Below are 57,671 nucleotides of genomic sequence, written 5' to 3'. Positions count from 1 at the left end.
GCCGAGCCCGGCGGGCCGTCCGTGACCTGGGGTCTCGCCGACTTCATCGCGGCCGAGGAGATGCACCGCCACCGCGGCTTCTGGTGGGCGCCGGACGGGGAGTCGCTGCTGGCCGCGCGGGTGGACGAGACGCCCGTGCAGCGCTGGTGGATCGCCGACCCCGCCAACCCGGGCCGGCAGCCGGCCGAGGTGGCCTACCCGGCGGCGGGCACCCCGAACGCCGAGGTCACGCTGGCCCTGCTGGGTCTGGACGGCAGCCGCACGGACGTCCGGTGGGACCGCGAGCGCTACCCCTACCTCGCGCAGGCGCACTGGTCGGCGGGCGGTCCGCCGCTGCTGCTGGTGCAGTCGCGCGACCAGCGGCGGCAGGCGTATCTGTCCGTGGACACCGGGACCGGTGCCACGAGCGTGCTCCATGAAGAGGACGACGCAAAGTGGCTTGAATTGTTCCCCGGCGTTCCCGCCTGGACGCCGGACGGGCGTCTGGTGCGCATCGCCGACGAGGACGGCGCCCGGGTCCTGGTGGTGGGCGACCGGAAGCTGACCGACGGCCGCCTGCACGTGCGCGCCGTGCTCGACGTGGGCGACGCCGACGTGCTGGTCTCCGCCTCCGCCGGGCCGGACGCGACCGCTCCGGAAACCGGGGAGGCGCACGTCTACCGGGTCGGCGAGCAGGGCGCCGAGCGCGTCTCGCAGGAGCGCGGCTGGCACTCGGCCGTGCGCTCGGGGGCGGTCTCGGTCCTGGTGTCGGCGGTACCGGAGCGCGCCGGGGCCGCCGCCCGGGTCCTGCGCGACGGCGCGGAGGCGGCGGTCGTGACGTCGTACGCGGAAGCGCCGGTGCTCACCTCGCGCGCACGGCTCACCGAGGCGGGCGCGCGCCGGATCCCGTGCGCCGTCGTCCTGCCGACGGGCTACCAGGAAGGCGACGGCCCGCTTCCGGTGCTCATGGACCCCTACGGCGGACCGCACGGCCCGCGCGTGGTGGCCGGGCACAACGCCCACCTGACCTCGCAGTGGTTCGCCGACCAGGGCTTCGCCGTGGTCGTCGCCGACGGCCGCGGCACCCCGCACCGCTCCCCCGCCTGGGAGAAGGCGATCCACCACGACTTCGCGGGCGCCACCCTGGACGACCAGGTCGAGGCCCTCCAGGCGCTGGCCGGGGAGTTCCCGCTGGATCTGGGCCGCGTCGGCATCCGCGGCTGGTCCTACGGCGGCTACCTCGCGGCGCTGGCCGTGCTGCGCCGCCCGGACGTCTTCCACGCGGGCGTGGCGGGCGCCCCGGTGACCGACTGGCGGCTGTACGACACGCACTACACCGAGCGCTACCTCGGCCACCCCGAGGAGCACCCGAAGGTGTACGACCGCAACTCGCTGGTCACCGAGGAGGGGCTGGCGGAGACGGCCGGCGAGGTCCGCCCGCTGATGATCGTCCACGGCCTGGCCGACGACAACGTGGTCGCGGCGCACACCCTGCGGCTGTCGTCAGCGCTCCTCGCGGCGGGCCGGCCGCACGAGGTGCTGCCGCTGTCGGGCGTGACGCACATGACCCCGCAGGAGCAGGTCGCGGAGAACCTCCTGCTGCTCCAGGTCGACTTCCTGAAGCGGTCCCTCGGGATGAAGTGACGCTCCATAGCTGAACCCCGCGCGCGGCGTGCTCGACTCCCTGTCAAGCACGCCGCGTCGTCGATCCGCTCATCCTTCGTTCAAAGAAGTGCGCTCCCCCGCGCGCTGTTGCGCAGCCCTCTTGACCGGACCGCGGCTCCGTTGTCAGAGTCCGCTCAACCCTCCGCGCGGGAACGGCATCCGCGAGGGATCGACACGACGACAGTGCGGGGGATCGAAGCGATGACGAGTCCTTCCCCGGCCCCGGTGGCACCAGCGGGGCCGGCCGGCAGATCACCCGGACAGCTGATGTGGCGGCGCTTCAAACGCGACCGTCCGGGTGTCGTATCGGCTTACGTGGTGACGTTCTTCTTCCTCGTCGCCCTGGCGGCGCCGCTCATCTCGAAGGTCTACGGAAAGAACCCGACGCAGACGTACGGGCTGGACGAGCCGGGCCTGCTCAACGAGTACGGCTATCCGGTCAAGCCCAACGGGGGGATCTCCGGGAGCTTCTGGTTCGGTCTCGAACCCACCCTCGGCCGGGACGTCCTGACACAGCTCGTCTACGGAATCCGTACCTCGCTGCTCATCGCCGCGGCGGCAACCGTCCTGTGTGTTCTGACGGGTGTGCTCATCGGGGTGACGGCCGGCTATCTCGGTGGCCGGACCGATTATCTGCTCGGACGCTTCATCGATCTGCTGCTGGCCTTCCCGAGCCAGCTGTCGTTCATCGCCTTCACTCCGGTCGTCTACTCCCTCTTCGTGAGCCCGGAGAAGGAGACGCCCACCTATCTGCGGGTCGTGACGCTCATTCTGGTGCTGTGGGTGCTGGGCTGGATGGGGCTGGCGCGGCTGCTGCGCGGGCAGGTGCTGAGCCTGCGGGAGCGGGAGTTCGTCGAGGCGGCGAAGGTCACGGGCGCCTCGCCCTGGCGGATCATCAGCAAGGAGCTGCTGCCGAACCTCTGGACGCCGATTCTGGTGCAGTCCACGCTGATGCTCCCGAGCTTCGTGACGATCGAGGCCGGGCTGTCCTTCATCGGCGTCGGCATCGTGGAGCCGACGCCCGACTGGGGCCGGATGTTCGCCAACGGCGCCCACTACTACGAGAGCGACATCACCTACATCTTCTTCCCCGGCCTCGCCATGATCGTTTTCGTGGTCGCCTTCAACCTGCTCGGGGACTCGGTCCGGGACGCCTTCGACCCGCGGACCGGACGCTGAGGACGTGCACGCAAGAACCGGCTAGCGACGGACAGGCAGGTGCATCGATCATGAAGCCCACGGCGCGATCCCCCAGAAGCACACGGTCCCGCAGGAGCAGACTCCGGCTCGCCTCCTCCACCACCGCCGCCCTCGCGGCCGGCGCCCTGGTCCTCTCCGCGTGCAGCAGCGGAGGCGGCGGGGGCGGAGGCGGGGACAAGAGCGAGGGCCCCGGCTCGGACAAGAACACCTCCGCCAACTACTCGATCGGCACCAAGGACGACTCGGCCGGGCCCGCCCCCGAAGTGCCGGGCGCGAAGAAGGGCGGCACGGTCGGCGTCCTCCAGCGCGACGCCTTCCTGCACCTGGACCCCGGGCAGATCTACTACAGCGACATGCTCGCCGACCAGATGCTCTACAACCGCACGCTCACCTCGTACAAGGTGGACGACAAGGGCCGCGTCAAGGTCGTCGGCGACCTCGCGACCGACGCGGGCACCGCCTCCGACGGCGGGAAGACCTGGAAGTTCACCCTCAAGGACGGGCTGAAGTTCGAGGACGGCTCGCCGATCACGGCCAAGGACGTGCGCTGGGGCGTCGAGCGGCTCTACGCGTCCTTCGAGACCGACGGCCCGCTGTACGTCCCCCAGTGGCTCTCCGGCGACGGCGCCGACTTCCGCAAGGCGCTGCCCGACGGCCCGTACAAGGGCGCCCACCTGTCGGCGTCCGTGCTCGACACCCCGGACGACAAGACGATCGTCTTCCACTTCCGTCAGCCGCACGCCGACACGCCGTTCGCGACCGCCATGCCCAACATCGGCCCCGTCAAGGCCGAGAAGGACACCCAGCGCAAGTACGACAACGCCCCCGTCTCCTCCGGCCCGTACAAGGTCGGCGACTACAAGGTCGGAAAATCCCTCACTCTCGTCCGCAACGAGAACTGGGACGCCAAGACCGACCCGATCCGGCACCAGTACGCCGACCGGTTCGAGATCAGCTTCGGCCACCAGTACGCGGACTCCACCCGGCGCTTCCTCGCCGACCAGGGCGCCGACAAGAACACCCTGTCGTTCACCAACGCCGTCGCCCCGGAGATGACCGAGAAGGTCCTCGGCCAGGCCGACACCAAGGCGCGCCGCTTCGTGGAGATCCAGCCGTACGTGGACTACATCAGCTTCAACATGGACCGGCTCAAGGACGTCAACGTCCGCAAGGCCCTCGCGTACGCGATGCCCAACGGGCAGATCCTCCAGCAGATGGGCGGCGCCACCGCCGGGGTGCTCGCCACCAACTACCTCTCCCCCGCCATGGACGGCTACAAGCCGACCGACCCGTTCGGGAAGAAGGCCAAGCCGGCCGGCGACCCCGACAAGGCCCGCGAGCTGCTCAAGCAGGCCGGCAAGGAGGGCCAGGAGATCGTCTACGCGTACCCCAACACCGACCTCCAGCAGAAGGTCTCCGTGGTCGTCACCCAGGCCCTGGAGCGGGCCGGCTTCAAGGTGCAGAAGAAGGAAATCGACGCCAACACCTGGCGGACCGCGATCGCCGAGGTCAAGAACAAATTCGACATCTACCGCACCTCGTGGGGCGCGGACTGGCCCGTCTCCTCGACCGTCGTGCCCCCGCTGTTCGACGGCCGGCAGATCGCCGACGGCGCCCAGAACTACGGCCACCTCAACAACCCCGCCGTCAACGCCGCGATCGACCGCATCAGCGCCGTCCCGGACGTGAAGAAGGCCGCCCCCGAGTGGCAGCAGCTCGCCGACAAGATCTTCACCGAGGACGTGCCGGGCGTGCCGACCTTCTACAACACCCAGTTCTCCCTGTGGGGCTCGAACCTGGGCGGCATCCGCTACCAGCCGGTCTACGGGACGGTCGACCCGACCGGCGTCTACGTGAAGTAGCCGGCCGTGCTGCGCTTCCTCGCCCGCCGCACGCTCGGCGCCCTCGTCATCATCGTGCTCATCAGCGCGATCACCTTCGCCCTCTTCTTCGCGCTGCCCTCGCAGCCGGCCCTGATGTCCTGCGGCAAGAACTGCACCCCGGACGCCCTCGCCCTGATCAACAAGAACCTGGGCCTGGACCAGCCGGTCCCCGTGCAGTACTGGCACTACATGGCGGGCATCTTCACCGGCCGCGACTTCACCGTCGGCCACTGCCCGGCGCCCTGCTTCGGCTACTCGTTCTCCAACCAGCAGCCGGTCTGGGGCACGATCGTGGACCGCTTCCCCACCACCTTGTCCATCACGGTCGGCGGCGCCGTCGTCTTCCTCGTCGTCGGCGTGGGCATCGGCATGATCGCCGCGGCCTTCCGGGGGACCTGGATCGACAAGTTCTTCAGCTCCCTGTCGCTCGTCGGCAACTCCCTCCAGATCTACTTCGTCGGCGTCATCGCCCTCGCCGTGCTCGTCAGCGGGCTGCACTGGATGGACAACCCGGCCTACTACCCGATCACCGAGAACCCCGTGAAGTGGTTCACCGGGATGCTCATCCCCTGGCTGGTGCTGTCCATCATCTTCATCGCCAACTACAGCCGGATGACGCGCTCCCAGATGATCGAACAGCTCGGCGAGGACCACGTGCGCACCGCCCGTGCCAAGGGGCTCGGGCGGCGCACGGTCTTCTTCCGCTACGCGTGGCGGGGCGCGCTCGCGCCCATCGTCACCATCTTCGGCATCGACCTCGGGTCGCTGTTCGGCGGGGCGATCATCACCGAGTTCACCTTCAGCCTGCACGGGCTGGGGCGGCTCGCGGTGTCCTCCGTGAGCGAGACCGACCTGCCCACGCTGATGGCCGTGATGCTCGTCGGCTGCACGGCGATCGTCGTCGCCAACATCGTGGTGGACGCCGCGTACGCCGTCATCGACCCGCGCGTGCGGCTCGCCTAGGGGGACTCGTGTGAACGCATTTCTCTCCGTACGGGACCTGAGCGTCCGCTTCTCCACCGAGGACGGCACCGTACGGGCCGTCGACGGCCTGTCGTTCACCCTGGAGCGCGGCCGCACGCTCGGCATCGTCGGCGAGTCCGGCTCCGGGAAGTCCGTCACCAACCTCGCCGTGCTCGGGCTGCACGACCCGCGCACCACCGAGATCCGCGGCGAGATCCTGCTGGACGGGCAGGAGATGACCGGCGCGCCCGAGTCCGTCCTGGAGAAGCTGCGCGGGAACAAGGCGGCGATGATCTTCCAGGACTCGCTCACCGCCCTCTCCCCGTACTACACGGTCGGCCGGCAGATCGCCGAGCCGTACCGCAAGCACACCGGCGCGTCCCGGCGGGAGGCGCGGCTGCGGGCCGTCGAGATGCTGCGGCGGGTCGGCATCCCGCAGCCGGAGCTGCGCGTGGACGACTACCCGCACCAGTTCTCCGGCGGGATGCGGCAGCGGGCGATGATCGCGATGGCGCTGGTCTGCGACCCCGAGCTCCTCATCGCCGACGAGCCGACCACCGCGCTCGACGTCACTGTCCAGGCGCAGATCCTCGACCTGCTGGGGGAGCTCCAGCAGGAAACGGGCGCGGCGATCATCCTCATCACGCACGATCTCGGCGTCGTTGCCGGCACGGTCGACGACCTGCTCGTGATGTACGCGGGCAGGGCCGTCGAGCAGGGGCCCGTACGGGAGGTGCTGCGGGCGCCCCGGCACCCCTACACGTGGGGGCTGCTGGGCTCCATGCCGCGGCTGGCCGCCTCCGTCGACGAGCCGCTCACGCCCATCCCGGGCACCCCGCCGAGCCTGCTCGCCCCGCCGCCGGGCTGCCCGTTCCACCCACGGTGCGGGTACGTCTCCGAGGTCGGAGGGGACCGGTGCCGCACGGAACGGCCCGGCCTGCCGCCCGGGCGGGGGGCCGCGTGCCACCTCTCCGAGGAGCGGCAGCGCAGCGTGTTCGCAGAGCAGATCCGGCCCCGGCTCGGCTGAGGAGAGACGCCATGGACGACACGAGCCCCCGGGGCGGCGAGCCGCTGCTCGTCGCGGAGAAGCTCACCAAGCACTTCCCCGTACGGGGCGGCTTTCCCATCAAACGGACCGTCGGCGCCGTACAGGCCGTCGACGGCATCGACCTGACCGTACGGGCCGGGGAGAGCTTCGGCCTCGTCGGCGAGTCCGGCTGCGGCAAGTCCACGACGGGGCGGCTGCTCACCCGGCTCCTGGAGCCGTCCGCCGGGCGGATCCTCTACCGCGGAGAGGACATCACGCGCGCGAGCCGCAAGGAGCTCGCGCCCGTCCGCTCCGAAATCCAGATGATCTTCCAGGACCCGTACGCGTCACTGAACCCCCGGCACACGGTCGGAAAGATCATCTCCGGGCCGATGGAGATCCACGGCGTCACCCCGCCGGGCGGGCGCGAGGGGCGCGTGCGCGAGCTCCTGGAGACCGTGGGCCTGAACCCCGAGCACTACAACCGCTTCCCGCACGAGTTCTCCGGCGGGCAGCGGCAGCGGATCGGGGTCGCGCGGGCCCTCGCCCTCGAACCGAAGGTCGTCGTCGCCGACGAGCCGGTGTCCGCGCTGGACGTCTCCATCCAGGCCCAGGTCGTCAACCTGCTGCAACGGCTGCAACGGGAGCTGGGAATCGCCTTCCTGTTCATCGCCCACGACCTGGCGGTCGTGCGGCACGTCTCGCACCGGGTCGCGGTCATGTACCTCGGCAGGATCGTGGAGGTCGGCACGCGGGACGACATCTACGGGCGGCCGCGGCATCCGTACACGCACGCGCTGCTGTCGGCAGTACCGGTGCTCGGGGACTGGGCGTCCCCTCGCGAAAGGATCCGGCTCACCGGCGACGTCCCCTCCCCGATCGCGCCGCCGTCGGGCTGCCGCTTCCGCACACGCTGCTGGAAGGCGCGGGACCGCTGCGCCGCGGAGGCCCCACCACTGGTACGGGCCCCCGACTCGGCCGAGGGCCACCTATCGGCCTGCCACTTCCCGGAGCCCCCGACGACGGCGGCGGCCCCTGCGGCCCGGTAGCCCCGGGCGACGCCGGACCGGCCCCAGGCCGCACGGCACCGCCGGACAGCCCGGCGGGGGCTGAGCGCCGCTGCGGCGGAGGGTTGTCGCAGGGCGACGGGGCGGGGAGAGCGCCCGGACTCCCCTTTGCCGCAGGCAAATCAACCCCGCCGCAACGGCGATCAACCACAACGGCGAACCCCGGCGCTACCGGACCGACCCCAGGCCGCACGGCACCGCCGAACAGCCCGGCAGGGGCTGAGCGCCGCCGCGGCGGAGGGGTGTCGCGGCGCGACGGGCGGGCGCCGGCGCCCGGACTCCCCCTTGCCGCGGGCAAAAATCCCGCCGCGGCGAAGGGGCGTCGTGGGCGCCCCGGGTCACTCGGTGGGCGGGACGTCCGGCGTGGCCGGACGTTCCTCCGCGTAGTGGCACGCCGACGCGTGGGCCTCCGGGCCGCCGCCCTCCAGGAACCAGTCGGGGATCTCCAGGGGCGGCACGACCCGCGCGCACTTCTCCCGCGCCTTCCAGCAGCGTGTGCGGAACCGGCACCCGGACGGCGGGTGCGCCGGCGAGGGCACGTCGCCCGTCAGGATGATCCGGTCGCGACCGGCCCGCGCCCGCGGGTCCGGGACCGGCACGGCCGAGAGCAGGGCCTGCGTGTACGGATGCGTGGCGTGCTCGTAGATCTGCGCGTCCGTGCCCGCTTCGGCGAACCGCCCGAGGTACATGACCGCGACCCGGTCCGAGATGTGCCGGACGACCGACAGGTCGTGGGCGATGAAGACGTACGCGAGGTCGAACTCGTCCTGGAGCCGCTCCAGCAGGTTGACGACCTGGGCCTGGACGGAGACGTCCAGCGCGGACACCGGCTCGTCGGCGACGATGATCTCCGGCCGGAGGGCGAGCCCCCGGGCGATGCCGATCCGCTGCCGCTGCCCGCCGGAGAACTGGTGCGGGTAGCGGTTGATGTGCTCGGGGCTGAGGCCGACGACGTCGAGGAGTTCGCGGACCTTGGCGCGCCGGTCGCCCTTGGGCGCGACCTCGGGGTGGATGTCGTACGGCTCGCCGATGATGTCGCCGACGGTCATCCGCGGGTTGAGCGAGGTGTAGGGGTCCTGGAAGACCATCTGGATGTTGCGCCGGACGGCTTTGAGCGCGCGCCCGGACAGGCGCGTGACGTCCTCGCCCTTGTACAGGATCCGCCCGGACGTCGGCCGTTCCAGGTTGACCAGCAGCTTCGCGACGGTCGACTTGCCGCACCCCGACTCCCCCACGATGCCGAGCGTCTCCCCGCGCCGCAGGTCGAAGGAGACGCCGTCGACGGCGTGCACGGCCCCGACCTGCTTCTTGAAGAGGATTCCCCGGGTGAGCGGGTAGTGCTTGACCAGGTCCCGCACCTCCAGAATGGCCTCGCCGTTACCCGGCATCGTCGAGGGTCTCCTTCCAGAAGTGGCAGGCGCTGGCCCGGCCGGGCGCGACGTCGAAGAGCGGCGGCCGGTCGGTGCGGCAGATGGCCTGGGCGCGGGGGCAGCGCGGGTTGAAGGGGCAGCCGGCGGGGATGTCGGTGAGGCTGGGCGGCAGCCCCTTGATGGCGTGGAGCTCCTTGCCCTTGTGGTCGAGGCGCGGGATGGAGCCGAGCAGGCCGGCGGTGTACGGGTGGGCGGGCGCGGCGTAGAGCGCGTGGACGGGCGCGGTCTCCACGATCCGCCCGGCGTACATGACGGCGATCCGGTCGGCGACGTCCGCGACGACGCCCAGGTCGTGGGTGATGAGGATCAGGCCCATGCGGTATTCGCGCTGGAGCTCGGCGAGGAGGTCCATGACCTGGGCCTGGACGGTGACGTCGAGCGCGGTGGTGGGCTCGTCGGCGATGACGAGGTCCGGTTCGAGCGCCAGCGCCATGGCGATCATGATGCGCTGGCGCATGCCGCCGGAGAACTGGTGCGGGTAGTCGCCGGCGCGTTCCTTCGCGGCAGGGATGCGGACGCGCTCCATCATCTGGACGGCCTTGGCCCGGGAGTCCTTGCGGGTCATGCCGTCGTGGACGGAGTACATCTCGGCGAGCTGGGCGCCCACGCTCATCACGGGGTTGAGGGCGGACAGCGCGTCCTGGAAGATCATGGAGAGTTTGGCGCCGCGGAGCCGGCGGCGCCGCTCGCCGCCCATGGTGAGCAGGTCCTCGCCGCGGAAGAGCACTTCGCCGCCGGTGACGTGGCCGGGCGGGGAGTCGAGGATGCCCATGACGGCCTGGGCGGTGACGGACTTGCCCGAGCCGGACTCGCCGAGCACGGCGAGCGTCTCCCCGGCGCGGACGCCGTAGCTGACGCCGTTGACGGCCTTGGCGACGCCGTCGCGGGTGCGGAACTCCACGTGCAGGTCGCGCACGTCCAGCAGGGGTACGTCCGGCAGGGTCACGGCGGCGGCCGCCGCCTCCTGTGCCTCGTGCATCCGCCCGCTCCTCAGCGCAGTTTGGGGTCGAGGGCGTCGCGGACCGCGTCGCCGAGCATGATGAACGCCAGCACCGTGATGCTCAGGGCGCCCGCGGGCCACAGCAGCATGTGGGGGGCGTTGCGGATCTGGGTGGAGGCGTTGGAGATGTCGATGCCCCAGGACACGGTGGGCGGTTTGAGGCCGACGCCCAGGAAGGACAGCGTGGCCTCCAGGGCGATGTACGTGCCGAGGGCGATGGTCGCGACGACGATGACGGGGGCGACGGCGTTGGGCGCGATGTGCCGCAGCAGCAGCCGGGTGTTGCCCGCGCCGAGGGCCCGCGCGGCCTGCACGTAGTCGTGCTGGCGGGCGGTGACGACGGAGCCGCGGGCGATGCGGGAGATCTGCGGCCAGCCGAGCAGCACGATGAAGCCGACGACGGGCCACAGGGAGCCGCCGGTGACGACGGAGAGGAAGACGAGGCCGCCCAGGATGATGGGGATGCCGAAGAAGACGTCGGCGATCCGGGAGAGCAGGGCGTCCCACCAGCCGCCGAAGAAGCCGGCCAGCCCGCCGAGCACGCTGCCGAGGAGGGCGGCGCCGGCGGTGGCGCAGATGCCGACGGTGATGGAGGCGCGGGCCCCGTGGACGGTGCGGGTGTAGACGTCGCAGCCCTGTGTGTCGTAGCCGAAGGGGTGGCCCGGCCGGGAGCCCTCCTGGGCCTTGGCGAGGTCGCAGGTCAGGGGGTTCCCGCCGGCGATGAGGCCGGGCCACAGGGCGATCAGCACCAGGAAGACGATGATCAGCGCGGAGATCACGAAGACGGGGTTGCGGCGCAGGTCGTGCCAGGCGTCGGACCACAGGCTGCGGGCCTTGCCGCTCGCGGTGCCGCCGGGGACGGGGCCGCCTTCGAGGGTCTCCGCGTCGCTGGTGGCCAGCGAGGAGGCGCCGCCGCCGGCGGGGGTGACGGCCGCGTCGGGGTCGCCGCCGGCGGGCGTGACGCGGCCGTCGGCGTCGGAAGGATCGGGCTCAGGCATAGCGGATCCTCGGGTCGAGCACGGCGTAGAGGAGGTCGACGAGCAGGTTCGCGAGCAGGAAGACGATGACGAGGATGGTCACGAAGCCGACGACGGTGGGCGAGTTCTGCCGCAGGATGCCCTGGTAGAGCTGGAAGCCGACGCCGTGGATGTTGAAGATCCGCTCGGTGACGATGGCGCCGCCCATGAGCGCGCCGATGTCGGTGCCGATGAAGGTGACGACGGGGATGAGGGAGTTGCGCAGCAGGTGCCGGGTGACGACGCGGCGGCGCGGCAATCCCTTGGCGACGGCCGTGCGGACGTAGTCGGCGCGGGAGTTCTCGGCGATGGAGGTGCGCGAGAGGCGGGTGACGTACGCGAGCGAGGTCAGCGCGAGGACGATGCCGGGCAGCATCAGCTCGTCGAAGGGGGCCTCGGGGGACACGGACGGGGAGACGATCCCCCACTTCACGCCGAAGAGGTATTGCAGGACGTAGCCGCTGACGAAGGTCGGGACGGAGACGACGATCAGGGTCAGCAGGAGCACGGTGGTGTCGGCGGAGCGGCCGCGGCGCAGCCCGCTGAGGACGCCGAGGGTGATGCCGAAGACGATCTCGAAGAGGATCGCGACGAGGGTGAGGCGCAGGGTGACGGGAAAGGCGTCGGCCATCAGCTCGGTGACCGGCTGGCCGTTGAAGGCGGTGCCGAAGTTGCCCGAGAGGATCTGCCCCATGTAGTGCCCGTACTGCTTCCACAGGGGCTCGTCGAGGTAGAGCTCCTGGCGGATGCGGGCGGCGGTGGCGGGGTCGGGCGCCTTGTCGCCGAAGAGGGCGGCCACGGGGTCGCCCAGGGCGTAGACCATGAAGAAGATCAGGAACGTGCTGCCGATGAACACCGGGACCATCTGGAGCAGGCGCCGGATCACGTACCGTCCCATGGACGCGTCAGCCGACCTTGATCTGCTCGTAGACGGGCACGCTGAAGGGGTTGAGCGTGACGTCGGAGACCCGTTCGGAGTAGCCGGCGCTGCCGTTCTGGTACCAGAGCGGGATGGCGGGCATCTCCCGGGCGAGGATCCGCTCCGCGTCGTGGAACTTGGCGTTGGCGGCGCTCTGGGAGCCGTCGGCGTTGGCCTCGTCGACCAGCTTGTCGAACTGCGGGTCGCTGAACTTGCCGTAGTTGGACGAGGCGTTCGTGTAGTAGAGCGGCTGGAGGAAGTTCTGGATCAGCGGGTAGTCCATCTGCCAGCCGGAGCGGAAGGGGTTGCTCAGGCGCTGCTCGGTGATCTGGTTGCGGAAGTCCGCGAAGGTGCCGACGGGGTTGACGATGCAGGCCTTGTCGTTGCCGAGGGCGGTGTTGATGCTGTTGCAGACGGCGTCCATCCACACCCGGTGGGAGCCGGTGTCGACGTTCGAGGTGAGGGTGATCCGGCCGCCGGGCAGGCCGCCGCCGTCCTGGATGAGCTTCTTGGCGGCGGCGGAGTCGAACGTGCAGGCGTCGCCGCACAGGCCGGCCTTGTAGCCGCCCTGGTCGCCGAGGGCCGGTGAGGTCCAGTCCGTGGCCGGGGTGCGGGTCTTCTGGTAGATCTGGTCGGTGATCTGCTCGCGGTTGATGGCCATGGACAGGCCCCGGCGGACCTTCTCCATGCCGTTCTTGGACCAGTTCGGGTCGTACATGGGGAAGACGAGGGTCTGGATGATGCCGGCCGGCTGGTTGATGTAGCGGTCGCCGAGGTCGGCCTTGACGTTCTTGAGCTGGGCGCTCGGGATGTCGTCGACGAGGTCGAGGTTGCCGGCCTGGAGGTCGGTGTACGCGGTGTTGTTGTCGGTGTAGACCCGCAGCTCGACGCCGGTGTTGCGGGCCTTGTCGTCGCCGGGGTAGCCGTCCCAGCGGGTGAGCTTCATCGCCGAGCCCTTGGCGTACGAGTCGATGGTGTACGGGCCGTTGCCCACCGGTTTCTTCAGCCAGTTCACGTGGTCGTCGAAGAAGGCGCGGGGCAGCGGGGCGTAGGCGGCGTAGCCGAGGGTGTCGGGCCAGGTGGAGAACTTGGTGCGCAGCCTGACCGTGAAGGTCTTGTCGTCCTTGACGGCGAGCCCGGAGAGGGTCTTGGCGGTGGCGCGCCCGCCGGACGGGTGGACCTTGTCGTAGCCGTCGACGTATTCGAAGAAGGAGGCGTTCTTCTGCTTGTTGTCGACGAGGGCCGCGTAGTTCCAGGCGTCCACGAAGGACTTGGAGGTGACCTTCTCGCCGTTGGAGAAGGTCCAGCCGTCCTTGAGGGTGACGGTGAAGTTCTGCTGGTCGGAGGTCTCGATCTTGTCGGCCAGCATGTTCTCGGCGGCGCCGCTGCGGGGGTCGTAGCGCTTGAGCCCGCGGAAGATCATCGCGAGCACCTTGCCGCCCTGGACCTCGTTGGTGTTGGCGGGCTCCAGCTGGTTCTGCGGGTCGCCCCAGGAGGCGCGGACGACACCGGAGCCGCCGCTGCCGCCCCCGCCGCACCCGGCCGTGGCCGCGGCGAGCACCGCGGACAGGGCGCAGACGGCCCACCTGGCGCGCGTGGCTCCACGCATCGAGTGCCTCCTCCGGGTCCCAAGTGTCGCTTAGGCCCAGATAACACCCGATATGGTGGCGCGCGGCGCCTCCGCGGCCCCTTCCCCGCCCGAACCACACGAAAGGGCTCCCCCGGCCTGACCGGGGGAGCCCATCCGTCCGAGCGCGGAGCACCGGCTCCGGCGGTGCCGCCTACGCGGCGCCGACCACCTGCTTCACCTCGGCGAAGTGGCACGCCGACTCGTGCGCCGCCGGGGTGTCCTTGCCCTCGAAGACCTTGGGCACGGCCAGCAGCGGCACCTCCTCGGCGCACTTGTCCTCCGCCTTCCAGCAGCGGGTGCGGAAGCGGCAGCCGGACGGCGGGTTGGCCGGGGAGGGCACGTCACCGGTGAGGATGATGCGCTCGCGGCCCTCGCGGGCCTCCGGGTCCGGCACCGGGACGGCCGACAGCAGCGCCTGGGTGTAGGGGTGCGTCGGGTGCTCGTAGATCTGGGCGTCCGTGCCGATCTCCGCCATCTTGCCCAGGTACATCACGCCGACGCGGTCGGAGATGTGCCGGACGATGGACAGGTCGTGCGCGATGAAGACGTAGGAGAGGTTGAACTCGTCCTGGAGCCGCTCCATCAGGTTGATGACCTGCGCCTGCACCGAGACGTCCAGCGCCGAGACCGGCTCGTCGCAGATGATGATCTCGGGGTTGAGCGCCAGGCCGCGGGCGATGCCGATGCGCTGGCGCTGACCGCCGGAGAACTGGTGCGGGTAGCGGTTGACGTACTCCGGGTTGAGGCCGACGACGTCCAGCAGCTCCTGGACGCGCTTGCGCCGGTCGCCCTTGGGCGCCACCTCGGGGTGGATCTCGAAGGGCTCGCCGATGATGTCGCCGACCGTCATCCGCGGGTTCAGCGAGGTGTACGGGTCCTGGAACACCATCTGGATGTTGCGGCGGACCGCCTTCAGCGCGCGCCCGGACAGCTTGGTGATGTCCTGGCCCTTGTAGAAGACCTCGCCGGAGGTGGCCGTCTCCAGGGTCATCAGCAGCTTGGCGACCGTGGACTTGCCGCAGCCGGACTCGCCGACGATGCCCAGCGTCTCGCCCTGGTAGAGGTCGAAGGAGATCCCGTCCACGGCCTTGACGGCGCCGACCTGCTTCTTCAGGATCAGGCCCTGCGTCAGCGGGAAGTGCTTGACGAGGTTGCGCACCTGGAGGATCGGCTCCCGCTGACCGGCCGCCCCGGCCTTGCCGGCCTGCTTGGTCATGTCAGCCATGGATCGTTTCCTTCCAGAAGTGGCACGCGCTGCCGCGGCCGTCGAGCTCGGTGCCGTCCTGCTCCGTCACCTGGTGCAAGGCCGGGATGTCCGCCCGGCAGACGTCCTGCGCCTTGGGGCAGCGCGGGTTGAAGGCACAGCCGGTGGGGATCCGCAGGAGGTTGGGCGGCAGGCCCTTGATCGCGTACAGCTCCTGGCCCTTGTGGTCCAGGCGCGGGATCGAGTCCAGCAGGCCGCGGGTGTACGGGTGGGCGGGGCGCTTGTAGAGCTCGTGCACGGGCGCGGTCTCCACGATCCGGCCCGCGTACATCACGGCGATCTTGTCGGCGACGTCCGCGACGACGCCCAGGTCGTGCGTGATGAGGATCAGGCCCATGTTGTACTCGCGCTGGAGCTCCGCGAGCAGGTCCATGACCTGGGCCTGGACGGTCACGTCGAGGGCCGTGGTCGGCTCGTCGGCGATGATCAGGTCCGGCTCCAGGGCCATCGCCATGGCGATCATGATGCGCTGGCGCATGCCGCCGGAGAACTGGTGCGGGTAGTCGCCCACGCGCTGCTTGGCGGCCGGGATGCGCACCCGGTCCATCAGCTCGATCGCCTTGGCCTTGGCGTCCTTCTTCGACAGGCCCTGGTGCACCCGGAACATCTCGCCGAGCTGGTTGCCGACGGAGAAGACGGGGTTGAGGGCGGAGAGCGCGTCCTGGAAGATCATCGCCATCTTCGGGCCGCGCAGCTTGCGCCGCTCGCTCTCCGGCAGCTTCAGGATGTCCTGGCCGTGGAAGAGGATCTCACCGCCGGCCACCCGGCCGGGGGGCGAGTCCAGGATGCCCATGATGGCCTGGGCGGTGACGGACTTGCCGGAGCCCGACTCGCCGAGCACGGCGAGGGTCTCGCCGGCGTCGACGCTGTAGCTCACACCGTTGACGGCCTTGGCGACGCCGTCGCGGGTCTTGAACTCGACGTGCAGGTCGCGCACTTCGAGCAGGGGTCCGGACTTCTTCGCGTCCTGCGGCGCGGAGCCGGCCGCCCCTTCGGTCTTTTCGGTCGTGGTCATCGGGACGTTCTCCTCAACGCAGCTTCGGGTCGAGGGCATCGCGCAGCCCGTCACCGACAAAGACAAATCCGAGCACCGTCAGCACGATCGCGGAGCTGGGGTACACCCACAGGAAGTCACTGACGCCGAGGGAGTCCTTACCGGCGGAGATCATGTTGCCCCACTCCGGCACCTCGGGGCTCACGCCGATGCCGAGGAAGGACAGCGAGGCCTCGGCCACGACGGCGGTGCCGACGCTGAAGGACACGTACGACATCACGGCCGCGATGGAGTTGGGCATGATGTGCCGCGTGATGATGCGGGTGGTGCTCGCGCCCAGCGCCTTCGCCGCGGTGACGTAGTCCATCTCGCGGACGGACAGGATGCTGGAGCGCAGCAGGCGGGCGACCGTGGCCCAGCTGAAGACGGCCAGCGAGACGATGACGGGCAGCACGCCGCGGCCCATCACCAGGATGATCACGATCGCGCCGATGAGCAGCGGGAAGGCGAAGAAGATGTCGGCGATGCGCATGATGACGCTGTCGACGGCCTTGCCGAAGTAGCCGGACAGGGCGCCGAGGATGCAGCCGATCACACAGGCCAGGAAGATCGAGGCCAGACCGACGATCACGGCGATGCGGCTGCCGTAGATGATGCGGGAGAACTGGTCGCGGCCCAGGGCGTCGGTGCCGAACCAGTGGTCGCCGCTGGGCTCCTGGAGCGTGTTGGCCAGGTTCTGCGCGTACGGGTCGTGGGTCGCGATCAGGGGTGCCGCGGCGGCGACGATGAAGAGCAGGGTGACCAGCACGAGGCCGACCACGGCGAGCTTGTTGGCCATGAAGCGGTGGCGGATCTCGCCCCACTGGGTGATGCGGGCCGGTGCGGGCTCGGCGGTGTTGTTCGCGGCGGCGGCGGTCGTTGCGGTCGCGGCGTCCGGCCCCTTGGCGCTCTTGGCGAGCTCAGTCATGGGTGACTCCTAGAACGGGTGTGACCTGGCGGTCAGCTGAGGCGGATCCGCGGGTCGAGCACCGCGTAGAGCAGATCGACCAGCAGGTTGAGCACGACGAAGACGGCGACGCCGTAGGTGACCACGCCGACGATGATCGGGTTGTTCCCCTGCTGGATCGAGGTGACCAGCGCGTAGCCCATGCCGTCCCAGTTGAAGATCGCCTCGGTGATGAGGGCGCCGCCGAGCAGGCCGCCGAAGGAGATGCCGATGTAGGTGACCACGGGGATGATCGAGTTGCGCATGACGTGCTTGAGGAGCACCGTGCGGCGCGGCAGGCCCTTGGCGATGGCCGTCTTGACGTAGTCCGCGCGCAGCACCTCCAGCATGGTGCCGCGCATCAGCCGCGCGACGAGGGCCGCGTCGATGATGGCCAGCGTGAACGCCGGCATGATCATCGAGTTGAACGAGCCGTCCGAAATCAGCGGGAACCAGCCGAGGTTCACGGAGAAGGTGCTCTGGAGCACCATGCCGATGACGAAGCTGGGAAAGCCGATGGCGAAGGTCGTGAGCAAGGTGACCAAGACGTCCCAGAAGGAGTATCTGAACAGGGCCGCCACCAGGCCCGCGAGGACGCCGATCACCACGTCGATGATGATCGCCGCAACGGCCAGCCGGGCGGTGTTGCCCAGCTTGGGGCCGAGCACCTCCGTCACCTGGCGCCGCTGGGTGTAGTCCTCGCCGAGGTCGCCCTTGACCAGGTTGGTCACATAGTTGCCGTACTGCACGGCAAGGGGCTTGTCCAGGCCGTAGCGCTCGCGCAGCTGCTCGACGACGGCGGGGTCACGCGCCTTGTCACCGCCGAGCGAGCCGACCGGGTCTCCCGGGAGGACGAACAGACAGGCGAAGAGGATGAGCGTCGCGCCGAAGAGGACGACCACCATCTGCCCGATCCGCCGGATCACATATTTGCCCACGATGTCTCCTTGACTTACTGCCGCCGTGGGGCGTTCGCCGTCGCCTCCCGGCACGGGGGGAAGGTGGGGAGGCGGCCGCGCACGGCCCGGCCGCGCGGGCCGGGACGTGCCGCAGGCGAAGGCCGCGGAGCCTCAAGCTCTCGCTCGGGGCTCCACGGTCTTCACGGGACTGGCTGGAGGGTGATGGTTACTTGACGCCGATCTCAGCGAGGTTCGGGTCCTCGTAGAAGTCGATCTTCACGTTGGTGAACTTCTTGGTGTTCACCAGGCGGTACTGAGTGCGCTTCCAGGTCGGGATGACGGCCTGGTCCTCGTCGATCGCGAGCTTCTCGGCCTCGTTGTAGATCTTGGCGCGCTCGGTGGCGTCCTTGGTCTGACGGGCCTTCACCAGCAGCTCGTCGAACTTCGGGTTGCTGTAACGGCCGCGGTTGTCGCCCAGCGCCTTGCCGTTGGCGTCCGGGTTGATGCCGTTGGTGGAGAGCAGGGGGGCGAAGAAGTTGTCGGCGGTCGGGTAGTCCGCGGACCACGCCTGACGCCAGATGCCCTTGGCGCCCTTCTCCTGCTGCTTCTCCAGGGCCTCCTTGAACGGCAGGCCGTTGAGCTTGACCTTCAGGCCCAGCACGTCCTCGACCTGCTTGGCGACGGCCTGCACCCACTCCTCGTGCCCGGCACCCGTGTTGTAGCCGAAGTCGAGGGTGTCGCCCGGCTTGAGGCCGGCCTTCTCCGCGTACTCCTTGGCCTTGGCCTTGTCCTGCTTGGCGCAGGAGGAGCACACGTCGGCCTTGTAGACCTCCTTGAAGTTCGGCGGGAGCAGGGCCGTGGCGGGCTCCTGGAGTCCCTGGAAGACACCCTTGGCGATCTCCGCGCGGTCGATCGCGTAGGAGATGGCCTTACGGGCGTCGGCCGAGTTCATCGGGCTGGTCTCGTTGAACGGGGAGATGTAGTTGATGCCGGCGACGTCGGCCTTGACCCACTCGCCCTGGGGCTCGTACTTCTTCTTGGCGCCCGGCATCTGCGGGACGGGCATGCGGGCCCAGTCGAACTGGCCGGACTCGAAGCCCTTGTACTCCAGGGTCACGCCGTTGGCCGGGTTGAGGATCGCCAGCTCGACCTTGTCCAGCTTGGCCTTGGTCAGGCCGTAGTCGTCGTTGCGGACGAGGGTGATCTTCTTGTTGTGCTCCCACGAACCGGACATCTTGAAGGGGCCGTTGCCGATGGGGGCGTCGTTGAACGACTTGTTGTCGCCGGCGCCGGCGACCTTCGGCATCGGGCTGAAGGCCGGGTGAGCAGTCTTCTTGTCGAACTCGAAGTCCGGAGCGGACAGCTTGACCTTGAGGGTGTAGTCACCCTCGGCGGACAGGCCGGAGAACTTGTCGCTCGAACCGCCGTTGAGCTCCTTGTAGCCGGCGATGCCGTTCATGTGGTACGCCACGTCGGAGGCGGACGCCTTGGTGGCGACGCGGGTCCAGCCGCGGATGAACGCCTCGGCGTTCACCGGCTCGCCGTTGCTGAACTTGGTGTCCTTCTTGATCTGGAAGGTCCACTCGTCACCGGCGTCGTTCGGCTTGGCGGACTCCGCCAGCTTCGGCGCGAGGGTGCCGTCGTCCTTCACGTCGTAGAGGCCCACGAACAGCTGACGCGCCACCAGCGTGCCCTCAGACTCCTGGGCGTTGATGGGGTCGATCGACTTCGGCTCGGTGATGCCGAGCCGGAAGGTCGCGCCGCCTCCCTTACCGCTGTCGTTGCTGCCGCCGCCACAGGCGGTCGCGGCCATCGCCACGACTATCGCGCCCACGACCCACTTGGCGCTCTTGGCACCGCGCATGGGTATGCCTCCTCAAGAGTCCACTTTTCACTACGAGAGAGGCGCCGGCCCCACGCTGACACCCCTGACAGCGGAGACGGAACCGGCACCTCGAGTGTGCTCGTGAGTCGGCGCTCCCCACAGCGCGTGACCCATTGACCCGAGCTCAATGAACCCAACTATTAAGTACGTCCGCCTTGTAAACCACACTTAAAGGGTCTCGCTTTGGTCACATCGAGCGCCTTCAGGAGTTCGAAAACCGGACAAAGCCAGCACAGACAGACACCCGCGAAACGGACTGTTAACACAACTTCCGGCGTTGACCGGCCGGTATTCGGACAACTTCGGCAGGCGTGCATGAATTCGGACTGACTAATTCCGGTCGTCGGGGCGGGCCCGGATACGCCGGAGGCCCGGTTGCCCCGCAGAAAAACTGCGGGGCAACCGGGCCTCTTGAGACCTTCGGAGCGCTGGGCGCTCGGCGCTAGTTAATGCTTAGCGCTTGGCGCGGGAGGCGGTGCGGCCGCGCTCCTTCTGGTCCAGGACGACCTTGCGGATGCGCACGGCCTCCGGGGTGACCTCGACGCACTCGTCGTCGCGGCAGAACTCCAGGGACTGCTCCAGCGACAGCTTGCGCGGCGGGACGATCGCCTCGAAGGAGTCGGCGGAGGAGGAGCGCATGTTGGTGAGCTTCTTCTCCTTGGTGATGTTGACGTCCATGTCGTCGGCGCGGGAGTTCTCGCCGACGATCATGCCCTCGTACACCTCGGTGCCCGGGTCGGTGAAGAGCACGCCGCGCTCCTGGAGGTTCGTCATCGCGAAGGCGGTGACGGCACCGGCGCGGTCGGCGACCAGGGAGCCGTTGTTACGGGTCTTCAGCTCGCCGAACCACGGCTCGTGGCCCTCGTGGATGGAGTGGGCGATGCCGGTGCCGCGGGTGTTCGTCAGGAACTCCGTGCGGAAGCCGATCAGACCGCGGGACGGGACGACGAACTCCATGCGGACCCAGCCGGAGCCGTGGTTGGACATGTTGTCCATGCGGCCCTTGCGGGTGCCCATGAGCTGCGTGACCGCGCCCATGTGCTCCTCGGGCACGTCGACCGTGAGGCGCTCGACGGGCTCGTGGGTCTTGCCGTCGACCTCCTTGGTGACGACCTGGGGCTTGCCGATGGTCATCTCGAAGCCCTCGCGGCGCATCTGCTCGACCAGGATGGCCAGCGCCAGCTCACCGCGGCCCTGCACCTCCCAGGCGTCGGGGCGCTCGGTGTCCAGGACGCGCAGCGAGACGTTACCGACCAGCTCGCGGTCCAGGCGGTCCTTGACCTGGCGGGCGGTGACCTTGCGGTCCTTGACCGCGGACTTGGCGTCCGCGCCCTTGCCCGTGCCGCCGCGGCCGACCAGCGGCGAGGTGTTGGTGCCGATGGTCATGGAGATCGCGGGCTCGTCGACCGTGATCAGGGGCAGCGCGACCGGGTTCTCCGGGTCGGCCAGGGTCTCGCCGATCATGATGTCGGGGATACCGGCGACCGCGCAGATGTCACCGGGGCCGGCGACCTCGGCGGGCTTGCGGGTGAGGGCCTCGGTCATCATCAGCTCGGTGATGCGGACGCTGGAGATCGAGCCGTCACGCTTGATCCACGCGACGGTCTGGCCCTTGCGCAGCTCGCCCTGCTCGACGCGGAGCAGCGCGATGCGGCCGAGGAAGTTGTCGGCGTCGAGGTTGGTGACGTGGGCCTGGAGCGGCGCGTCCTCCTCGTACGCCGGGGCCGGGACGTGCTCCAGGATCGTGGAGAAGAACGGCTCCAGGTTGGTGCTGTCCGCGGGGACGGTGCCGTCCTCCGGCTTGGTCAGCGACGCGATGCCGTCACGGCCGCAGGCGTAGACGATCGGGAACTCGATCTGGTCCTCGTCCGCGTCCAGGTCCAGGAAGAGGTCGTACGTCTCGTTGACGACCTCGTCGATGCGGGAGTCCGGGCGGTCCGTCTTGTTGATACAGAGGATGACCGGCTTCCGCTGCTGGAGCGCCTTGCGGAGCACGAAGCGGGTCTGCGGCAGCGGGCCCTCGGAGGCGTCCACCAGCAGCACGACCGCGTCCACCATCGACAGGCCGCGCTCGACCTCGCCACCGAAGTCGGCGTGGCCGGGGGTGTCGATGATGTTGATGGTGATCGGCTCGCCGCCGTCCTTGGGGTGGTACTTCACCGCCGTGTTCTTGGCGAGGATCGTGATGCCCTTCTCACGCTCCAGGTCGTTCGAGTCCATGACGCGGTCGTCGACGGACTCGAGCTGGTGCGCGGCGAAGGCGCCGGCCTGCTTGAGCATGGCGTCGACGATGGTCGTCTTGCCGTGGTCGACGTGGGCGACGATGGCGACGTTACGAATGTCGTGGCGGGTGGGCATACTTGCGGCGCTTCTCCCGGAATCGTGGATGGCGGCGCGTACGGTCCGGCACGCGCGCCCGCCGGGCAGAATCACGCCGCGGCCACTTCCATGGTACGGGCCCGAGCCGACTTCGGCTCCCGCAGGCCCGGGGCGGGGCCTCTGACCTGGGATTTCCTTGGTCCGGGAGGATGCCGGAACGACCTCCTCCGGCCCCGCGGGGACCCTCCGGGAGCCGGGCACCGCCGGGCACCGGCCACCGAGCCCCCTCCGCTCGGCGCAGCCGAAACACCCCCGCCGCAACGGCGAGGAACCCCCACCGGGGAATCCGGCGGTGCCGGACGGCCGTCCGTGGCATCCGCAGCGTCCGGCACAGCCGGAATGATCCCGCCGCCATGGCGCGCACCCCCCGCGGCGAGGGTCCGGCGGAATGCCCCGGAACGGGAACCCGTACGTGCTCAGCCGGCAGCCAGGCGGCCGCGGGTCGCGCCGCCGCCGAACGTCGCCGGCAGGAGCCCGGCCAGGATGATGCCGCCGAGGAGCGCGCCGCCCAGGGCGCGGGTGGGGGGCGGGGTGCCCGGTTCGTAGCGGGTGCCGTACGAGCCGACGTCGTGCTCGGCGAGGGCGCGGGCCTGCCGGGCCAGGGAGTCCGCGTGGCCCGTCTCGGAGCGCACGGTGCGCAGGTCACGAGCGGTGCGGGCGAGACTCAGGTGCCGCTCGGCCTCGGCGAGCCGGGTGCGGGCCCGGCACCCGACGGCGCCCCGGTGGGTCGTGACGAAGTCCCGCGCCGCGGCCACCTCCCCCCGCACCCGCCGCAGCGCCCGCTCCGTCCGCGCCCGGGCCCGGTCCTCGTGGCCGGCGCCCGGGCCGGCGTCCAGCGCGGCGGCCGTCTCCTCCACGTGCCGCAGGACGGCCCGCGGGTCGTACCGCCCGCTCTCGACCTCCCGGCGGGCGCAGGCGAGGGCCCGCGCCTGGGGGCTGCCGCGCGGGGCCCGCGCCTCCGCGTCCGCGAGGGCGACGGGCAGCCGCGCGGTGGCGCCGGTGAGCTCGTGGGCGCGGCGCAGGGCGGCGAGGGTCAGGACCCGGGCCTGGGACAGGGCGGCCTCGCCCGCGCGCAGCGAGATCGCGGCGCCGTCGCCGTCCCCGGCCGCGAGCGCCCGGCGGGCCTCGGCGAGGGCGGCCGTCGCGAAGGACAGCCGGTCGCGGGCCTCGGCGGGGTGGCGGGCCACGGCGGCGAGGGCGGTCGCGGTGCAGTGCCCCGCGAGAACACCCAGCGCGCCCTCCGCGGTGCCGACGCGCGGGGCGAGGTCCTCGGCCGCGGCCTCGGCCCGGGCGAGGAGCCCCGCCGCGTTGGCCCGCAGGCCGCGCAGCACGTCGAAGGACTCGGACTCGGCGTCGAGGCGCCGGTTGGCGCTGGTGCAGTGGGAGCAGATCTCGTCCAGCGTGCGGCGGCGGATCTCCTCGTCCTCGTAGGGCGCGTCGTCGAGGGCCTGGCGCAGCCGGAACGCGTCGGCGAGCTCCCCTTGGGCGTACGCGACGGCCTCGGCGAACGGCCGGGCCGCCTCGTCGCCCAACTGGGCTGCGGCGAAGTGGAGTTCTTCGGCACTGGTGCGGACGGCGTCGTCCGTCTCGACGAGGGCCCGGCAGGCCTCCGCTTCGAGCTCGGGCAGCGGCGTCAGCGGCCGGGCCATGCGGGCGAGCCCGGGCGGGCCGGCCGTGGCGGGCCCGCACTCCGGCGCCTGCGCGGCGCGCCGCCGGCGGGAGGCGCGCCGGGCGCACAGGTAGAGCCCGAGGAGGCAGAGCCCGCCGCCCATGGCGACGGGCGCCCACACCCGGCGGTGCCCGGGGACGAGCCCCTCGCCGCCGGGGTCGGGGCTGCCCGGGGTGATCGCGGGCGGCCGCACGGGCTGCCCCTGGAGCACGGCGCTGTAGCCGTCGGCGGCGCCGATGGCCGCCCCGGCCCAGTCGTGCTGGGCGACGGCGGGCGCGATCGCGGTGGCGGCGACGGCCTTGAGCTGGTCGGCGCGGAAGCCGGAGCGCTTGTCGGCGGAGACGGCGTACTGCCGGCCGTGGGTGGCGATGGCGAGCAGGACGTCGTGCTCGCCGAGGCCGTTGCGGTCGGCGGTGGCGTCGGCCCAGCCGCGCCCGGAGCGGCCGGAGAAGTCCCGTACGTAGGTGACGTACAGCTGCACCCGGTGGGTGGTGCGCAGGCGCTCGATCGCGGTGGTCACCTGCCCGCGCCGCTGGCCGAGCGCGCCGACGGTGTCGGTGATGCGGCCGCCCGCGTCCAGGTCGAGGGGGGTGTCCGCGCGCGAGGAGGGCGCGGGGAAGAGCGTGAGCAGCGGCAGCAGCAGGGCGCACAGCGCGAAGGGGGCGCCGGCGATGGCCCAGCCCGGCACCCCCGTCCCGTACCGCCTCGAAAGCCGCGTCACACTTGTGAGCGTATGGCGGCAATGCCCGTTCCGCTACTGGGAGCAAAGGACTCGACACGGAGCGTGTCCATGCCCCGTGGTGCGCCGTCTCGCGCCTCGCGCCCCGCTCACGCCCGGCGGCGGATCCTGCTCCCGAGCCAGACCAGCGGATCGTATTTCCGGTCCACGGCCCGCTCCTTCAGCGGGATCAGCGCATTGTCGGTGATCTTGATGTGCTCCGGGCAGACCTCCGTGCAGCACTTGGTGATGTTGCAGTAGCCGAGCCCGTGCTCCTCCTGCGCGGCCCGCTTGCGGTCGATGCCCGCCTCGGCGGCCCCGTCCAGCGGGTGCATGTCCAGCTCGGCCACGCGCATCAGGAAGCGGGGCCCGGCGAAGACCGGCTTGTTCTCCTCGTGGTCCCGCACCACGTGGCACGTGTCCTGGCACAGGAAGCACTCGATGCACTTGCGGAACTCCTGGGAGCGCCCCACGTCCTCCTGCTGCATCCGGTACTCCCCGGGCCCGACCCCGGCCGGCGGGACGAAGGAGGGGACCTCGCGCGCCTTGGCGTAGTTGAAGGACACGTCCGTCACCAGGTCCCGCACCACCGGGAACGCCCGCATCGGGGTGACCACGACCGGCTCGGCCGGGTCGAGCAGCGACATCCGCGTCATGCACATCAGGCGTGGCCGGCCGTTGATCTCCGCGCTGCACGAGCCGCACTTGCCCGCCTTGCAGTTCCAGCGCACGGCGAGATCGGCGGCCTCGGTGGCCTGGAGCCGGTGGATGATGTCGAGGACGACCTCGCCCTCGTTGACGGTCACGGTGTAGTCGACGAGGGAACCGCCGTCCGCGTCGCCCCGCCACACCTTGAAGTGGGCCTCGTAGCTCAAGAGGTCAGCTCCTCGTCCGTCAGGTACTTCACCAGCTCCTCCTTGTCGAAGAGCGCGAGCAGGTCGTCACGGATCGGCGGCATCTCGCGCCGCTCCAGGCGCACCCGGCCCAGCAGCGGGTCCGCGCCCGGCTCCGTGCTGTCCCCGTTCAGCCGGCACACGAGGTTCAGCCGGCGCCAGCGCCGGTCCATCGCCGGGTGGTCGTCGCGGGTGTGGCCGCCGCGGCTCTCGGTGCGCTCCAGCGCCGCCCGGGCCACGCACTCGCTGACCAGCAGCATGTTCCGCAGGTCGAGCGCCAGGTGCCAGCCGGGGTTGAACTGCCGGTGGCCCTCCACCCCGGCCCGCCGGGAGCGGGCCCGCAGCTCGGTCAGCCGGCGCAGCGCCTCCTCCATCTCCGGGCCCTTGCGGATGATGCCGACCAGGTCGTTCATGGCCTGCTGGAGCTCCTGGTGCAGGGCGTACGGATTCTCGGCCGGGGTGCCGGCCGCGTCGCCGGCCGGGGTCTCGCCCGGCTCCCCGGCGCGGCGCTCCCCCGCCGCCGCGGCGGCTTCGTCCTCCACCCCGAACGGCCGCAGCGCCTCCGCCTCCGCCGCCTCCAGGTCCGCCTCCGAGACGACGGGCCGGCCCGCGCCGGGGAAGGAGGAGGCGTGCTCGGCCGCGTACAGCCCGGCCCGTCGGCCGAAGACGAGCAGGTCGGAGAGGGAGTTGCCGCCCAGCCGGTTCGAGCCGTGCATGCCACCCGCGACCTCGCCCGCGGCGAACAGCCCGGGCACGCCCACCGCCGCGGCCGTGTCCGGGTCGACGTCGACGCCGCCCATCACGTAGTGGCAGGTGGGGCCGACCTCCATCGGCTCGGCCGTGATGTCGACGTCCGCCAGCTCCTTGAACTGGTGGTGCATCGACGGCAGTTTGCGCTTGATGTCCTCGGCGGGCAGGCGGGTGGAGACGTCGAGGAAGACGCCCCCGTGCGGGGAGCCGCGGCCCGCCTTGACCTCGGAGTTGATGGCGCGCGCCACCTCGTCGCGCGGGAGCAGCTCGGGCGGGCGGCGGTTGTTGTCCGGGTCCTGGTACCAGCGGTCGCCCTCGGCCTCGGACTCGGCGTACTTCTCCTTGAAGACGTCCGGGACGTAGTCGAACATGAACCGCTTGCCGTCGCTGTTGCGCAGCACGCCGCCGTCGCCGCGGACGGACTCGGTGACGAGGATGCCCTTGACGGACGGCGGCCAGACCATGCCCGTCGGGTGGAACTGCACGAACTCCATGTTGATCAGCGACGCCCCGGCGAGCAGCGCGAGGGCGTGCCCGTCGCCGGTGTACTCCCAGGAGTTCGACGTCACCTTGAAGGACTTGCCGATCCCGCCGGTGGCCAGGACCACCGAGGGCGCCTCGATGGCGAAGAAGCGGCCGGACTCGCGCGCGTAGCCGAAGACGCCCGCGACGCGGTCACCGTCCTTGAGGAGGCGGGTGACCGTGCACTCCTGGAAGACCTTGAGCCGGGACTCGTAGTCGCCGGTCTCGCGGTGGTCCTCCTGCTGGAGCGAGACGATCTTCTGCTGGAGCGTGCGGATCAGCTCCAGGCCCGTACGGTCGCCGACGTGCGCCAGCCGCGGGTACTCGTGGCCGCCGAAGTTGCGCTGCGAGATCCTGCCGTCCCGGGTGCGGTCGAAGACGGCGCCCCAGGTCTCCAGCTCCCAGACGCGGTCGGGGGCCTCGCGGGCGTGCAGCTCGGCCATCCGCCACTGGTTGAGGAACTTGCCGCCGCGCATGGTGTCGCGGAAGTGGACCTGCCAGTTGTCGCCCTCGTTGACGTTGCCCATGCTCGCGGCGATGCCGCCCTCCGCCATCACGGTGTGGGCCTTGCCGAAGAGCGACTTGCAGATCACCGCACAGCGCATGCCCCGCTCGCGGGCCTCGATGGCGGCACGCAGCCCGGCGCCGCCGGCACCGACCACGACCACGTCCCAGGCTTCTCGGGCCGTACGCGACATCAGAAAGCACCTCTCCTTTTGAGCGTGAAGGCGTGGGGTGGAACGGGCCGGCTAGAAGAACCGCGGGTCGTCGAACACGCCGCTCGCCACCAGATAGACGTAGAAGTCGGCGACCGCCACGCTGATCAGCGAGGCCCAGGCGAGCTGCATGTGGCGGGCGTTGAGCGCACTGACCCAGCCCCACATGCGGTAGCGCACGGGGTGCTTGGAGAAGGTGCGGATCCGGCCGCCGACGATGTGCCGGCACGAGTGGCAGGAGAGGGTGTACGCCCAGATCAGGGCGATGTTCGCGAGGAACACGAGGGTGCCGAGGCCCATGTGGCCCCACTCGCCGCGGGCGTTGCGGAAGCCGAGCGCCGTGTCGTACGTGAGGATGCCGGCGACGATCACCGCGAAGTAGAAGAAGTAGCGGTGGACGTTCTGGAGGATCAGCGGGAAGCGCGTCTCACCGGTGTACTTCGCGTGCGGCTCGGCGACGGCGCAGGCCGGGGGCGAGGCCCAGAAGCCGCGGTAGTACGCCTTGCGGTAGTAGTAGCAGGTCAGCCGGAAGCCCAGCGGGAAGATCAGGATCAGCAGGGCGGGCGAGAGGCCCCACCAGGCGCCGAAGACGTGCCAGTCGGCGCCGCCCTTCATCGGGACGCAGTTCTGCGCGATGCAGGGCGAGTAGAACGGGGAGACGTAGGGCGCCGCGTAGTAGTCGTCGTTGGCGAAGGCCCGCCAGGTGGAGTAGACGATGAAGGCGAACAGCCCGGCGGCGGTGACCGCGGGGGCGAGCCACCAGCGGTCGGCGCGCAGGTGGCGGGCGGGGATCGTGGCCCGGGAGGGGTGGTGGACCCCGCCCTGGGCGGGGACCCCGGCGGCGGTCGCGGATCGGGGGTCGGTACCAGTGGCCAAGAGGGACTCCGGGGAGGAGCGGAAGGGGCGGGTCGGACTGCTGCTGCGCTGCGCTGCCCGGCTCCGTCAGGGCGCGTGCCGGTCCCGCGCGCCGAGGCCCTCGTCGTCCACGTCCTTCCACAGGGACGCGTCGTAGGGGGTGTCGGGGACCGGCACGGTCTCGGGGCGGGGCTGCCCCGCGGGGTGGACCTCGCGCAGGAGGGTGACGCTCTCGCGCAGGTGGGCGGCGTCCGTCCGCACCCGGCGCAGCTCGAGGTCCTGGCTGCCCAGGTGCTTCTCCAGCCGTGCGAGCGCCCGGCCGAGATCGTCCAGGCAGCGCTGGACCGCGGTCACTTCGTCTTGCAGGGACATGTCTGGCTGACCCTCACTTCCGCAGTCGGCAGTTGCGGGTGGCGACGGTGATGCGACTGAGAGTGTCGCGCGTCACACCCCTCCGGGGGAAGATAGCGATCGCGCCTTCGCCGGAACGGGTGCGGCGCGCGCCGGGAGTCCGCAGAAACGTTCGTTCATGAGCGGCACGGCGATCGCCCCGCCCGCCGGAGGGCCGCAGAATCGTTCGTCCACGCGGGTGGCGTACACCCGGGCGGCGCGTGTCGACGGGCAGCCGGACCGACTGTCGCATTCAGTGGTGAGCAGTAGATGCGATCAGCGGCGCATTACGCCGTACGAGTCCGGTGAGTCCGTCGGAGGTAGCACCATGGCCCCTCTCACTCCCCCGCGGCCCACGCGGTCCCGTACGCGCCGCCGCGCCGCCCTGCTGGCCGCCGGGCTCCTGCTCCCGCTGCCTCTCCTCGGCGGCTGCGGCGACCAGCGCGACGGCACCGGCACCGTCACCCCGCAGGACATCGGCGCCGCCCCGCGCGCCGGGATCCGCGACGGCGGCACCCTCACCTGGGCCGTCGACGCCCTGCCCAGCACCCTCAACACCTTCCAGACGGACGCCGACCCCACCACGCAGCGGGTCGCCGGGGCCGTCCTGCCCGCCCTGTTCACCACCGACGGGCGCGGCCGCCCGCAGCGCAACCCCGACTACCTGCGCTCCGCCGAGGTCGTCCAGCGCGAGCCCCACCAGGTCGTCGTCTACAAGCTCAACCCCAAGGCCGTCTGGAGCGACGGCAAGGCCCTGACCGCCGCCGACTTCGAGGCCCAGTGGAAGGCCCTGCGCGGCAAGGACAGCGGCTACTGGGCCGCCCACAACACCGGCTACGACCGGATCGACCGCGTCGAGCGCGGCGCCGACGAACACGAGGTCAAGGTCACCTTCGCGCGCAGCTGCGCCGACTGGCCCGCCCTCTTCACCCCCCTCTACCCCCAGGCCGTCACCGGCAGCGCGGACGACTTCAACGACAGCGCCCGCAAGGACCTCAAGCTCTCCGCGGGCCCCTTCCGCGTCGCCGCCCGCGACGACGACGAGGGCACGCTCACGCTCGCCCGCGCCCCCAAGTGGTGGGGCGAGCCCGCCAAGCTCGACCGGCTCGTGCTCCGGGCCCTGCCCCGCACCGAGCGGGCCGCGGCCCTGGCGGCCGGCAAACTCGACCTCGCCGACGTGGGCGCCGCCGACGCCGGCCGCATCGCCGCCGCGGGCAAGCCCGCGAAGCAGGACAAGGGCGACAAGCCGCCGGCCTCCGCGCCCGTCCGCCCGGCCGCGCTGCGGGGCATCGTCGTCCGCAAGTCCCTGGAACCCGCGTACACCCAGCTCGCCCTCAACGGCGCGAGCGGCCCCCTCGCCGACGAACGCGTCCGCCGGGCCATCGCACGGGCCATCGACCGCCGCGCCATCGCCAAGTCCGTCCTCGGCCCGCTGGGCCTGCCCGTGGACCCGCTCGGCAGCCACCTCTTCCTTTCCGGCCAGGACGGCTACGAGGACAACAGCGACGCCCTCGGCGGCCCCGACCCCAAGGCCGCGCAGGCCCTCCTCGCCGAGGCGGGCTGGAAGCGCGCGGAGGGCGACGGGCGGAAGACGGCGGCGGGGGCGGGGGCCGGGGCGGCGGATGGCCGAGCGGGTACGGGGCGGGTGCGGGGGCTGCGGCCCGGGCCGGAGGCGGGGCCGGGGCCGGTGCCGTCGGGGGGGTCGGCGGAGGCGGATGAATCGGGAGCCGCCAGTGTCGCTGGCGTCACGGGCGTCTCCGGTATCTCCGACGATGATGAAACGGAGTACGCCGCGGACGACAGCCTCGACGACGGCACGGGTCCCGACGGCAAGCCGGCCGCCGACGGAGGCCGCGCGGCGGCCGCCCCGGTCCGCATGAAGAACGGCAAGAAGCTCACCCTCCGCTTCGTGGTGCCGGTGAGCGCGGGCGCGGACTCCCTGCGGTCCGTGGCCGACCGCATCGCCCGCCGCCTGGACGCGGTCGGCATCGGCACCGAAGTGACCAAGGTCGGCGACGCCGGCTTCTTCAAGGACCACGTCGCCGCCGGCAGCTACGACCTGGCCCTCTACTCCTGGCCCGCCACCCCGTACCCCTCCACCGACGCCCGCCCCGTCTACGCCAAGCCCCAGCCGGCGGCGGACGGCTCCCTGGTGGTGGAGCAGAACTACACGCGCGTCGGCACGGACCGCATCGACCAGCTCTTCGACCAGGCGTCCACGGAACTCGACACGGAAGCCTCCCGCGACCTGGCGGGCCGCGCGGACGCCCGCATCTGGTCCCTGGCCGGCTCGATCCCCCTGTACCAGCGCCCGCAGCTGGTGGCGGCGAGGAAGACGGTGGTCAACGCGGGAGCGTTCGGGTTGGGGTCGCCTCGGTATCAGGACATCGGGTTCCGGAAGTAGGGGGGTGGGGGGTGGGGCCCCGGGGGGCTGGGGCGGGGGCGGGGGGCGGGGCTCCGGGGGGACTGTCACCGATCAGTCATGGACATGTCTTGAAATGACGTCAGGACCCTTTTCAAGATCATTCCGCTGATAGGTTCCCGTCTCGCCGAGTCCAAGATCATCGGGACTCGGCGAGACCATCGTTTGAGGAGCAACAAGTGAATTCTGTAATTCGGGGGAAGAGCGCGGGCAAGCGTGCCGGTGCGGTGGCGGGCCTGCTGGTCGCCGCCACGCTCGGCGGCGCGGCTCTGGCGGCGCCGGCATACGCCGACGACGTCTACGGCCACTGCACGGGCGAGGGCGTGCGCATCCGCGCCGCCGCGAGCACGTCCAGCTCGGTCGTCGGGCTCTGCTACAGCAACCACCGCCTGGCACACCGTGACGTCTCGGGCGACGGCCAGTGGGACAAGGTCTACGACGTGAACACCGGCGCGTCCGGCTGGATCTCGCACGGCTACTGGAGCTGGTAAACCGCAGCCGGGGGCGCGGGGGGTCCCTACCCCGCGTCCCCTAGCCCTAGCAGGTGGTCGGCCTTGCCGGCCTTGATGTCACGGATCAGCGCGCGCAGGGCATCGCGGGTGTCGGTGACGTAGTGGTCCTCGGAGCCGGTGACGGCGATGTAGGCGTTGCCGTCGGGGTCGGTGCCTATTCGGAAGCAGTTGTTTCCTGCGCCGCAGAACGGCTCTTCCCAGCTGATGTGAGACACAGCTGCCCTCCTCTAAAGCTCGGATGCGATTCCGCGGAGGTACATACCCTGTCCGTGCGGGTACCACTGCGCTTTCAAGAGCCGCGCCGTCTGGACGCGGGTCAAGACAGGCTGGCAGCAGGGGGAGGGGTGGGGGGTGCGGGCACGTCGGGTGTCCGTCGCTCGGTGGGCAGTTGGCCGCCGTACTCCTGCCGTCGCGGATGCACGAGCGTGAGGAGACCTTGCGCATGCGGTTGGGCTGAGGGGGAGCGGGCTGCTGCCGCGATGTGGCTTGGCCCGTCGTGGGCGCATTCGCTCAGCTCGTCACCGTCGTGGCTGAGCGGCCGAGTGCGGATGGTGGGGGCTGGTGCCCTCTCGGCGCGGAAATCCACCAGCGGGGCCGAGCTGCGCGGCGTAGAAGCGCGCGGGCAGTGCAGTGGGTGCGCCTCACCAGCCCCAGCGGGCAGCCCGTGCCTCCGCCGCCCCACTACCGGCTGCGGGTGGTGGTGGGTGGCCGTTGCGGGCCGAAAGCCACCCGCTCCGCGGCCGTACGCGGCGGAGAAGTGCGCGGGGAATGCAGTCGGTGCGCCTCACAGACCCCACCGGGCAGTCCGCGCCTCACGAGCCTCGCTGGCCTTCCCGGGCAGGAAGTCACCCGGCCCGGCGGCCGTACGCGGCATACAAGTGACCCGAGAGCGTCAGCCGCCCACCTCGCCCCCCCCCCGACCGTCCGCGTCTCACCAGCCACACTCCACCTTCCACCCGGCCGCTCAGCCACGACGGTGGCGCGCCTAGTGGAACGCCCACGACGGGAGAAACCACATCGCGGCAGCAGCCCGCTCCCCATCAGCCCAGGCTGATGGGGAGGTCTCCTTACGCGCCCGCATCTGTGACGGCAGGAGTACGGCGCCCAGCAACCCACCGGGCGTCGGACACCCGAGAACCGCAAGCCCCCCACCCTCCCCCCGCTGCCAGCCTGTCTTGACCCCAGCCACCCCGTCAGAGCAAGTGGTCCGCCTTGCCCGCCTTGATGTCACGGATCAACGCGCCGAGTGCCGCGCGGGTGTCGGTGACGTACTGGTCCTCGGCGCCGCTGACAGCGATGTAGGCGTTGCCCGCGGCGTCGGTGCCTATTCGGAAGCAGTTGCTGCTGTCACCGCAGAACGGGTCTTCCCAGCGGATGTACGACATGGTCGCCTTCCTTCAGAGGTCGGATGCGATTCCGTGGATGAAGTCACGTGATTGCTCTACGCCGAGGGCTGCCTGCTCCATCCAGTCCAGGTGGGCCCTGTACCGGGCGATCTGTGATTCCACAGACAGAAAGATCGGTCCGCCGACCGCGTCAAGCAGAATGGTGTCGAGCTGCGTCACCGGTCCTTCGGCATACGTCATCGCGTTCCCTGCACCGGGAAACACCCCGGTCTCCACAGGTACTACCCGCAGCACGATGTTCTCGCGCTCGGACATGAGCAGAAGATGTTCGAGCTCCTCCCGCATCACCACACTGCCGCCGAACTGCATACGCAGGGCAGCCTCATGGATGAATCCTGTGTATTGCAGAGGCGCGGCCCCGTCGAGGACTTGCTGACGCTGCATCCGGTGCGCAACCCGGAGCTCAACTTCCAGTCGAGGTAGGGCCGGAAGCACACCACCGAAGATCGCTCGGGCATACTCCTCCGTCTGGAGAAGCCCGGGAAGGTGCATCACCTGAGTGGTGTGCAGCCGGACCGCATTCCACTCCAACTCCGCGATGTCCAACAGCCCTACGGGCAGCGTCCCCCGGAACTGTTCCCACCAGCCGCGCTCGCGCTTCTGGGCCATCGCGGCCAGAGCCTCGATGTAATCCCCGTCGGCACACGCGTAGTGGCAAGCCAAGGTCCGGAGTCGGTCGGGCGTGATGATGCGTACGCCGGACTCGATGTTGGAGATCTTCGTGCGGTCGATGCCGAGCAGCCCGGCGGCGTGGTCTGTCGTAACCCCTGCGGCTAAGCGCATCTTGCGCAGCTCGGCGCCGAGCCGTTTCTGGCGTTCCGTGGGTGTTGTCCTGGGTGGCATGCGCCCTTCCTACCGCCTCTGGATGGCCCGTTCATAAAGCGCTGGCCACACTTCACTCGATCGAGGCAATAGCCACACAAGACGTGGCACACGTGTCAGTACGTGGCTAGCTTCGGTGTCACACCGGACAGCACGGCGCAGCCGGAAGCGCATCGTACGGGCGGCTCTGACCCCTGCCCTGAGACAGGCCACCGGCTGGGCGCCGTACCGCGGAACTCACCACCCACCACCCGGAGCCGCCGCATGCCCTCCACCGACACCGACACCCTCTGCCCCCTCATCACCCCACTCCCCGTCAACCCCTCCACCCTCGCCACCACCCAGCGCCCCGCCTACAAGCCCCGCTCCTCCGACCCCTCCGCGCTCTCCTACAGCTTCACCGTCCCCGGCGACCCCCTCTCCGCCACCGTCGTACGGACCACCACCCGCAGCGTCCTGCGCGCCCACGGACTCACCGCGATCGAAGAAACCGCCCTCTCCGCAGCCGGAGAACTCGTCGCCTGCGCGACGCAGTTCGCACCCGGACAGGATCTCTACCACTCGATCCGCTGGTGCGACGGCGCGGTCCGGATCGTCAACTGGGACGCCCACCACGCACACTCCGACCCCCGCGACGCCGCCCGCTGCACCACCTACCGCAAGCGCGCGCTGCTACTCCTCGCCGCCGTCATCCACGAATGCGGCGGCGACTGGGGCATCAGCAAGAGCGGCCCCACCACCGAAGGGACCCTGGTCTGGGCCCGGCTGCCGTTGGGCTGAGCCGCGTGCGACGCTCGTAGGGTGACCCCGTACGGACCCGTCAGCGTCCAGCGGCTGGACGGACCCGCCGCCGCGGAAGCGGCGGAGGCGTTCCGGCTGGTCTACGCGGAGGTGTTCGCCGGGCCGCCGTACTTCGAGACCGAGGACGGCGTCGCGGCCATGTTCCGGCGGTTTCCCGTCCGGACCCGCGAGCCGGGGTTCCGCGGTGCCCTCGCCCGTACAGGTGAGGGCGAGCCGGTCGGCATCGCGTACGGCTACCCGCTCCGTACGGATCCCGGGGTCTTCAAGCTGATGGAACTCGCCGTACGCGCCCCGTGGCGCCGGCGCGGCGTCGGACGTGCACTGCACGACACCGTCGTCGGCGGCCATGCGGCCGGCCGCATGGCCCTCGTCACCCTCGACGTCCACCGGGACAACACCGCCGCGCAGGCCGCCTACCGCTCGTGGGGCTACGAGAAGACCGGCGAGACTCGGCCGTGGCCGGGCGCCGACCCGCACGACGTACTGCTCCTGGCGCTGCCCCGCGCGTAACGGCATCAGTACAGGCTCAGCAGGGCCTCCACCGCGTCCGGTGCCGGGAACTCCCCGTCCGGCAGGGCCAGCTCGAACCAGACGGTCTTGCCGTGGGGGGTCCGGCGGCTGCCCCACGCCGCGCTGAGCATGCCGACGAGTTGCAGGCCGCGCCCGCCCTCGTCGGTGTCGCGGGCGCGCCGCCGCCGGGGCTGGACGAGGCCGCCGTCCCAGACCTCGCAGACCAGGGTGCGGTCCAGCAGCAGCCGCAGGCGGATCTCGCCCTCGCCGTAGCGGAGGGCGTTGGTGACGAGCTCGCTCACGAGGAGTTCGGTCGTGTCGACGAGGTTGTCCAGACCCCACTGCGGGAGCTGCTCGCGGGCCAGCTCGCGGGCGCGGGCGACGGAGCGGGGTTCGGCGGGGAGCGTCCAGTCGCCCACGTGGTCGTCGGGCAGGCCGCGCAGCCGGGCCATGAGGAGGGCGATGTCGTCCTCGCCGTGGTGGGTGTCGAGCGCGCCGAGGACGTGCTCGCAGACCTCCTCCAGGGGGCGGGAGGGGCCCGTGAGGGCCTCGCGGAAGGCCTCCAGGCCCTCGTCCAGGGCGTGGTCGCGGGATTCGACGAGGCCGTCCGTGTAGAGCGCCAGGAGGGCGCCGTCCGGCAGCTCGACGACGGTCTCCTCGAAGAGCTCCCCGCCGACGCCGAGCGGCATGCCGGGCTGGACGTCGAGCAGTTCGGCGGGGCGGCCGGCCTCGACGAGGACGGGCGGCAGGTGGCCGGCGTTGGCGATGGTGCAGCGCCGGGTGACGGGGTCGTAGACGGCGTAGACGCAGGTGGCCAGGTAGACCTCGGAGAGGTCGGCGGCCCGCACCCCGCCCCGTACGCCGCGCGTGGAGGACTGGCCGCCGCCGGGGCGGCCGAGGCCGTGGGCGATCTCGTCAAGGGCGGAGAGGACCTCCGCCGGCTCCAGGTCGAGCATGGCCAGGGTGCGGACGGCGGTGCGCAGCTCGCCCATGGCGACGGCCGCGCGCAGGCCGCGGCCCATGACGTCGCCGACGACCAGGGCCGTGCGGTGCCCGGGCAGCTCGATGACGTCGAACCAATCGCCGCCGACCTCGGTGGCGGCGTTGGCGGGCAGATAGCGGCAGGCGATCTCCAGGCCGGCGGCCTCGGGGTCGCCGGGGGGCAGCAGGCTGCGCTGGAGGATGACGGCGCGTTCGTGCTCGCGCCGGTAGAGGCGGGCGTTGTCGATGCAGACGGCGGCGCGGGCGGCCAGCTCGACGGCGAGCGCCGTGTCCCGTTCGCCGAACGGCTCGCTGCCCTTCGTACGGGAGAACTGTGCGAGGCCGACCACCGTGTCGCGGGCGACCATCGGCACGGCGAGGGTGGACTGCACGACGGCGCCGAGCTCCGGCCCGTCCTCACCGTCCCGCCGCGGAATGACCTGCACCTGCGCGGTGCGCAGCGCGGCGGCGCACGGCGAGTGGAAGGCGTAGCGGTGCACCTCGCCGACCTGGACGGGCTTCTCGCCGCCGGCCACGGGCGCGCCGGAGACCGCGCTGGCGTACGCGACGCGGCGCAGCTCGGCGCTGCCGTCGGCGAGGCCGGGCGGGGCTTCGTCGCCGGCGAGGAGGCCCTGGTAGAGGTCGACGGAGGCGAGGTCGCAGAACTGGGGGACGGCGACGTCCAGCAGCTCGCGGGCGGTGGTCTCCAGGTCCAGGGAGTTGCCGATGCGTGCGCCGGCCTCGTTGAGCAGGGCGAGGTTGCGGCGGACGCCGGCGGCCTCGCGCTCGGCGCGGCGGCGGCCGGTGACGTCGGTGGCGAGGGCGGCGACGCCGATGGGGCGCCCGCTGCCGCTGTGCAGCCGGTAGAGCGAGACCGACCAGCGGCGGCGCTCGCTGTGCCCGGGCACGGGGCCGACCAGCTGAATGTCCGACACAGGCTTGCCGGAGTCGAGGACTTGGCGCAGGGCGGCGGTGAGCCGCTCGGCCTCGCCGCGGGGCAGGAAGTCGTGCGGGGTTCGGCCGCGGTGCCAGTCGGCGGGGCGGCCGAAGGCCTGGGCGAAGCTCTCGTTGACGCGCAGCAGCGTGAGGTCGGTGCCGAAGAAGAAGAATCCCAGCGGAGATTGGCCGAAAACGGCTTCGGAGGCCGCGATGTCGGTCTCTATTCCGCGCAGCGCCCGGACGTCGACGGCGACGCAGAGCGCGGCGCGCTCCCCGCGCTCGTTCTGCGTCGGCATCACGTAGATCTCGGCGAGGCCGGACTGCCCGTCAGGCAGCTCGCCCGGAGCCTGCCCGCCGTCGTAGGGGCGGCCGTCGCCGCTGCGCTGATACGGGATCAGGCCCGTCCACTCGCGGCCGTCGAGGCCGCCTTCGCCGAGGAAGGGCGCGGCGGGCTGCGGGCGGCCGGGCGCTCCGGCCGGGGCCAGCACCTCCAGCGGGTCCTTGCCGACGGCGTGCCGGGCCGTTATCCCGAAGAGCTCGGCCGCGCGCTCGCTCCACTGCTCGATCCGCCCGTCGGGCCCGAGGGAGAAGGAGGCGACGCGGATGTAGTCGTAGAGGGATCCGGGCGGGTTGTTCTGCCACATCTCGGCGGCGCGCGATCCCTGCGCCGAACCGCCCGCCGCACCCGCTGCCTTTTCGCTCACGTGCCCGTCCCCTCCGGCTCTTGTGCTCGCACCGGCATCAGAAGGCCGAGTATCCAGCACAGGGGCCCTTCGGAACACGGACTTCACGATCACAGCACGGTCTCAACCCGTTATGGGTCATCCCCGGGCCGGCGGCCCGGCAAGCCCAGTTCGAACCACACGGTCTTCCCGGTGTTGCCCCGTCGCGTTCCCCAGCGGCGGGAGGCGCATGCGACGAGCTGGAGACCGCGTCCGCCCTCGTCGTCGGGGTCGGCCGCGCGCTCGCGGGGCGGGTCGGGGAGCGGGTCGGAGACCTCCACCAGAAGGGTGGGTCCCGCGTGGGAGTACATCCTTACCCCGATCGGTCCGCTCGCGTACCGCAGGGAGTTGGTGACGAGCTCGCTGACCAGCAGCACCGTCACGTCCGTGACGCCGTCCATGCCCCAGTCGTGCAGGGTGTCGCGGACGAGGGTGCGGGCGGTGCGGACGGCCCCGGGCTCGGCAGGGAAGCTCCACTCGGCGAAGCCGGGCGTCGACGCCAAGGTCCCCGCGCTGTCGTTCACGCCGACCACTTCCCAGACCGCTGCGGACCCGCCGGGTTTACCCGGTTCAGGGTGAATAATCAGCACATACCCGGTATGCGGTGCCGCCTATCTTCTCCGGCGGTCCGAGCTGGTCACCAGTGCGGCAGATGGCGTAGCGGAGTGCGCCCGGTCACGCCTCCGCGCGCCGGAGCAGGTCCGCCGCGAGCGCCACGGCGGGGCGGTCCTGATCGAGCCAGTCCACGTCGCCGACCTCGTCGGGGGCGAGCCAGCGCAGCTCGTCGTGGTCCTGGAGCGGGCGCGCCTCGCCGGCCCGGAGCCGGGCCGTCCACACGTGCAGCACGTACGGGGGGCGCAGGGGCCACTCGCCCGCGACGCGCTCCAGCGGCTCGGCCTCCACGCCGAGCTCCTCGCGCAGCTCGCGCACGAGCGCCTGCTCGGCGCTCTCGCCGGGCTCCAGCTTGCCGCCGGGCAGCTCCCAGCGGCCGGCGAGCTCCGGCGGGGCGGTGCGCCGTGCGGCGAGCAGCCTGCCCTCGTGGAGCAGGGCGGCTCCTACGACCACGCGTACGTTCGTCATACCCAGCAGCGTAGGGCCCGTGCGGGCGGCGCTTGACGGGGGCTGCCGGCACGGCGACGGCGGTGTGCAGCGGTGTGGCGCCGGGCCGGCGCGCGTACGACACGGCCGACCTCACGCGGCACGGCACCGCCGGTCCGCGGCGTCGTGGCGCCTCGCCGTTGCGGCGAAAGAGCATCACCTGCCGCGACGCCAGAAGGGCCCGACGGCGGACTTCCCGCGTACCGGGGCCGTCACGGGCGCCCCGGCCGGCCGCAGGTCACGACGCCGCGCGGCCGCCCATGCGCTCGACTATGTAGAGGCGGCGGCGGTCGCCGGCGGCGTCGAGGCGGCCGACGACCTTTTCCGCCTCGGTCCTGGTCGCGTAGCGCCCCACGCGGTAGCGGTTGCCGTTCTCGTCCTGGCGGATCACCAGCCACGGCAGAACCGGTCCGCTGTCTGTCATCGCCCCTGCCTTTCCGCCGCCACGAGCGCCGGCGCACACCCCTTGGCTTTTCCCGGAGAAACCGCAGTACGCATATGCCCGAGCGTACGCCCGACCTTTACGCAGCGGATACGGTTTTTTACGAAGAGGCACGCATTCGGCCACCGGGCCCCGGGGGCACGGATGCGAGAAGGGGCGGCCGGGGACCCTTGCGGGCCCTCGGCCGCCCCTGCGCGGCACGGGAGGTCGTACCGGCTACGACTTCGACAGGGAGGGCTCGGAGGAGGCCTCCGGGTCCGCGGAGCCGGCTGCGGCCTCGGCGGCCTCGGCGGCGGCCAGCTCCTTCTCGGTCGCGACGAGGGTCGGGTTGCGCCAGGCGCTGCGCACGCCCCAGGCGTAGAACACGAGCGCGATCATGACGACGACCACGATGTCCCAGCCCTGGGCGAGGTAGCCCTTGCCGCCGAACTCGGTGCCGCCGGCCCACGAGACGAAGGCCATGACCAGCAGGTACGTGACCATCCAGGCGCCGGCCATCAGGTGCGGCTTGAGCTCGGCCCACGGCTTGCGCAGCTCGTACCAGGCCCAGATCGGCAGGCCGATCGCCATGATGAAGATGACCTTGCCCGTCAGCGGCCAGCGGGCCCAGTACATGACCAGGGAGCCGAAGATCATCGCGATGGGGGCGATGACCGGCATGGCCTTCAGCTTGACCGGGCGCTTCATGTCCGGCGAGAGGCGGCGCAGCGACATCACGGCGACGGGGCCGGTGATGTACGAGATGACGGTGGCGACACCGACGATCTCGGCGATCGAGCCCCAGCCGCGGAAGACGGCCAGGAAGATGAAGGAGATCACCAGGTTGAGCAGCAGGGCCGGCTTCGGGACGCCGGTCTTGGGGTCGACCTTGCCGAAGACCTTCGGCAGGTGGCCGTTCTCCTGGACACCGTTGATCATGCGGGACGTGGTGGCCGCGTAGATCATGCCGGTGCCGGACGGGGAGATGAAGGCGTCCGCGTACAGCAGCAGCGCGAGCCAGTTCAAGCCCCAGGTGATGGACAGGTCCGCGAGCGGGGACTTGTAGGCCAGGGTGTTCCAGCCGCCGGAGAGGTCCGCGGCCGGGACGGCCATCAGGAAGGCGACCTGGAGCGCGATGTAGATGACCAGGGCGATCAGGATGGAGCCGACGACGGCCTTCGGCAGCGACTTGCCCGGGTTACGGGCCTCGCCGGCCATGTTGAGCGGCGACTGGAAGCCGTTGAAGGCCCAGACGATGCCCGCGACGGCGACGGCGCTGAAGACGGCGCTCCAGCCGTTGGGGGCGAAGCCGCCGTGCTGGGAGCCGACGTTGCTGGTGTCGAAGTGCGCGAAGATCAGCGCGCCCGCGGTCAGCGCCGGCACCACGACCTTGAACACGGTGATCGCGTTGTTCGTCTTGGCGAACAGGGTGATCGCGAACCAGTTCAGGAAGAAGTAGAAGACGACCAGGACGCTGGCGGCGGCGAGGCCGGTGCCGGTGAGCTCCTTGCCGTCGAAGAGCTTGCCCGCCCAGTCGAACTTCCACGAGCTCATGTACTGGATCGAGGCGGTCGCCTCACCCGGGATGACGGAGACGATGGCGATCCAGTTGGCCCAGGCGGCCATGTAGCCGGCCAGCGAGCCGTGCGAGTACTGGCCGTAGCGCACCATGCCGCCGGCCTTCGGGAACATCGAGCCGAGCTCGGTGTAGGTGAGGGCGATGGTCAGCGCCACGATGGCGCCGATGACCCAGGCGAAGATGGCGGCCGGGCCGGCCAGCACAGCGGCGCGCTCGGCACCGAAAAGCCAGCCGGAGCCGATGATCGACCCGAGTCCGACGGCCGTCAGGGCCGTCGTGCCCAAGGTCCGGCGGTAATTCGAGTTCGAGTGGGAACCCTGTTCGGTACTCAAGCCCCGGATCTCCTTTTCTCTGTACTCCCCACGGCAGGACACAAACCGCGCCATCGTACGAGCGATTTGGACGGCTGGATTCCGCGAAAAGCCGCTGACCTGGGTGTATGTGAGTTTTGCAACAGAAAAATTGACCCGGGGTAACCGGGTCAAAGCTGGACATACCATGCACTACTTACCAGTGAGTAAAGAATGACGGGCGGTGCCGCGGGTGCGGCACCGCCCATGCGTCACAGCCGCGTCATGGCGGCTTCACAGTCCCGTCACGGCTACTTCACCGGCAGGTGGTACGCGACGCGGTAGCGATCGGCCAGGACGACGATTTCGGCCGTCTCCACCGGGCAGCCGCCCGCGAAGAACGTGCGCGTGACGACGACGACGCAGTGGCCGGGCACCCCGCCCAGCGCCAGGACCTCCTCCGCGAGCCCGGGCCGGGCGCTGACCTCCTCCGCGACGTTGTCCACGATGAGGTCGATGGCGGCCATGCGCTCGACGACGCCGCGGCCGGCCAGCGGCCCCTCCTCAGGGAGCATCACCGGCGTGCGCCCCGTGACGGACAGGGGCTCCCAGGACGTGGAGAGCATGACGGGCTCCCCCTGGGCCCGGAAGACGTAGTCGGTGCGCATCGTGCGGTCGCCGGTGGCGATGCGCAGGCGGCGGGCGACGACGGCGTCCGCCGCGACCTGCTCGCTGCGCGACTCCCAGGCGCCCTTGACGCGGCTGTCCGCCTGCTCCTGACGGAAGGGCGTCGACTCGCCCGCGGGTCTGTATCCCGTCCGGACCAGGGTGCGCGGCACGGGCTGCTCGCGCACATACGTGCCGGACCCGGACCGGCCCTCCACCAGGCCCTCCGCCATCAGGACCTTGCGGGCCTCCAGGGCCACGGTGTCCGAGACGCCGTACTGCTCCCGGATGCGCGCCTGGGAGGGCAGCCGGGTATGCGGCGGCAACTCGCCGGCGACGATCTTCTGACGCAGATCGCCGGCCACTCGAAGGTACGCGGGCTGGTCACCGAAGGCCACGGCCACTCCCAACAGGTTGACAGTCCGCAACAGCTTGGCAACCCATGGTTGCGATCCGCAACTCAAGGCCATAGATTCACTAGATGTAGTGAATTGCAGCTCAGGGACGCTTAGTTGGCGGCAGCACCCACACATGCAGCGAGCACTACCCCCCGGCACATCCGCAAATATGCACCGGGCGATGCATACCCAGGCCCCGCGCGGCAAACACGCTCCGTGACGAAAGATGGGAACGAAAAAGGGCCGACCCCGAGGGGTCAGCCCTTCTTCAAAAGAGATCAAATGAGGACAGGTCAGACGTTGAACCTGAACTCGACGACGTCGCCGTCCGCCATCACGTACTCCTTGCCCTCCATGCGGGCCTTGCCCGCCGAGCGGGCCTCGGCCACGGAGCCCGTGGCGACGAGGTCCTCGAAGGAGATGACCTCGGCCTTGATGAAGCCCTTCTGGAAGTCCGTGTGGATGACGCCGGCCGCCTCGGGGGCCGTGGCGCCCTTCTTGATCGTCCAGGCGCGGGTCTCCTTGGGACCGGCCGTCAGGTAGGTCTGGAGGCCCAGGGTGTCGAAGCCGACGCGGGCGAGGGTGGCCAGGCCCGGCTCCTCGGCGCCGACGGACGCCAGGAGCTCCATGGCGTCCTCCTCGTCCAGCTCGGCCAGGTCGGCCTCCAGCTTGGCGTTGAGGAAGATGGCCTCGGCCGGGGCGACCAGCGCGCGCTGCTCGTCCTTGAAGCCCTCGTCCGTCAGCTCGTCCTCGTCGACGTTGAAGACGTAGAGGAAGGGCTTGGTGGTGAGGAGGTGGAGGTCGTGGAGGAGCTCCTCCTTGCCCGAGCCCTGGACGATGCCCGCCGAGAAGAGCGTCTCGCCCTTCTCCAGGATCTCCTTGGCCGCCTCGACCGCCGCGACCTTCGGGGCGACGTCCTTCTTGATCCGCGACTCCTTGACCAGGCGCGGCAGGACCTTCTCGATGGTCTGGAGGTCGGCGAGGATCAGCTCGGTGTTGATCGTCTCGATGTCGTCCTTGGGCGAGACCTTGCCGTCGACGTGGACGACGTTCTCGTCCTTGAAGGCGCGGATGACCTGGCAGATCGCGTCGGACTCACGGATGTTCGCCAGGAACTTGTTACCCAGGCCCTCGCCCTCGGAGGCGCCGCGGACGATGCCCGCGATGTCGACGAAGTCGACCGTGGCGGGGAGGATCTTCTGCGAGCCGAAGATCTCCGCGAGCTTCTGGAGACGGGCGTCGGGAACGCCGACGACGCCCACGTTCGGCTCGATGGTGGCGAACGGGTAGTTGGCCGCCAGCACGTCGTTCTTGGTCAGGGCGTTGAACAGGGTCGACTTGCCGACATTCGGCAGACCGACGATTCCGATCGTGAGCGACACGTGGCGACTTCCCGTAGGTTCCAAAGGGTCCGCGGCCCGCTGGCGGGCCGGTCATGGCCCACTGCCGGGCCGGTCATCCAGTCTACGGGTCCACCCGCCGGGCGGCCCCGTGCGGACTATCAGTCGAACGCACGGCCAAGCTGGCTCAAACCGCGTGTCCCGTGCCGGATTCCTCCCGCCCGCCGACCTAGTTTGGTCGGGTGGAGCAACCCAGCACGCGCACGCCCCGGGGCAAGGCCCGCCGTGTCCCTCCCGTGCCGCGGCCGGCGGCGCCCGTGGGACAGCGCGGGGCCGCCGGCCTCCGGCGGCCCCGCGGCGGGACCTCCGCCCCGCGGCTGCGGGGCCCGGGGCGGCTGCCGGCGCCCCGGCTGACCGGGCTCGGCAGCGGCCTGCTGACCACCCTGTGGATGCTCGGAACCGGCTGGCTGGACTCCGTGACGAGCCGCTCCCCCGGCTTCTACGGCGTCGTCTTCCTGCTGGCGGGCGCCGTGTGCGCCCTGTGGGTGCGCCCGGCCGACCTGGCCACCGCGCCGGTCGCCGCCCCCATCGCCTTCGCGGTGGGGGCGGTGCCGCTGGTGGACGCCGAGGGCGGCGTGGGCAGCAGGGTCATGGGCCTGGTCACCCTGCTGTCGCTGAATGCGGGCTGGCTCTACGCGGGCACGCTGCTGACCGCGCTCGTGGCGCTCTCCCGCCGGGTCGCGGTCGTCAGGCGGCGGAGGCGGGCACGGCTGCGCCGGACGCAGCGGCAGCGGCCATCGCGGCCCCCACGATCCCCGCGTTGTTCTCCAGCACAGCGGGCACGATCTCGGCGCTGACGCCCTCGATCAGCGGCAGGAACTTGTCGGCCTTGCGGCTCACGCCGCCCCCGATGATGAACAGGTCGGGCGAGAACAGCATCTCCACGTGGGCGAGGTAGCGCTCCACGCGCCGGGCCCAGTGGTGCCACTTCAGGCCCTCCTCCTCCTTGGCGCGGGTCGAGGCGCGGGTCTCCGCGTCGTGGCCCTGGAGCTCCAGGTGGCCCAGCTCCGTGTTGGGCACGAGCTTGCCGTCGCTGAAGACGGCGCTGCCGATCCCGGTGCCGAAGGTCAGCATGATCACGGTGCCGTTGCGGCCCCGGCCGGCGCCGTGGGTCATCTCCGCCAGCCCGGCCGCGTCGGCGTCGTTGATCACGGTGACGGGGGCGCCGATCCGCTCGCCGAGGAACCAGGCGGCGTCCCAGCCGATCCAGCCCTTGTCGACATTGGCGGCCGTACGGGTCGTGCCGCCGACGACCACGCCGGGGAACGTCGCCCCCACTGGCCCGGCGGGCGGCCCGAAGTGCTCCACGACCTGCCGGACGCAGTCCGCGACCGCGTCGGGGGTCGCCGGGTGGGGAGTGAGGACTTTGAAGCGCTCCTCGGTGAGCTCGCCCCGTGTCACGTCGACCGGCGCGCCCTTGATGCCCGATCCGCCGATGTCCACGCCGAATACGTTCATGGCCACCACGCTACGGCGTGGTGGCCATGTGCGCAGGGGTCCTGCGCGGGTGTGCGGCGGGGTCCTGGAGCGGCCCCGCCCCGTCCTTACGCGGACTCGCCGCCGGTGAGCTTCGAGGCCGCCTCCGCGCGCAGGTCGCGGCGCAGCTCCTTCGGCAGGGAGAAGGTGATGCTCTCCTTGGCGGAGGTGATCGTCTCGACGTCGCCGTAGCCGCGCTCGGCCAGCCAGTCCAGGACGCCCTCGACGAGGATCTCCGGGACGGAGGCGCCGGAGGTCACGCCGACGGTGGAGACGCCGTCCAGCCACGCCTCGTCGATCTCGTCGGCGTAGTCCACGAGGTGGGCGTCCTTGGCGCCGGCGCCCAGGGCGACCTCGACCAGGCGGACGGAGTTCGAGGAGTTCTTCGAGCCGACGACGATCACCAGGTCGGCGTCGGCGCCCATCTGCTTGACCGCGGTCTGCCGGTTCTGTGTGGCGTAGCAGATGTCGTCCGACGGCGGGGAGAGCAGGTTGGGGAACTTCTGCTGGAGCGCGCCGACGGTCTCCATGGTCTCGTCGACCGAGAGGGTGGTCTGGGAGAGCCAGACGACCCGGTCCGGGTCGCGCACCTCGACGTTCGCCACGTCGCCGGGGCCGTCGACCAGGGTGATGTGGTCGGGCGCCTCGCCGCTGGTGCCGATGACCTCTTCGTGGCCCTCGTGGCCGATCAGGAGGATGTCGTAGTCCTCCTTGGCGAAGCGGACGGCTTCCTTGTGGACCTTGGTGACCAGCGGGCACGTGGCGTCGATCGTGGCGAGCTTGCCGCGCTCCGCCTCGTCGTGCACGACCGGGGCGACGCCGTGCGCGGAGAAGATGACGATGTTGCCCTCGGGCACCTCCTCCGTCTCGTCGACGAAGATCGCGCCCTTCTTCTCCAGGGTCTTCACCACGTATTTGTTGTGGACGATCTCATGACGCACGTAGACGGGGGCGCCGTACTGCTCCAGGGCCTTCTCGACGGCGATCACGGCGCGGTCCACACCCGCGCAGTAGCCACGGGGGGCGGCGAGGAGGACCTTGCGGGCGGTGGGTGCAGTCATGCCGTCCATCGTAAGGGCCCGCGGTGCCGACCGGCGGCGCGCGGCGGGGTGGGGCACGATGACGGAAGCCGCGATTCCGTCAGCTCCAGGGACTGCCCATGACCGCACCCGTGACCGCAGCAGCCGGCGGCACCGGCGGAAAGCTCCACCGCACCCTCACCTTCCGGGACCTGGTCGTCTACGGGATGCTCTTCATCGCCCCCATGGCGCCGGTGGGGATCTTCGGCACGCTGGACGCGAAGTCGCACGGGGCGGTGGCCCTGGTCTACGTCGTCGCGACCGTCGCGATGGCCTTCACGGCCTTCTCGTACGCGCAGATGGTGCGGGTCGCCCCGCAGGCCGGCTCGGTCTACACCTACGCGCGCGTGGGGCTGGGTGAGGGACCGGGGTTCGTCGCGGGGTGGATGGCCCTGCTCGACTACCTGCTGATCCCGGCGGTCGCGTACCTCTTCTCGGGCATCGCCCTGCACGCGCTGGTGCCGTCGGTGTCGCAGTGGGTGTGGACGGCCGTCGCGGTGGCGGTGACGACCGCGCTGAACCTCGCGGGCGTGCGGACGGCGGCCCTGGCCGGCTTCCTGGTGCTGGCGATGGAGATCGCCGTCCTGCTGGTCTTCGTGGTCTGCGCGGTCTTCGCGCTCTCTGACCGCGGGGCGCAGCGGGGCTGGCTGTCGCCGCTGACCGGCGAGGCCGGCTTCACCACGGGGGCGGTGATCGCGGCGGTGTCGGTGGCGGTGCTGTCGTACCTGGGCTTCGACGCGATCGCCGCGTTCGCGGAGGAGGCGGCGGGGGGTTCGGAGCGGGTGGCGCGGGCCGTGGTGACGTGCCTGGCGGTGGCGGGCGTGCTGTTCGTCGTCCAGACGTACCTGGCGGCGCTGCTGGCGCCCGTGTCGGCGGCGGAGCTGGCGGCGAATCCGGCCGCGCAGGGCTCGGCGTTCTACGACACGGTGGACTCGGCGACGGGCCGCTGGCTGCACGACCTGGTAGCGGTCAGCAAGGCGATCGGGGCGGCGTTCGCGGCGCTGGCCGGGCAGGCCGCGGCGGGGCGGCTGCTGTTCGCGATGGCGCGCGACCGGAGGCTGCCGGGCGTGCTGTCGAAGGTGGACCGGGCCTCGGGCGTCCCGCGCGTGGCGGTGCTGGGGGCGGCGGTGGTCAACCTGGTGGCGGCGGTGTGGGCGGCGCGGCGGGACGACGGGCTGGACCGGCTGGTGTCGGTCGTGGACGTGGGGGCGCTGGTGGCCTTCGCGCTGCTGCACCTGTCGGTGATCGGCTGGTTCGCGGTCCGCCGGCGGGGCGGCGAGCTGCGGCCCGTACCGCACGTGGTGGTGCCGCTGCTGGGGCTGGCGGTGGTGATCGCGGTGATCGTCAAGGCGGCCCCCACGGCCCAGATCGTGGGCGGCGTGTGGCTGGTGGCGGGGCTGGGGGTACTCGGGGCGGAGGCGCTCCGCGGGGATCGCTAGCGCTGGGCTGAGCGGATTCCGGCACCGCCGGACCGCGCCGCGGTGGTTGAGCGCCGCGGCGGCGGTCTTGAGAGGCGAGGCCTCTCGACCGGTGGAGCCGGCGCACCGCGCCCGAAGGAACACCCACCGCCGCGGCGCTCCGCCCCCACGGCCAGGGTCCGGCCGAATACCCGGCCACCGAACCCCGTACGTGTCAGCACCCCGCACTACGCTCGCCCCATGGCCCTCAACACGTCCCCCGAAGCCCCCGTCCCCGTGGGGCAGGTCTCGCGGCTCATCGGTGGCTGGATCGACCGGCTCGGCGCGGTGTGGGTCGAGGGGCAGATCACACAGATCTCCCGCCGCCCGGGCGCCGGCGTCGTCTTCCTGACGCTGCGCGACCCGGCGCACGACGTCTCGCTGTCCGTCACCTGCTACCGCGCGGTCTTCGACCGGGTGGCCGACGTCGTCTCGGAGGGCGCGCGCGTCGTCCTGCACGCCAAGCCGGAGTGGTACGCGCCGCGCGGCCAGCTGTCCCTGCGGGCGGCGGAGATCCGGCCGGTGGGCGTCGGGGAGCTGCTGGCGCGGCTGGAGCAGCTGAAGAAGTCCCTCGCCGCGGAGGGCCTGTTCGCGGCGAGCCGCAAGCGGCCGCTGCCGTTCCTGCCGCAGCTGATCGGCCTGGTCTGCGGCCGGGCCTCGGCCGCCGAGCGGGACGTCCTGGAGAACGCCCGGCACCGCTGGCCCGCGGTCCGCTTCGAGGTCCGCAACGTGCCCGTGCAGGGCGTGCACGCGGTGCCGCGCGTCATCGAGGCCGTCGAGGAGCTCGACAAGGCACCGGACGTGGACGTGATCATCGTGGCGCGCGGCGGCGGCAGCGTGGAGGACCTGCTGCCGTTCTCCGACGAGCGCCTGGTGCGGTCCGTGGCCGCGTGCCGCACGCCGGTGGTGTCGGCGATCGGCCACGAGCCGGACTCGCCGCTGCTGGACCTGGTCGCCGACCTGCGCGCGTCGACGCCGACGGACGCGGCGAAGCGCGTCGTGCCGGACGTCGGCGAGGAGCTGGCCCGCGTCCGCCAGCTGCGCGAGCGGGCCCTGCGCTGCGTCACCGCGCACCTGGACCGCGAGGAGCGCGGCCTGGCGTCGGTGCGGGCCCGGCCGTCCGTGCAGCGCCCGCAGCGGATGGTGGAGGAGCGCGAGGCCCAGGTCGGGGCGCTCACCGACCGGGCCCGCCGCACCCTCGGCCACCTGCTGGACCGCGCCGACTCGGAGCTGTCGCACACGCACGCGCGCGTGGTGGCCCTCTCCCCGGCGGCGACGCTGCGCCGGGGCTATGCCGTGCTCCAGCACGCGGACGGCTCCGTGGTGCGGGACGCGGCGGAGGTGAGCGCGGAGGAGGAGCTGCGGGCGCGGGTCGCGGAGGGCGAGTTCACGGTGCGGCCCGTCACCGGCTCCGTCGCGGGGCCCGCTGTCGGACCCCCCGCATAGGCTGGTGGCCATGGCGACGACAACGGATGCGGCGGCGAACGCGCTGGGGTACGAGCAGGCTCGCGACGAGCTGATCGAGGTCGTGCGCCGCCTGGAGGCGGGCGGCACGACGCTGGAGGAGTCGCTGGCCCTGTGGGAGCGCGGCGAGGAGCTGTCGAAGGTGTGCCGGCGCTGGCTGGAAGGCGCGCGGGCCCGGCTGGACGCGGCGCTGGCCTCGGAGGAGGAGACGGCAGCCGCGGAGGAAGCGGGCGGGGCGGCCGAGGGCGGCCCGGAGGGCTCCGAAGACCAGGGCTGACCTGGGCGTATGCCATCGGGGGCGGGTGTGCAGGCCTGACTTCGGCCTGACCTCACAGGCATCTAGTTGAAGTTTCAGTTGAATTTTCATCCACTTGGCGTAAAGTAGACCTCACAAGCCTCCCTTTACGCACGCAAGTAGGTGTCCCCCCATGTCCCTCGCCCTCGACTCCGCCGCTCAGGACCTGCTCTTCCGTGACGCGCACACGGCCGGCGCCTTCGCCGACGAGCCGGTGACCGACGAGCAGATCCAGGCGATCTACGACCTGGTGAAGTACGCCCCGACCGCGTTCAACCAGTCGCCGCTGCGCATCGTGCTGATCCGCTCCGCGGAGGCCCGCGAGCGCCTCGCGCCCCTCATGGCCGACGGCAACCGCGACAAGACCATGGCCGCCCCGCTCGTCGCGATACTCGCCACGGACAACGAGTTCCACGAGGAGCTGCCGACGCTGTTCCCGCACTTCCCGCAGGCCAAGGACGTCTTCTTCGCGGAGCGCCCGGTCCGCGAGCAGTCCGCCGCGGCCAACGGCTCCCTCCAGGCCGGCTACTTCATCCTGGGCATCCGCGCCGCCGGCCTGGCCGCCGGCCCGATGACCGGCTTCGACTTCGCGGGCGTCCAGAAGGAGTTCCTGGACGGCGACCACACCCCGCTGATGATCGTCAACATCGGCAAGCCGGCCGAGGAGGGCGCCTACCGCCCGCGCTCGCCGCGCCTGTCCTACGAGCAGGTCGTCACCACCGTCTGAGGCGCCACGGTCCGGACCACCACGGTCCGAGCCACCACTGCCTGACCCGTACGCCGCCCGCACGCCTTCGCGCGCGGGCGGTCCGGCGGCACCGGCCGTCGCGCTCTAGCCCTTTTCGGCGCCCTTCACGGTGCCCTTCTCGGCCTTGAGCGCGGCGGCCATCTGCATGAGCCGCTCGTGGGAGGCGGTGCCGGTGACGACCGTGGTCACGCCCTTCTCCTCCCGCACGAGCGCGTTGTACTTCTCGCCCTCGTACTGCCGCCACGTGACGTCGCCGACCCGCTGCGTCTTCGGCGTCTTCTCCGCGCGCCGGCTCGCGTCGTCGATGAAGGCCCGGGCCGGCCCGTCGCTCTGCTCGACGGCCACGTACTGGGTGTCCGGGTCGAGGAAGCCCAGGTGCCAGACGGAGCCGTCCTTGCCGCCCGCCTTGTACGAGACGGAGGTCGCGCGCCAGTCGCCGCCGAGCCCGGCGGGGGCCGCGACCGGGTACGGCGCCGCGCGCCGTGCCGTGTCCAGCTCGACGCGGTAGTCGACGGTGCGCACCGGGTCGTTGTTCTCGTCGTGCGGAATGAAGACATAGCTGACGAAGGCCACGGGGATCACCGCCGCCAACGCGAGCACCATGTTCCGTACGGTCTGCGCCTTGGGATTCCTACCTGCCACGCCCCCATCGTCCCCCATGGCCCGGCCGATCTTCCCGCGCCCCCTCCGGAAGGCGTCTCCGGGAGGCTCCCGCCGCCCCTTGACACCGCTCATGCGTGGGGCCCTCTGCTCACTCTCGCAGTGAACAGATAAAGTCATCAGCACCCTCACCTTCTGCCCCTTTCGGGGGAGAGGTTCCTGCGGCCGTCGCCGTACAGAAAGGTTGCGCTCCGATGACCGAGCATCATCTGCCGTCCCAGCTCGAGGTCAGCCCCGAGGCTCCCGACCGCAACCTCGCCCTGGAGCTCGTCCGGGTCACCGAGGCCGGTGCCATGGCATCGGGCCGCTGGGTCGGCCGGGGCGACAAGAACGGCGCGGACGGCGCCGCGGTCAAGGCCATGCGCGCACTGATCGGCACCGTCTCGATGAACGGCGTCGTCGTCATCGGCGAGGGCGAGAAGGACAACGCCCCGATGCTGTACAACGGCGAGCGCGTGGGCGACGGCACCGGTGCCGAGTGCGACGTGGCCGTCGACCCGGTGGACGGCACGACCCTCACCGCCAAGGGCATGGCCAACGCCGTCTCCGTGATGGCCGTCGCCGACCGCGGCACCATGTTCGACCCGTCCGCGGTGTTCTACATGGACAAGCTGGTCACCGGCCCGGAGGCGGCGGACTACGTCGACATCAACGCCCCCGTCGCCGTCAACATCCGCCGGATCGCCAAGGCCAAGCACTCCTCCCCCGAGGACGTCACGGTCGTCGTCCTGGACCGCCCCCGCCACGACGGGCTCGTCAAGGAGATCCGCGAGGCCGGCGCCCGGATCAAGTTCATCGCCGACGGCGACGTGGCCGGCGCGATCATGGCCGCCCGCGAGGGCACCGGCGTGGACCTGCTGCTGGGCATCGGCGGTACGCCGGAGGGCATCATCGCGGCCTGCGCGATGAAGTGCATGGGCGGCACCATCCAGGCCCGGCTGTGGCCGAAGGACGACGAGGAGCGGCAGCGCGCGATCGACGCGGGCCACGACCTCGACCGCGTCCTGCACACGAACGACCTGGTCAGCGGCGAGAACGTGTTCTTCGTGGCGACCGGCATCACCGACGGCGAGCTGCTGCGCGGGGTGCGGTACCGCGCGGAGACGGCGACCACGCAGTCGCTCGTGATGCGGTCGAAGTCGGGCACGATCCGGCAGATCGACTCGACGCATCGCCTGTCGAAGCTGCGGGCGTACAGCACGGTGGACTTCGAGCGCCCCAGCTGACGCCCCGCGGGCGGCTCACTCCGCTCGCTCCGCGCCCGTGCCCTCAATCGCCGGGCAGGCTCACTCTTGAGCCTGCCCGGCGATTGAGGACGTCAGCCCCCGCCGATCACGGAATCAGCCCGCGGCGGCGACCCGCGTGGCGCGGGCCAGCTCCGCCTCGCGCCGGCGCCGGCGGGCCAGCACCACCCGGCGCTCGGCAGCGGTGAGACCGCCCCACACCCCGTAAGGCTCCGGCTGGAGCAAAGCGTGCTCGCGGCACTCGACCATCACGGGGCAACGGGCGCACACGCGCTTGGCGGCCTCTTCACGCGACAAGCGGGCGGCCGTCGGTTCCTTGGATGGTGCGAAGAAGAGCCCGGCTTCATCCCGGCGGCACACCGCCTCCGAATGCCAGGGGCCGGCCTGATCCCGCGCGGACGAAATCCGCGGGGACGGTACGGCGGCTTCCTGCAGGGGCTGATGCGGTAGCAGCACGGTCTACTCCTGACGACGGCTTTTGCTTGGCCGGTTGAGTCACCCTTGCCCGCCTCCACTGCGCACGGCCATTCGCACCGGCAGCCGTACGAGAGACGATGCACCAAGCTTTACCCGCTGTGCGCGTGCTTATTCACACCGTTGCCATGAGCGGAACGCCGTAACCCGCAGTAAGTTTGCGGCAACAGGCCGCACGAGCCGCCGGCGGACCGCCGCGCGGACCGCCATCAGCCGCCCGCGCGAAGGTTCTTGAGCCGCTTGCCCCGCTTCGGCTTCGCGTCGACGCCGCCGAAGACCGCGAATCCGGTGAGGGAAACGACCGGAGCGTCGGGGTCCGGCGCCTCGACCGTCTTCACGTCGAAGCCACCGAAGATCCCGGTGCCCGTGGAGCGCAGGGTCACGTTCTCCGGGACCCTGATCTCGATGCCCCCGAAGATCGCGGTGGCGTTGATGACGATCTCCTGCTGCTCGAAGACCGCCTCGGTCAGATCGATCTCGATGCCGCCGAAGAGCGCGAACGCGTTCGTGCGCCGGCTCACCCGCCAGCGCCCCTTGCGCACCGCGCCGCCGAAGACCGCGACGAGGTTCTCGGCGATGCCCGCGCCCGCGGGATGCGCCGGGGCGTCATAGGCGCCATGGGGGCGCGCGGGCGCCGGATGCTCGCCCCGGCCGGCCGCCGGCAGGTCGCTCACCAGCGGCTCCAGCTCGCCGAGCGTCTTGGCGCCGTAGACCGCGCCGATCCGCTCGGAGTGCTCCTCGGCGGTGATCCGCCCCTCCGCCAGGGCGTTGCGCAGGATGTCCGCGAACCGGTCGCGGTCGGCGTCGGAGGCGCGCAGCGCGGGCGGTGCGGGGGCCGGGGCGGGCGCGGGCGCCCCCTCCTGCGGGCCCTGCTGCGCCCCCTGCCGGGGACTCGGCTGCGGGCTCGGCTGCGCGCCCTGAGGGCGCTTCTCAAGGGAGTGCTTTTCGAACGATGGCTCTTCCACGGCAAGCAAGGGTAGCCAATCGCGATAGATCGCGATAGGGGGCGGGCGGGGCGCGGGTGAGCCTTACCTCACAAGAACACTCCCCCGCGCGCCGCCTACGCTGGTAGGCGCTGTCGAGGACGCCAGCCACCGCCGCCTGCCGAGTGAGGAACCCGCCGCAATGTCTGCCTCTGAGTTCGCCTATACGGACCTCCTGCCCCTGGGCGAGGACAACACTCCGTACCGCCTGGTCACCTCCGAGGGCGTGTCGACCTTCGAGGCCGACGGCCGCACGTTCCTCAAGGTGGAGCCCGAGGCGCTGCGCAAGCTGGCCGCCGAGGCGATGCACGACATCTCCCACTACCTGCGCCCGGCCCACCTCGCGCAGCTGCGCCGCATCCTCGACGACCCCGAGGCATCCGCCAACGACCGCTTCGTCGCCCTCGACCTGCTCAAGAACGCCAACATCGCCGCGGCCGGCGTGCTGCCGATGTGCCAGGACACCGGCACGGCCATCGTCATGGGCAAGCGCGGCCAGAACGTGCTGACGGAGGGCGAGGACGAGAAGGCCCTCTCGCACGGCATCTTCGACGCCTACACGAAGCTCAACCTGCGCTACTCGCAGATGGCCCCGCTGACCATGTGGGACGAGAAGAACACCGGCTCCAACCTGCCCGCGCAGATCGAGCTGTACGCGACCGACGGCGGCGCCTACAAGTTCCTCTTCATGGCCAAGGGCGGCGGCTCGGCCAACAAGTCCTTCCTCTTCCAGGAGACGAAGGCCGTGCTCAACGAGGCGAGCATGATGAAGTTCCTGGAGGAGAAGATCCGCTCGCTCGGCACGGCCGCCTGCCCGCCGTACCACCTGGCGATCGTCGTCGGCGGCACCTCCGCCGAGTACGCGCTGAAGACCGCCAAGTACGCCTCCGCGCACTACCTGGACGAGCTGCCGGAGGAGGGCTCCGCGCTCGGCAACGGCTTCCGCGACAAGGAGCTGGAGGACAAGGTCTTCGAGCTGACGCAGAAGATCGGCATCGGCGCCCAGTTCGGCGGCAAGTACTTCTGCCACGACGTGCGCGTCGTCCGCCTGCCGCGGCACGGTGCGTCCTGCCCGGTGGCCATCGCCGTCTCCTGCTCCGCCGACCGCCAGGCCCTCGCGAAGATCACGCCCGAGGGCGTCTTCCTGGAGCAGCTGGAGACCGACCCGGCGCGCTTCCTCCCGGAGACCACCGACGAGCACTTGGAGTCGGAGGGCGACGTCGTCCGCATCGACCTCAACCGCCCCATGGACGACATCCTCGCGGAGCTGACGAAGTACCCCGTGAAGACCCGTCTCTCGCTTTCCGGACCGCTCGTCGTCGCCCGCGACATCGCACATGCGAAGATCAAGGAGCGGCTGGACGCGGGCGAGGAGATGCCGCAGTACCTCAAGGACCACCCGGTCTACTACGCCGGCCCGGCCAAGACCCCCGAGGGCTACGCGTCCGGTTCCTTCGGCCCGACGACGGCCGGCCGCATGGACTCCTACGTCGAGCAGTTCCAGGCCGCGGGCGGCTCCAAGGTAATGCTCGCCAAGGGCAACCGGAGCAAGCAGGTCACCGACGCGTGCGGCAGCCACGGCGGCTTCTACCTCGGCTCGATCGGCGGCCCGGCGGCCCGCCTGGCGCAGGACTGCATCAAGAAGGTCGAGGTCGTCGAGTACGAGGAGCTCGGCATGGAGGCGGTCTGGAAGATCGAGGTCGAGGACTTCCCGGCGTTCATCGTCGTGGACGACAAGGGCAACGACTTCTTCGTCGACCCGGCCCCGGCGCCGACCTTCACGAGCATTCCGGTGCGCACGAAGTAGTCCCGCGAGCCGGGTTGTGGGCAGTCGTTCCGCAGGGCGGAACGGGTGGGCACAACCCGGCCAACGGTGGGTCGGCCGCTACGCGAACCGCTGTGACCTCGACCCGTCACAAGCCTGCAGCCGCACCGGATCCTTGGCCGCGCCCAGCGTCAGGCACAACCCGCCGGCCGCAGCCGGCCGCACGGTGGACCCGTCCCGTACGAACTGCTGGTTCGCACCGCCGTGGCAGTCCCACAGCACCACAGCCGTCCCCGCCGCGTACTTCCCGCCCGGCACGTCCACGCACCGGTCGTGCGACAGTGCCGTCCGCAGCGCCTTCGTGCCGGAGTCGTAGCCCCACTCCTGGTTGCGGTTGCCCGTGCAGTCCCAGCCGCCGACGGTGGTCCCGTTGCGGCTGCTCGCCGCGTAGGCGTCGACGCAGGTGCCGGTGGCCTCGTTCTTCAGGGGCCGGAAGGCGTCGTCCCAGCCGCCCTTGGTCAGGACCGGCGTGCCCGTGCTCGCGGGGTCGGCGCAGCCGGCCTCCTGCCAGCCGGATCCGTAGAGCTGCGTCAGGCAGGACGCGAACGCGCCGTGGCCGCGCTGGTTGGGGTGGAAGGACTGCCGGACGGAGTTCTCGTTCGGCGGGAAGGGGTTGGCCACGTCGACGTACAGCCCGCGGGCCCAGGTGTTGTCCGTGCACACCTCGTGGCCGTGGAAGAGGCGGGAGTTGTCGAGGTAGACGGCCCCGGTGTCCCGGGCGGCCTTGCGCATGCCGCGCTCGAAGGCGGGCACGGCGGCGTCGCGGCCCCAGGCGGCGTCGGCGGTGTAGCCGACGCAGCCGCCGGGGAGCTTGCCCGGGAAGGACGGGTTGTCCTCGAAGTCGGGGCCGATGGGGCTCGGGTAGCCCATGACGACGAGCTTGTAGTCGCCGTCGGCGTATCCGGCGTCCTTCATGACCGTGCGCAGGTCCCGTACGGTCTGCTCGACCTTGGGCACGAGGCCGTCGACGCGGGCCTGCCAGCCGGGCGCATACTTGGGCACGCACGAGCCCTGGAGGGTCAGGTAGCGCACGACGCAGTCGGTGATGACGGGCCCGAACTGGAGGTCGTCGTTGGCGCCGGCGACGAGCAGGACCATCTTCACGCGGGTGTTGCGGGCCTTGACGGCGAGGCTGTCGCTCTGGACGAGCTCGTCCGCGTACTGCTTGGTGCCGCCGATGCGGATGTTGGCGGTGGAGGCCCCGGAGCAGGCGACGTTGTAGGTGACGTCGGCGGGGATCGCGGTGCGGTGGATGGCGGATTCGGGCGAGCGGTGGCACCAGTTGTCCGGGCCGTTCGTGCCCGGCTCGTAGGTGCCGACGCCCTCGCCCGAGATCTCGCTGTCGCCGAGGGAGAGCAGTGAGGTCTTGCGTTCCGCCGGGGGGCGCACGGCGGCGTCCCCGTAGAGCTTGACGGCTTCGGCCGCGCGGATCTTCTCCAGCTCGGGTGAGAGGGGCGCCGCGGCGGCGGTGCGGGCCGCGGGGTGGGGCGCGTGAGGTGCGTGGGCTGCGTGGGCGGTGGGTCCGGTGACCGCGAGGCCGCCGAAGGCCGCGGCGAGCGCGGCGACGGCGGCGAGCGAAGAGCGCAGGGTGGGTCTGCGTCCGCGTGTCAAAGTGGCCTCCCCGATTTCAGTTGTTACCCGCGGTATTTACTAGGCGGTAGTGCCTTTTGGGAACACGGTGAACCGGACAAACGCTTGCTCTGTCAGGAGGTAAGTGACGATGACCGATGGTGAGCAGTACCGGATCGAGCACGACTCGATGGGCGAGGTGCGGGTGCCGGCGGACGCCAAGTGGCGGGCGCAGACCCAGCGCGCGGTGGAGAACTTCCCGGTGAGCGGGCAGCGGCTGGAGCGGGCGCACATCGAGGCGCTGGCCCGCATCAAGGCCGCCGCGGCCAGGGTCAACGCCGACCTCGGCGTGGTGGAGAAGGACGTGGCCGCCTCGATCGAGGCCGCCGCGGGCGAGGTCGCCCAGGGGCGCTGGGACGACCACTTCCCCGTGGACGTCTTCCAGACCGGCTCCGGCACGTCCTCCAACATGAACGCCAACGAGGTCATCGCCACCCTGGCGAGCGAGCGCCTGGGCCGCCCCGTGCACCCCAATGACCACGTGAACGCGTCGCAGAGCTCCAACGACGTCTTCCCCTCCAGCATCCACATCGCGGCGACGGCCGCCGTCACCGGCGACCTGATCCCCGCGCTGGAGCACCTCGCCGCGGCCCTGGAGCGCAAGGCGGAGGAGTTCGCCGAGGTCGTCAAGTCCGGCCGCACGCACCTGATGGACGCCACTCCGGTGACGCT

General features: G+C 71.1%; 50 protein-coding genes (2 of these 50 running past the window's edge). 18 read left to right on the top strand and 32 right to left on the bottom strand.

Annotation, left to right across the window (positions count from 1 at the left end; all coding sequences use genetic code 11):
- The 6 genes from D7231_RS04110 to D7231_RS04085 form a co-directional block, all read left to right on the top strand.
- A protein-coding gene (locus D7231_RS04110; protein WP_120753553.1) for a S9 family peptidase crosses the window boundary here: on the top strand, positions 1-1,623 show its 3' portion. The gene continues 522 nt to the left of window position 1, outside the view; only the last 1,623 of its 2,145 coding nucleotides appear in the window; its start codon lies off the left edge, out of view; the stop codon is at positions 1,621-1,623.
- Between the two features lie 222 nt (positions 1,624-1,845).
- The gene (locus D7231_RS04105; protein WP_120753552.1) at positions 1,846-2,823 is read left to right on the top strand and encodes an ABC transporter permease; all 978 of its coding nucleotides are present in this window, start codon (positions 1,846-1,848) and stop codon (positions 2,821-2,823) included.
- A gap of 50 nt (positions 2,824-2,873) precedes the next feature.
- Positions 2,874-4,706 (top strand): ABC transporter substrate-binding protein, encoded by a 1,833-nt coding sequence (locus D7231_RS04100; protein WP_120753551.1) that lies wholly within the window; start codon positions 2,874-2,876, stop codon positions 4,704-4,706.
- Positions 4,707-4,712: 6 nt separating this feature from the next.
- Positions 4,713-5,690 (top strand): ABC transporter permease, encoded by a 978-nt coding sequence (locus D7231_RS04095; protein WP_120753550.1) that lies wholly within the window; start codon positions 4,713-4,715, stop codon positions 5,688-5,690.
- Positions 5,691-5,700: 10 nt separating this feature from the next.
- A complete protein-coding gene (locus D7231_RS04090; RefSeq protein WP_120753549.1) occupies positions 5,701-6,717 on the top strand; it encodes an ABC transporter ATP-binding protein in 1,017 nt (338 codons plus the stop codon).
- A gap of 11 nt (positions 6,718-6,728) precedes the next feature.
- A complete protein-coding gene (locus tag D7231_RS04085; RefSeq protein ID WP_120753548.1) occupies positions 6,729-7,766 on the top strand; it encodes an ABC transporter ATP-binding protein in 1,038 nt (345 codons plus the stop codon).
- Between the two features lie 356 nt (positions 7,767-8,122).
- On the opposite strand, the gene D7231_RS04080 is transcribed toward D7231_RS04085, so the two are convergent.
- From D7231_RS04080 to D7231_RS04005, 16 genes are all read right to left on the bottom strand, one after another.
- The gene (locus D7231_RS04080; RefSeq protein WP_120753547.1) at positions 8,123-9,172 is read right to left on the bottom strand and encodes an ABC transporter ATP-binding protein; all 1,050 of its coding nucleotides are present in this window, start codon (positions 9,170-9,172) and stop codon (positions 8,123-8,125) included.
- Positions 9,162-10,193: an ABC transporter ATP-binding protein gene (locus D7231_RS04075; protein WP_120753546.1), complete on the bottom strand. Its 1,032-nt coding sequence runs from the start codon at positions 10,191-10,193 to the stop codon at positions 9,162-9,164. The genes D7231_RS04080 and D7231_RS04075 overlap by 11 nt, the downstream gene beginning before the upstream one ends.
- A gap of 11 nt (positions 10,194-10,204) precedes the next feature.
- Positions 10,205-11,212 carry an ABC transporter permease gene (locus D7231_RS04070; protein ID WP_120753545.1) on the bottom strand — a complete coding sequence of 336 codons (1,008 nt, stop codon included), beginning with the start codon at positions 11,210-11,212 and terminating at the stop codon, positions 10,205-10,207.
- A complete protein-coding gene (locus D7231_RS04065) occupies positions 11,205-12,128 on the bottom strand; it encodes an ABC transporter permease (protein WP_120753544.1) in 924 nt (307 codons plus the stop codon). Before D7231_RS04065 ends, D7231_RS04070 begins: the two co-directional genes overlap by 8 nt.
- Positions 12,129-12,135: 7 nt before the next feature.
- Complete coding sequence (locus tag D7231_RS04060) at positions 12,136-13,758, bottom strand: peptide ABC transporter substrate-binding protein (RefSeq protein WP_120753543.1); 1,623 nt, start codon at positions 13,756-13,758, stop codon at positions 12,136-12,138.
- 172 nt (positions 13,759-13,930) lie between these two features.
- Positions 13,931-15,004 carry an ABC transporter ATP-binding protein gene (locus tag D7231_RS04055; RefSeq protein ID WP_277875542.1) on the bottom strand — a complete coding sequence of 358 codons (1,074 nt, stop codon included), beginning with the start codon at positions 15,002-15,004 and terminating at the stop codon, positions 13,931-13,933.
- Complete coding sequence (locus D7231_RS04050; RefSeq protein ID WP_120753542.1) at positions 14,997-16,058, bottom strand: ABC transporter ATP-binding protein; 1,062 nt, start codon at positions 16,056-16,058, stop codon at positions 14,997-14,999. Before D7231_RS04050 ends, D7231_RS04055 begins: the two co-directional genes overlap by 8 nt.
- A 13-nt stretch (positions 16,059-16,071) precedes the next feature.
- Positions 16,072-17,004: an ABC transporter permease gene (locus tag D7231_RS04045; protein ID WP_120753541.1), complete on the bottom strand. Its 933-nt coding sequence runs from the start codon at positions 17,002-17,004 to the stop codon at positions 16,072-16,074.
- Positions 17,005-17,036: 32 nt separating this feature from the next.
- Positions 17,037-17,960 carry an ABC transporter permease gene (locus tag D7231_RS04040; RefSeq protein WP_241999560.1) on the bottom strand — a complete coding sequence of 308 codons (924 nt, stop codon included), beginning with the start codon at positions 17,958-17,960 and terminating at the stop codon, positions 17,037-17,039.
- Between the two features lie 187 nt (positions 17,961-18,147).
- The gene (locus D7231_RS04035) at positions 18,148-19,785 is read right to left on the bottom strand and encodes a peptide ABC transporter substrate-binding protein (RefSeq protein WP_120753540.1); all 1,638 of its coding nucleotides are present in this window, start codon (positions 19,783-19,785) and stop codon (positions 18,148-18,150) included.
- A gap of 474 nt (positions 19,786-20,259) precedes the next feature.
- Complete coding sequence (typA, locus tag D7231_RS04030; protein WP_120753539.1) at positions 20,260-22,164, bottom strand: translational GTPase TypA; 1,905 nt, start codon at positions 22,162-22,164, stop codon at positions 20,260-20,262.
- Between the two features lie 437 nt (positions 22,165-22,601).
- The gene (locus tag D7231_RS04025) at positions 22,602-24,575 is read right to left on the bottom strand and encodes a TPM domain-containing protein (protein WP_120753538.1); all 1,974 of its coding nucleotides are present in this window, start codon (positions 24,573-24,575) and stop codon (positions 22,602-22,604) included.
- Positions 24,576-24,682: 107 nt separating this feature from the next.
- Positions 24,683-25,447 (bottom strand): succinate dehydrogenase/fumarate reductase iron-sulfur subunit, encoded by a 765-nt coding sequence (locus D7231_RS04020; RefSeq protein ID WP_120753537.1) that lies wholly within the window; start codon positions 25,445-25,447, stop codon positions 24,683-24,685.
- Entirely contained in the window at positions 25,444-27,435 is a 1,992-nt protein-coding gene (locus D7231_RS04015) for a fumarate reductase/succinate dehydrogenase flavoprotein subunit (RefSeq protein WP_120753536.1), read from the bottom strand. The genes D7231_RS04020 and D7231_RS04015 overlap by 4 nt, the downstream gene beginning before the upstream one ends.
- Before the next feature lie 51 nt (positions 27,436-27,486).
- The gene (locus D7231_RS04010; protein WP_120753535.1) at positions 27,487-28,329 is read right to left on the bottom strand and encodes a hypothetical protein; all 843 of its coding nucleotides are present in this window, start codon (positions 28,327-28,329) and stop codon (positions 27,487-27,489) included.
- Positions 28,330-28,395: 66 nt separating this feature from the next.
- Positions 28,396-28,680 carry a hypothetical protein gene (locus tag D7231_RS04005; protein ID WP_120753534.1) on the bottom strand — a complete coding sequence of 95 codons (285 nt, stop codon included), beginning with the start codon at positions 28,678-28,680 and terminating at the stop codon, positions 28,396-28,398.
- Between the two features lie 346 nt (positions 28,681-29,026).
- Here D7231_RS04005 and D7231_RS04000 point away from each other — a divergent pair, with 346 nt between their 5' ends.
- Together D7231_RS04000 and D7231_RS03995 are read left to right on the top strand one after the other, a co-directional pair.
- Positions 29,027-31,102 carry an ABC transporter family substrate-binding protein gene (locus D7231_RS04000; protein WP_120753533.1) on the top strand — a complete coding sequence of 692 codons (2,076 nt, stop codon included), beginning with the start codon at positions 29,027-29,029 and terminating at the stop codon, positions 31,100-31,102.
- Positions 31,103-31,299: 197 nt separating this feature from the next.
- Positions 31,300-31,611, top strand: coding sequence for an SH3 domain-containing protein (locus tag D7231_RS03995; RefSeq protein WP_120753532.1), 312 nt, complete (start codon positions 31,300-31,302; stop codon positions 31,609-31,611).
- Positions 31,612-31,637: 26 nt separating this feature from the next.
- Here D7231_RS03995 and D7231_RS03990 read toward each other — a convergent pair whose 3' ends face one another.
- The 3 genes from D7231_RS03990 to D7231_RS03980 all read right to left on the bottom strand — a co-directional run bounded on the left by D7231_RS03990 (position 31,638) and on the right by D7231_RS03980 (position 33,881).
- A complete protein-coding gene (locus D7231_RS03990; protein WP_120753531.1) occupies positions 31,638-31,847 on the bottom strand; it encodes a hypothetical protein in 210 nt (69 codons plus the stop codon).
- 978 nt (positions 31,848-32,825) lie between these two features.
- On the bottom strand, positions 32,826-33,017 hold the full coding sequence (locus tag D7231_RS03985; protein ID WP_120753530.1) for a hypothetical protein: 192 nt from the start codon (positions 33,015-33,017) through the stop codon (positions 32,826-32,828).
- A gap of 12 nt (positions 33,018-33,029) precedes the next feature.
- A complete protein-coding gene (locus D7231_RS03980) occupies positions 33,030-33,881 on the bottom strand; it encodes a helix-turn-helix domain-containing protein (RefSeq protein ID WP_120753529.1) in 852 nt (283 codons plus the stop codon).
- Positions 33,882-34,124: 243 nt separating this feature from the next.
- Here D7231_RS03980 and D7231_RS03975 point away from each other — a divergent pair, with 243 nt between their 5' ends.
- Entirely contained in the window at positions 34,125-34,640 is a 516-nt protein-coding gene (locus D7231_RS03975) for an ATP-binding protein (RefSeq protein ID WP_120753528.1), read from the top strand.
- A 21-nt stretch (positions 34,641-34,661) separates the two neighbouring features.
- Positions 34,662-35,171, top strand: a complete 510-nt coding sequence (locus D7231_RS03970; RefSeq protein ID WP_120753527.1) for a GNAT family N-acetyltransferase — start codon at positions 34,662-34,664, stop codon at positions 35,169-35,171.
- 5 nt (positions 35,172-35,176) lie between these two features.
- On the opposite strand, the gene D7231_RS03965 is transcribed toward D7231_RS03970, so the two are convergent.
- The 7 genes from D7231_RS03965 to ychF form a co-directional block, all read right to left on the bottom strand.
- Positions 35,177-37,735 (bottom strand): SpoIIE family protein phosphatase, encoded by a 2,559-nt coding sequence (locus D7231_RS03965; protein WP_120753526.1) that lies wholly within the window; start codon positions 37,733-37,735, stop codon positions 35,177-35,179.
- A 170-nt stretch (positions 37,736-37,905) separates the two neighbouring features.
- Positions 37,906-38,346 carry an ATP-binding protein gene (locus tag D7231_RS03960; protein ID WP_120753525.1) on the bottom strand — a complete coding sequence of 147 codons (441 nt, stop codon included), beginning with the start codon at positions 38,344-38,346 and terminating at the stop codon, positions 37,906-37,908.
- Positions 38,347-38,488: 142 nt separating this feature from the next.
- The gene (locus tag D7231_RS03955) at positions 38,489-38,893 is read right to left on the bottom strand and encodes a (deoxy)nucleoside triphosphate pyrophosphohydrolase (RefSeq protein WP_120753524.1); all 405 of its coding nucleotides are present in this window, start codon (positions 38,891-38,893) and stop codon (positions 38,489-38,491) included.
- A gap of 256 nt (positions 38,894-39,149) precedes the next feature.
- Positions 39,150-39,335 (bottom strand): SPOR domain-containing protein, encoded by a 186-nt coding sequence (locus D7231_RS03950; protein WP_120753523.1) that lies wholly within the window; start codon positions 39,333-39,335, stop codon positions 39,150-39,152.
- Positions 39,336-39,569: 234 nt separating this feature from the next.
- Positions 39,570-41,297, bottom strand: a complete 1,728-nt coding sequence (locus D7231_RS03945) for an APC family permease (RefSeq protein WP_120753522.1) — start codon at positions 41,295-41,297, stop codon at positions 39,570-39,572.
- Positions 41,298-41,512: 215 nt separating this feature from the next.
- A complete protein-coding gene (locus D7231_RS03940; RefSeq protein WP_120753976.1) occupies positions 41,513-42,265 on the bottom strand; it encodes a GntR family transcriptional regulator in 753 nt (250 codons plus the stop codon).
- 293 nt (positions 42,266-42,558) lie between these two features.
- Positions 42,559-43,647: a redox-regulated ATPase YchF gene (gene ychF, locus D7231_RS03935; protein ID WP_120753521.1), complete on the bottom strand. Its 1,089-nt coding sequence runs from the start codon at positions 43,645-43,647 to the stop codon at positions 42,559-42,561.
- Positions 43,648-43,847: 200 nt separating this feature from the next.
- Here ychF and D7231_RS36425 point away from each other — a divergent pair, with 200 nt between their 5' ends.
- Positions 43,848-44,462: a DUF6542 domain-containing protein gene (locus tag D7231_RS36425; protein ID WP_158673719.1), complete on the top strand. Its 615-nt coding sequence runs from the start codon at positions 43,848-43,850 to the stop codon at positions 44,460-44,462.
- On the opposite strand, the gene ppgK is transcribed toward D7231_RS36425, so the two are convergent.
- Together ppgK and D7231_RS03925 are read right to left on the bottom strand one after the other, a co-directional pair.
- Complete coding sequence (gene ppgK / locus D7231_RS03930) at positions 44,353-45,123, bottom strand: polyphosphate--glucose phosphotransferase (protein ID WP_120753975.1); 771 nt, start codon at positions 45,121-45,123, stop codon at positions 44,353-44,355. The genes D7231_RS36425 and ppgK overlap by 110 nt on opposite strands.
- Before the next feature lie 86 nt (positions 45,124-45,209).
- Entirely contained in the window at positions 45,210-46,211 is a 1,002-nt protein-coding gene (locus D7231_RS03925; protein WP_120753520.1) for a 4-hydroxy-3-methylbut-2-enyl diphosphate reductase, read from the bottom strand.
- An 89-nt stretch (positions 46,212-46,300) separates the two neighbouring features.
- On the opposite strand from D7231_RS03925, the gene D7231_RS03920 reads away from it, so the two are divergent.
- The 4 genes from D7231_RS03920 to D7231_RS03905 all read left to right on the top strand — a co-directional run bounded on the left by D7231_RS03920 (position 46,301) and on the right by D7231_RS03905 (position 50,163).
- On the top strand, positions 46,301-47,659 hold the full coding sequence (locus D7231_RS03920) for an APC family permease (protein WP_120753519.1): 1,359 nt from the start codon (positions 46,301-46,303) through the stop codon (positions 47,657-47,659).
- 219 nt (positions 47,660-47,878) lie between these two features.
- On the top strand, positions 47,879-49,123 hold the full coding sequence (gene xseA, locus D7231_RS03915; RefSeq protein WP_120753518.1) for an exodeoxyribonuclease VII large subunit: 1,245 nt from the start codon (positions 47,879-47,881) through the stop codon (positions 49,121-49,123).
- Positions 49,124-49,133: 10 nt separating this feature from the next.
- Positions 49,134-49,418 (top strand): exodeoxyribonuclease VII small subunit, encoded by a 285-nt coding sequence (locus D7231_RS03910; protein WP_120753517.1) that lies wholly within the window; start codon positions 49,134-49,136, stop codon positions 49,416-49,418.
- Positions 49,419-49,569: 151 nt separating this feature from the next.
- Entirely contained in the window at positions 49,570-50,163 is a 594-nt protein-coding gene (locus D7231_RS03905) for a malonic semialdehyde reductase (protein WP_120753516.1), read from the top strand.
- Between the two features lie 105 nt (positions 50,164-50,268).
- Here the strand turns inward: D7231_RS03905 and D7231_RS03900 are convergent, their stop codons facing one another.
- Entirely contained in the window at positions 50,269-50,826 is a 558-nt protein-coding gene (locus D7231_RS03900) for a DUF4245 domain-containing protein (RefSeq protein ID WP_120753515.1), read from the bottom strand.
- A 212-nt stretch (positions 50,827-51,038) separates the two neighbouring features.
- On the opposite strand from D7231_RS03900, the gene glpX reads away from it, so the two are divergent.
- The gene (gene glpX / locus D7231_RS03895; protein ID WP_120753514.1) at positions 51,039-52,070 is read left to right on the top strand and encodes a class II fructose-bisphosphatase; all 1,032 of its coding nucleotides are present in this window, start codon (positions 51,039-51,041) and stop codon (positions 52,068-52,070) included.
- 114 nt (positions 52,071-52,184) lie between these two features.
- On the opposite strand, the gene D7231_RS03890 is transcribed toward glpX, so the two are convergent.
- Both D7231_RS03890 and D7231_RS03885 read right to left on the bottom strand, forming a co-directional pair.
- Positions 52,185-52,544 carry a WhiB family transcriptional regulator gene (locus D7231_RS03890; protein WP_030367536.1) on the bottom strand — a complete coding sequence of 120 codons (360 nt, stop codon included), beginning with the start codon at positions 52,542-52,544 and terminating at the stop codon, positions 52,185-52,187.
- Between the two features lie 227 nt (positions 52,545-52,771).
- Positions 52,772-53,527, bottom strand: coding sequence for a DUF1707 SHOCT-like domain-containing protein (locus D7231_RS03885; protein ID WP_120753513.1), 756 nt, complete (start codon positions 53,525-53,527; stop codon positions 52,772-52,774).
- A gap of 160 nt (positions 53,528-53,687) precedes the next feature.
- On the opposite strand from D7231_RS03885, the gene D7231_RS03880 reads away from it, so the two are divergent.
- Entirely contained in the window at positions 53,688-55,352 is a 1,665-nt protein-coding gene (locus tag D7231_RS03880) for a fumarate hydratase (RefSeq protein ID WP_120753512.1), read from the top strand.
- Between the two features lie 78 nt (positions 55,353-55,430).
- Here the strand turns inward: D7231_RS03880 and D7231_RS03875 are convergent, their stop codons facing one another.
- Positions 55,431-56,981 (bottom strand): ricin-type beta-trefoil lectin domain protein, encoded by a 1,551-nt coding sequence (locus tag D7231_RS03875; RefSeq protein WP_199739302.1) that lies wholly within the window; start codon positions 56,979-56,981, stop codon positions 55,431-55,433.
- 109 nt (positions 56,982-57,090) lie between these two features.
- Between D7231_RS03875 and D7231_RS03870 the strand changes: the two genes are divergently transcribed.
- Positions 57,091-57,671 carry the start of a class II fumarate hydratase gene (locus tag D7231_RS03870; RefSeq protein ID WP_194962068.1) on the top strand. The gene runs 814 nt beyond the window's last position, so the window shows 581 of its 1,395 coding nt (coding positions 1-581); the start codon lies at positions 57,091-57,093; its stop codon lies beyond the right edge, outside the window.

This window comes from Streptomyces klenkii, assembly GCF_003626645.1.
Taxonomy (GTDB): domain Bacteria; phylum Actinomycetota; class Actinomycetes; order Streptomycetales; family Streptomycetaceae; genus Streptomyces; species Streptomyces klenkii.
This window is presented reverse-complemented; position numbering and strand designations above follow the sequence as displayed.

Excerpts from the sequence above, each read along its gene's own strand:
- typA (WP_120753539.1), bottom strand. The coding sequence starts at position 22,164 with ATGCCCACCCGCCACGACATTCGTAACGTCGCCATCGTCGCCCACGTC.
- D7231_RS04060 (WP_120753543.1), bottom strand. The coding sequence starts at position 13,758 with ATGCGTGGAGCCACGCGCGCCAGGTGGGCCGTCTGCGCCCTGTCCGCG.
- D7231_RS03920 (WP_120753519.1), top strand. The coding sequence starts at position 46,301 with ATGACCGCACCCGTGACCGCAGCAGCCGGCGGCACCGGCGGAAAGCTC.
- D7231_RS04055 (WP_277875542.1), bottom strand. The coding sequence starts at position 15,004 with ATGGCTGACATGACCAAGCAGGCCGGCAAGGCCGGGGCGGCCGGTCAG.
- D7231_RS04070 (WP_120753545.1), bottom strand. The coding sequence starts at position 11,212 with ATGCCTGAGCCCGATCCTTCCGACGCCGACGGCCGCGTCACGCCCGCC.
- D7231_RS03955 (WP_120753524.1), bottom strand. The coding sequence starts at position 38,893 with ATGACGAACGTACGCGTGGTCGTAGGAGCCGCCCTGCTCCACGAGGGC.
- D7231_RS04005 (WP_120753534.1), bottom strand. The coding sequence starts at position 28,680 with ATGTCCCTGCAAGACGAAGTGACCGCGGTCCAGCGCTGCCTGGACGAT.
- D7231_RS04100 (WP_120753551.1), top strand. The coding sequence starts at position 2,874 with ATGAAGCCCACGGCGCGATCCCCCAGAAGCACACGGTCCCGCAGGAGC.
- xseA (WP_120753518.1), top strand. The coding sequence starts at position 47,879 with ATGGCCCTCAACACGTCCCCCGAAGCCCCCGTCCCCGTGGGGCAGGTC.
- D7231_RS03905 (WP_120753516.1), top strand. The coding sequence starts at position 49,570 with ATGTCCCTCGCCCTCGACTCCGCCGCTCAGGACCTGCTCTTCCGTGAC.
- D7231_RS03980 (WP_120753529.1), bottom strand. The coding sequence starts at position 33,881 with ATGCCACCCAGGACAACACCCACGGAACGCCAGAAACGGCTCGGCGCC.
- D7231_RS04035 (WP_120753540.1), bottom strand. The coding sequence starts at position 19,785 with ATGCGCGGTGCCAAGAGCGCCAAGTGGGTCGTGGGCGCGATAGTCGTG.
- ppgK (WP_120753975.1), bottom strand. The coding sequence starts at position 45,123 with ATGAACGTATTCGGCGTGGACATCGGCGGATCGGGCATCAAGGGCGCG.
- D7231_RS03945 (WP_120753522.1), bottom strand. The coding sequence starts at position 41,297 with ATGGCGCGGTTTGTGTCCTGCCGTGGGGAGTACAGAGAAAAGGAGATC.
- D7231_RS04015 (WP_120753536.1), bottom strand. The coding sequence starts at position 27,435 with ATGTCGCGTACGGCCCGAGAAGCCTGGGACGTGGTCGTGGTCGGTGCC.
- D7231_RS04105 (WP_120753552.1), top strand. The coding sequence starts at position 1,846 with ATGACGAGTCCTTCCCCGGCCCCGGTGGCACCAGCGGGGCCGGCCGGC.
- glpX (WP_120753514.1), top strand. The coding sequence starts at position 51,039 with ATGACCGAGCATCATCTGCCGTCCCAGCTCGAGGTCAGCCCCGAGGCT.
- D7231_RS03910 (WP_120753517.1), top strand. The coding sequence starts at position 49,134 with ATGGCGACGACAACGGATGCGGCGGCGAACGCGCTGGGGTACGAGCAG.
- D7231_RS04045 (WP_120753541.1), bottom strand. The coding sequence starts at position 17,004 with ATGACTGAGCTCGCCAAGAGCGCCAAGGGGCCGGACGCCGCGACCGCA.
- D7231_RS04000 (WP_120753533.1), top strand. The coding sequence starts at position 29,027 with ATGGCCCCTCTCACTCCCCCGCGGCCCACGCGGTCCCGTACGCGCCGC.
- D7231_RS03975 (WP_120753528.1), top strand. The coding sequence starts at position 34,125 with ATGCCCTCCACCGACACCGACACCCTCTGCCCCCTCATCACCCCACTC.
- D7231_RS04050 (WP_120753542.1), bottom strand. The coding sequence starts at position 16,058 with ATGACCACGACCGAAAAGACCGAAGGGGCGGCCGGCTCCGCGCCGCAG.
- D7231_RS03925 (WP_120753520.1), bottom strand. The coding sequence starts at position 46,211 with ATGGACGGCATGACTGCACCCACCGCCCGCAAGGTCCTCCTCGCCGCC.
- D7231_RS04065 (WP_120753544.1), bottom strand. The coding sequence starts at position 12,128 with ATGGGACGGTACGTGATCCGGCGCCTGCTCCAGATGGTCCCGGTGTTC.
- D7231_RS03985 (WP_120753530.1), bottom strand. The coding sequence starts at position 33,017 with ATGTCGTACATCCGCTGGGAAGACCCGTTCTGCGGTGACAGCAGCAAC.
- D7231_RS04080 (WP_120753547.1), bottom strand. The coding sequence starts at position 9,172 with ATGCCGGGTAACGGCGAGGCCATTCTGGAGGTGCGGGACCTGGTCAAG.
- D7231_RS03880 (WP_120753512.1), top strand. The coding sequence starts at position 53,688 with ATGTCTGCCTCTGAGTTCGCCTATACGGACCTCCTGCCCCTGGGCGAG.
- D7231_RS03965 (WP_120753526.1), bottom strand. The coding sequence starts at position 37,735 with ATGTGGCAGAACAACCCGCCCGGATCCCTCTACGACTACATCCGCGTC.
- D7231_RS03950 (WP_120753523.1), bottom strand. The coding sequence starts at position 39,335 with ATGACAGACAGCGGACCGGTTCTGCCGTGGCTGGTGATCCGCCAGGAC.
- D7231_RS04075 (WP_120753546.1), bottom strand. The coding sequence starts at position 10,193 with ATGCACGAGGCACAGGAGGCGGCGGCCGCCGCCGTGACCCTGCCGGAC.
- D7231_RS04085 (WP_120753548.1), top strand. The coding sequence starts at position 6,729 with ATGGACGACACGAGCCCCCGGGGCGGCGAGCCGCTGCTCGTCGCGGAG.